Below are 57,671 nucleotides of genomic sequence, written 5' to 3' on the forward strand. Positions count from 1 at the left end.
CAAATTTAGTGTCGATACTAAGGTAATTTTCAGGACTTGCAGTATTTTTATACCGATAAGTATAAAAATCAAATCCTAGTTTAGTATTTCCACTTGGTTCTTTATCGAGGTGAAATTGAATGTAATTACTTTTATCATTCACTTCAGTTATAACACTTTGCTGATTTTCTGAAACATCACATTTTAATCCATAATCTTCGTAACGAAGTGTATCTATATAGTCTATCACGGTACTATTTCTGTTGAATCGCAATGAAGATGGTAAATCATTTAGTCTAACAACAAAGTGGCTGCTATCGTTTGTGTGGCATTTTATATTCTTTTTCTCATCACCATGAACAACAATGTTGACTTCATTGCTTGGTATGTAGATATATACTGATTTATCAAACAATCTATTTTTTATCAATAAAGCATCAGATGAGATGGTTAATTGCTCATTGGAAAATTTTGGGTTTATCACACGGAAAATTAGGTTAGAAGGAAATCCACTAAAATCATGTGAAATATCAAATTTTTCGTCGTTAATGTATAGTATTGTTTCAGCTAAAAGATTTTTTACCTTACATGCAGAAAAATACCAAAAACCACTATACGCTACAGGAATAAACAAAAGTAAAGAGATGATAATATAGATAAAAATCTTACGCATAGCTAATCACTCCCCTGTTTATCCAATGATATATTTCTTGTACCCCTTGGTATGGTTACACACAAGCCGTCGATATCTTTTGTGATTTTTATTTGGCACCCAAGTCTTGATGTCTCTGTTAAGCCGAAAGCTAGGTCTAACATATCATTTTCCTCATCAGATATGGGATTATGCGTTTCTACAGCATCATAAGATTTTGGATCAACAATCACGTGGCATGTAGAACAAGCAAGAGAGCCTTCACATGCACCTTCAAGCAGATCTGGATCACTTCTGTGGGCTAAATTAAGCAGAGTTTCTCCCTCTGCAGCTTCATAGCTTTTCTTACTCCCATCAGGTAAAACAAAAGTAACAGATGGCATATTATTTCCCTATTAAAATTCTTACTAATTTCTCTGTATTCTACAGGTAACGATTAACATTTGCAAACTCTTTGCAATTCCAGTGCCTATTTTTTGTTATCCAAGTAGCCGACACTGGTTTCCAGAAAAAAGGGTGTTATGCAAGTAGCTGACACTGGTTTCCATCCAAGACGGCAGTGCCCTCTTCTTGTCATCCTAGTGCCTTCTTCTTGTCATCCCAGTGCCCAGACACTGGGATCCAGGAATTTTATTAAGTTAGTAAGCATAAAAGTATAGCTAACGCGAGCTCTACGTCATACCGCCGCGGTATCTCTAGATCCCGCTAACACGTAGCGGGATGACGAATTGCTATACCGCCACGAACCGTCATACCGCGATTCATTCGCGGTATCTCAGCTGCTAACAAGAGATCCCGCTAACAAGTAGCGGGATGACGGTTGTCGTTCAGCCACAAACATTAAGAAATTTACCAAATAAAAAAAAAGGCAAAAGAAGCCCCGTGGTTATTATCCGCTTTAAAATATTGGCGTTTTTTATGTTTTAAACGCTTGACAAGCGAGATTCAGCTGCTTTTAATTGCAACTAACCTACGCTGCAAATGTTTAAGAAATTTACCAAGCAGAAAAAAAGACAAAGAATCCCCGAGTTAGCTAGTCTTTTACTATCTCTGTCGAGTATTGGCATTTTTTGATGTCTTGTAACGCTTTATAAGCGCGTTCAGCTTATTTAGATAAAAATCTAGATGTAGATGAAGTTTTGTAAAGACATACAGTATCTATATACTGCAAAAAATTGAACATAAGACGCCGATACATTAAGTAATCCTTACCTTTTAATCTGCAGATTGGCGAAAGCAAATACAATAGCTTCAGTTTCATGATAAGGGCGCTGGCGGAGTTTGTCAAGCAAGTTTTTTCGTTTCTATTGAATGACAGTTATAACCTACGCAAGAAGTCTGTTGTAGTTTGTACGATATCTTTATAAAATGGTTCGCATAAGTTATCTAGCAGTGCAACTAAACAAATACAAAAATCAAAACGTCGCGGTTTTTGGTCTTGGTAAAACTGGTTTATCCGCCATTAACGCTCTAACAAAGAGTGGTGCAAGAATATATGCATGGGATGATCATGAAGAGCAAATAGCAAATGCAAAAATGATGTATAAAAAATGTAATTTTATTCATCCCAAGGAATACAATTGGCATGAGATCAGTGCATTGGTTTTAAGCCCTGGAGTGCCAACAGAGCCACATTGGATAGTAAAACTTGCAAGGAGATTTGATTGCAAAATAAAATCAGACATTGAGCTATTTCTTGAAGCTAAAACTACGAACCAGAAGGTAATAGGCGTCACAGGAACAAATGGTAAATCAACCACTACATCACTAATAGGGCACATATTAAAATCTGCAGGGAAAAAAGTAGCTATTGGTGGAAATTTAGGCGTTCCTGTTTTGGATCTAGAAAGAGATGCAGAAATTTATGTAATCGAACTCTCCTCTTTTCAATTGGAGTTGATGAATGAAATTAACGTGGACATTTCAGCACTGCTCAATATTACACCAGATCACATAGATAGGCATGGAAGTATGGAGAACTACATAGCAACTAAATTAAAACTGATAAACGGTAGTGAGGTTGCCGTAATAGGATGTGACAATGAGATTACTGCTGATATATTCAACAAATTCACTGGAGACAAAATTCCAATCTCAGTAACATATTCCCCGATGTCATTCCAGCGCGTGACGCTGGAATCCAGAAAAGAAAAACCATTGCCAACTACTCAGATGACAGAGGGTGGTGCAAGAGATCTAATATCATTGGCAGGTAACAATTTGCTTGATTATAGTGAACAGATTACTGGTATAGATCGAAATTATCTGGATCCCAGTGTCAGCTACTTGGATGACAAAAGGGGCACTGGGATCCAGAAGATCTCGTTAAAACTAGAGAATCATAGCTTATCAGTAAGCGACGTGAAAATAAACCTAATATCCAACGCAGAAAACATAGCAGCCACATATGCCGTATGTAAGGTACTTGGAGTAGATAGCAACACTATTATCAATAGAATCAAGTCCTTTTCAGGACTGAGGCATAGGAATGAACTGCTTGGCAAAATAAGAAATGTGTTTTTCGTGAACGATAGCAAAGCAACTAATGCAAAATCGAGCGAAAAGGCGATCTTATCTTATGAAAACATAAATTGGATCGCTGGTGGAAGAAGCAAAAAAGGTGGAATAGAATCATTAAGCAAGCATTTTACAAGGGTTAGAAAAGCTTTTCTTATTGGAGAATCAACCGAAGCTTTTGCAAATGTTATGGAGAATAAAGTAGATTATGTTAAATGTTGCAATCTAGAAGATGCATTCAGATTGGCTTTTGAAGAGGCCTTAAATAGCGCAGAAGAAGTAACAATATTACTTTCTCCCGCGTGTGCTTCTTTTGATCAATGGAAAAATTTCGAGGAACGTGGTGAAGCATTTTGTAGAATGTTTGAAAATCTCAGGTACAATCACACATGCTGTTTAGTATGATGTTGCGTGGAACAAAAGTTAATAATAGATAAGCTAATTAGGGTTATTCCATTTGAAGGGATAAGCGATGAAACCCTATTAAAGGTGTGCACTGACCTTAATCTAGCTAATAGCTTTTGCAAATTTCAGAATGGAATATATAGCGCTTTGGAGCACATAGCAGAGGACTTAAATAGCTCAATGGAAGCTGAACTAAGGAATTCTAATTTAGAAGATATGAAAGTGCGAGAGCGAGTAAAGTTAGCCATTCAAATACGCCTTTCAAATTACGCTAAGCTACCAAATTATAGAGAACTTTTAAAAAATGTTTTATTATTCTCCGTATCATCAAAAAATACATATTTTTCTAGTAAACTTTTATACAGAACTATTAGTGCGATTTGGTATGGCATTCATGACCAATCAACAGATTTTAACTACTATACAAAAAGAGCAATATTAGCTGGAGTGTACTTAAGTACGATACTTTTTTTTATCAATGATTATTCAGAAGATTTTGTGGATACTTTATCGTTTCTTGATAACCGTATCAACAATGTCATGACATTTCAAAAATTCAAAACTCGCTTAAAAGGAATCATAGGAAATTTCTTATAAGCTATTGATTGTTGGTAGAAAAGTACTTGAGCACGATCCTGAAAAGGTTTGTGAAAATAAAAATATTCATGCTGATCATAAAGAACATTTAGTTTATCGTGAGGATAATAATGGTACAACAAAATACACCAGTTACGAAGAAAAAGAAAATAAATTTATTGAAGAAGCACATGAATATTTAATAGACTCTGAATTTAATAAAAATTTTGATCTAGGGCAGTACAGAATAAGTAATTTCTCCGGAAACTTGACGAAAATAGAACTGGAACTCATCAATGAAAAGTATATGCAAGTTCAAGTTAATAGAGAAAGAAAAATTATTCTCGCTATACCGTAGGTGCGTTCCAAGATTATACTGAAGTTTTTATTGCACTCAAAATCTTCGTTTTTCCTAATCTCTAGAATTATCAATGCATCATCACTTAACCAGCCTGAGTGAGCTAGTCCATTCAACGTTGATTCAACTAGATTGCTATTGTAAGGTGGGTCTATAAAAACTACATCGCACTTTGAAATAGGTTGTGGCAATTTGTTAGCACTACAACAAATTAGCGTGACATTGTTCGTAATTCCAAAATCTTCTGCTGTTTTTTTAGGCAGTTGCAAATTGTAATAATCTGAATCCACCATGAATGCATGTTTAGCGCCGCGAGAAAGCGCTTCAAATGAAAAAGAACCACTACCACAGAATAAATCAAGTACATTCAAGTTATAAATAGGTTTTCTTGAGGAAAGCATATTAAATATTGCTTCTCGGACAATACTCATAGTTGGCCGTGCAGCTAAATGCTTACCTGTAGTTATTTTTCTTCCGCGATATTTGCCTGCAATGATGCGTAGCATATTAAATAATCTCCAAAATAATTAATTATTTATACTATATGATTAATGTCAATATGGCTTTAGCAGTTTAATAGAGAGAAGCTATCGAGTCGCTTGTAAGAAAAACACAAACACAAGACTCATCAGTTATCTTTTTCTGATTTGCCTGCTGCATTAATTGCTTGACCAATCTCATCTTGTAAATCATCATGATCATTTTTTTCATCATGATTTAGCCCTTCAATTCTGCTTTCTAACTCTAACTTAATTATAGTATTGATTTTATCTATATTATCAAGAAAGCCTCTACATTCTTCTTCACTATACTCTTTACCAGATGCCTTTTTTTCGATAAATAGACTTTTAAACTCTGTAAGATCAGAATTCTGATCGGTATTTAGTACAACATTTCTCTCTATGAAGCTAAGGTCTGATAGCAATAAACTAACCTCTAATAGCTCTTCACTTTTAATGTTTGCAAGATTATCAAGATTGTCTAAAATATTAGACATCTTAAGCCTTTCTTGTGCAATCTCTTTGTCTTCCTTATCAAATTCAGACAATAAACCATGATTATCTACAAATTTCTCACTCAAAGCTTTATTCAATTTAGCAAAATTGACATCCTTGTCAAGTGATGTGTTATCCCGCAACAAGTCTACCCTTGCCCTACGCGCATTTAAAATGTCGTCGTAGTCATTTAACTTTATGTTGCCATCTTTGTCTTGCTGCAATTTATAATAATCAAGGCCTTTGAAATTTTTATTAGTCTTCATCTTCAATCCTCTTCTCATCTCCTTTTGCATCTGGTTTCCTCATTGGTTCCGGTAATTTCCTTTTACTGTCTTCTCGATTTCTTTTTTCCTCTCTTTCAGCACGTTTTTTTATAGCTTCCTGGGTATTCATTTCAAAAAGTGCCTTAACGTACTCTTCTGGATTTTTTGGTTCTTTAAATAAAGGCTTAAGATTATAAACTTCGTCTTTTCGATCTCTTTCTTCTTTTCTTCTAGCTCTTTCAGCACGTTTTTCTACAGCTTCTGGAGTGTTCATTTCAAAAAGTGGTGAGAGGTTGTAAACTTTATCTTGATTTCTTCTGCCTTCTCTTTCAGCACGTTTTTCCATACCTTCAAAAGCAGATCCAAAATCATCAATTTCATCTGAACCTTTTGGTTCCGTGCCTAAATTTCGTGTCACTTCATTTGATTGATCAGGCTTATCTTCTTCTGTTGGCTGATCATGCTGTAGTTGATTAGGCTTGTCTTCTTGTTCTGTGCTTAGTTCTCGTACTACCTTATCTGGCTGACCTCCCCCTCGTAGTCGAAGAGGGTCGCCTTCTTCTAGTGGCTGATCATGGTTATCTCTTACTAGTTCCGTGCCTAACTCTCGTTCTACCTTATTTGATTGATCAGGATTGTCTTTTTCTGGTTCTCTCTTACGGCCGATAGTGTAATCATGAAGCTTCTCTAAGAAATCTCGCCTATATTCTTTTGCTCTATAGAGTAGGTTATGATCATAGCCATGCTTTCCTATAGAGTCAAGACCATGCTCCCAAGTAAACTTCATAGCATCTTCTATTGTATAGCCCAAATGTGATCCTACGTATCCTTTATAATAATCTAAATATTTACCGATCCTTCTGTGTGTAATATCTTCCTTATCAACTCCAAATGCCCTGTAAATTTTTTCCTCGAGCTTATCAACATCATTTTCAGGCGATGTTGCAAACTTCGTTGCTTCAATAGTAGCACCTACAAATTTACGTGGCACATCAATAGCGTATTTCAGCACTCCTCCAACTCTTGGTATCCTACCCAGTAGATTAGCTGTACCTCCGGCTAATCTATCCGGTAAATGAGTAGCCCAATTACCTAAAGATTCTAGTTTTCCACCAATTGCGTCTTGCCAATAATGCTGTTTTAATCCTTCCATTATGCCAACCAAAGGCGATGCTTCATACATTCTAGATATATTGTAAACGCTGAATCCACCACCAGCTATACTTGAGCCCATTTGTTGTACGAACTCGCGTAAGGAGAACATTAAAAATGAAAGCAAGAATAACACAAAGATTTCCCCTGCATTGATTAAATAACCTCTCTGTATGTCTTGCACCCTTTGGTAATCGCTATTTTCTTGATAATTTTTGCAATCCTCACAATCTTTACATTTCTGACAGTATTCACTGTTGGGATCCTTATATAAATCATGAAGTTTCAGTATTCTACAACCTTGTTTTTCTACCGCACTCCGCACTAAAGATCTTATTTCATTAATTATTTCCCTATAACTATTGCATTTATTTATATCTTGACAGTAGCGTTTTATTATTTCACTAACATCACCTATCCTTTTCTCTATATTGTTGATCAGTAATATAATGTCAGCCCTCTCTGATGCATGAGATAAACTATTTGTTAAGCGCACTAGATCTTTTTCACTACAGCCATTACTAACTACCATATCACTTTCTGCAATATAGTGGTCTGCTGGATTATCTTTAGTTCCAGGAATTGGATTAAAGAAAGGATAATCTATATAACGAAACCCTTTTATATGTTCACCATTTTTATCTTTAGGGTAATCTGGTGGAAGCGGGATATATCCAGCACCACCAGTAAATTTTATTGTACCACCTTCTCTGCTTATCTTTTCTATACCTTCTATACTTTTATCTATGTTAAGAGAAGAAGCTTCTCCAAGAGTGTAAGGTACAAAAATTTGCCCTGGGGTCCAACCAAAGTACTGCTTATCAACGATACAAAAACCGCCAAACACCCATTTTGGAGCACATAACTTTACCTCGAACCATTTATTGTAGCATACAGTAAAACCTAGTTGTCTATAAAAGGTGTTCATTATCATTGAAGCCAACAATGACAAGAGAGTAAATATCATAATCGATTGTAAACAAAAACTGATGCAGAATTTTATCCAACCTTCAAATAGACTTTTCAGCGGTGAAAATAAAATAGAAATTAGAAACAGTGGCATGATAGCTATAAGAAAAGCTATACCCATAAAGCCAGAGAGAAATATTATGTAAGCATACAAGCACAACAAGAAGTATAGTACAATCCCTATGAAAATTGCCGGTATCATAAGAAGGCTTGCCCACATTTGGTAATGTAAAAACGCTGCAAACTTTTTCCAAACAGAATAAGCAAAAAATTTATTGAACATGTCCTCCATGAAGCTAAACAACTTAGCTTCATCTCCTTGAGCAATACTTCCGGTGTTCATGTTGGGAGCAAAGTTAGTAATTACACTTATCAATTGTTCAAGACCTTTAACGAATAAAACAAGAAAATGATCATAGAAAAATCTAAAACTTCCAGGAGATATAAGCACTATTACTAGAGTGATTTTCATCATTCTGATGAGCATATCATGCTTAGTTTCTCGTATCATGCCAAAAAGATAAAGAAGCGATGAAATCATTACAAATAGAACAAGCAAGGAAAGAACAAAATTGTGAAAGCTCGTACTTTTTTCAGCTATATTTTCGAACATAGCTTGTGCAACTGCAGGATCATTGCTATTAAAATGTTCTTTGCAATTTTCGTTAATCAATAATACACATTTTAGATAGTTATAAATGTAATCAAAAAACCCAAAACTACTTGGCTGCTGCACTCCACTTAAGAACTCAAAAGAGTAGCCACCTACATTATCTAAGTAATATCTATCTAATATTTTTACATATATTTTCCATCCCTTTTTTAACTTCAACTCATTACAATTTCTGTCCTTTAATTTAGTGTTATCTCTGTCTAAAGTAAAAAATCCATTGTCGCCCTCTGCTGTGGAGTTATAACCTAGATGTACAGTAGGATATTGAGGATCGCGCATTAACTTTAGATTTTCGTTAGGATCATCTTTCCCCGTTTGAAACAAAAGATAAGCACCATGACCGTTGGTAAACCAACATGGAGCACCACGTGATACTGTATTTGCACTATCATCTTCATTAATGCACTTGCAATTTACAGTGCAACTTGCATTAGGCTTACTTGAAAATTTTTGTATGCTAGGTTTATAATCATTACAAACTAAGTGAAAATTAGGTAAACTATTATCACTTTGTTTACCTTCAAATTTAGTTGCATATTTTAACTGCTCCAAGCTTTGTAAGGTATAACTGCCTTTTTTAGATTCCTTCTTGTTATTATTACTCCAAGATGTCCATGCACCATTAACTCGCACTTTTAAACTATCTCCATTGGTTTCGAGTCCGGTATCCTCCCACTTCACCACTTGGTTATGGTGAAAACCATAATTAATTTCGCCAGTTTCAGGATCAATAACTTCTCCATCTCCTGGAATAAACGCATCGTGGTCGCTTGAAAAATGAGCGCTTACTGCAATAGGTTTAGGACCAAAATAGTCAGCAGATATACACCTTGGAAAAGGCATATCGTTTTTACTACAACCTGTGATCAGCACATAAGCTGCAAGAAGTAATACCCTAAACCAACATTTGCCTAAACGTGATTGCATATCTAAACTTTTTCCAAATACAGAATAAATTTCTAAAACTTTACTTAAAATATCTTTTTAATTAGTTACTCCATAATATCATTTATATCTTACTCCTCTCCATTTTCTTCCTTGTTTTTAGCTTTAGCACTAGGATCACTTCTTATTGTTTCATCAGAATTTTTTTGCTGATCTGATTGTTTTAATGTTTTAGGTCTATCACTCGTTGTTTTATCAGAACTTCCTTTAGAATCTTCTTTTTTGTCTGGTTGCTTTGGCGTGTTAGGTAATTTAGCCTCAATTTTTCCCCGATCTTTACTCATTTTCTGCTTGATACTCTGTATCATACTTTGGGTCTTATCATCAAGGCCAACGGTTGACAGCATAGCTTGCGATGCGCTCTTAGCAACTGTACCAACACCGCCAGTAACTCCATAACCAGAGCTAAATAGTGTTTGTACCATAGTTTCCGATATAGAAACAAAAGCTTCCATTGCACCGGCAATAATGAGGTATATAAACGCCTGGATTAGGTCTATAGGTAATGCTGCAAAGTGTCCACCAGCCCTTTCTCCGGTACTGAGTGCAACATCAACGCTAGTGCCAGGACTGTATCCAAGAGGCAGTATTGATTTCATCAAGCACAGATCATACGATAAGAAATTTACGCTAATTAAACATTGATAGCATGCAGAAAAATTTGTGAGGTTATATAAAACTGAATACATCAACTGATTTAAAAGAGATAAAAATGAAAATAAAATGACTGGTTCTAATGAAACATGAGCCAACGTTTTTATCCAATTATCAAACAAGGGTTTAGTCTTTTGAAATAGAATAAATACGATAAATAAAGGTGTTAATGACAGTAAAAACGCCACTAGAACAGTAGATATTACATATTTAAACGTAGCGCTAATAATGCATTTTAAGAACATAAAAGTAGCGTAGAGTATTGCCAAAAATGCAATAAAGCCAAAAGGACCAGAGAGCATCAATGATAAAAACTTTAACCAAGTTTCTGCTGTGAATAATACTCCTGCTGTCAAGTCTAAGAATGCAAATTTTCTCCCCCCTTCCCCTATATAGCCAGAAAAGCTATCAACCAAATAAGTGCTACCATCTATAAAAAGTCTGGATAAAGTTGTACCAAAAAGTTCCCAGCTTCTATCGCTAAAGGCAAAAGCTATAAATGCTATCTTGAACATTCTTACAATGAAATCAAATTTACTTAGCTGTATTGTTCCAAGCATATAGCCAACGACAGTAAATATAACGTATAGAGTAAGCAAAGCTCTTACCCCTTGAAGAAGACCTCTTGCATATCCTTTGTATGAATCTTTAACGCTGTCCCCAATTACTTCTTCTTTTATAAGTTTAAATACCCCGTTTACATTCGATGAAATAAAATCATTAATTTTTCTTTTAACAAATAAAGTTACTGTGTACTTATTATTTTCATAATATTTGCCATTTTTATCTGTAATGTCATCTCTCTCTACGTTGCTTACATTGATGCCGAAATATATCTTCTTAGATTCTTCGTTCTGAAAGTGTTCTCCGCTTATTACATCTAATATGGTGTACTCATCTTTTCCGTTTACTCTTTCTCTCACTCCTACCACTTTAAAATCATTAGTTCCCACACCATGCAAATCTTTAGGTGGCTCATCACCTAAATATACATATAATTTTTCGCCATTAATATATTCACATGATCTAGTCACTTTAACATGGTACCCTCCTCTATTATAGTAATAATGACCATAATCTGCGATAGCGAGCATCACACTGCTACCAGGTGTTACACTTCCTATTGGATAGTCATGATTTAATTTTAAGGAAAAATCTTCAAAATTATCACTGATTTTTGAGCATACTAGTTTATCATTTTTCTCCTTTCCTGCTTCTCCTCTTTTTGGAAGACATTGAATACCTTTAGCATCGCCCTTCATATCATTACGCTTGCCTTCAGAAATACTTGCATCACCTGGATCGCTTATTTTTGCAACAAGAGCCTCAGCCCAAGATTTATCATCTTCAGTAAAACTACCTACTTTAACATTCCCTTCCATTTTTTCTAGATAAGAATACATATCACATTTATTTCCTTTATCGTACTTCTTATACCTTATAGAGGAGACACAGTTCCGTTCTCCTGCTTGACCTAAACCATAGTTCCATATACCCTTCTCAGTATAGCATATATTTTGATGGTAACAGTTAAGCTCATAGGAGGAGTACTTTTTTCTCTCATCAAGACTACAGTTTTTTCCATCACATAACTCGTTCAATCCTATTTTAGCGCGGCGTAAATCAAGTAGTGAACCATATACCCATGGTTCGTTGTCTTGAATATAACCTTTATTAAAATGCACCTTATTATCATATGGGGTATACCCATTGCCAACTAGCACTTTGCTTTCCTTTGCTTTTGTTTTATCAAGAGGTAAAAATTGTATTTTATTTTTTGTACCATCTTTACCATCACAAAAAAACTCTCCCCCCTGATGTACTTCACTCACTGTAGCTTTCTTATATACAGTTTCCTTACGGTCATTTTCTACAGCTTTATAACAATTGTCATCAAAATTGATGCCTTTCCCTTCTGGATTGTCGTAATCAATTGTTATTTTTCTGGGAACTAAGCTGAAGCTTAACTTGTCACCAGGATTTACTTTAATTCCAGTGTCCACATAACGTCTATTGCTGCCAAATCCTTTGCCACCACATAGTTCGTTTTTACTTTCATTAACACCATAATTGTTAGGTACACTATTAATATCCGCAGCCTTACTATAATTTGGTTCTGAGCCATCAGCACAAAAGCTAGCTGGCACAAGTACTTTCCTTGGATTTTTGTCTTCTTTAAAAGGGCAAAAATTTACTGATCCATCGAGGGTGAATTTGATTTTCTCACCCTGACTAATTACCTGACCAGAATCAACCCAATGAATTTTATCGGCTTTACGAACTGGAACATCCACATTAACGCTGGTGTTTTTGCTCTGCAACCCAGGCTCGACACAATCCATATTACAACCAGTGATTGCAAGACACAGTATCAACAATAGTGATCTTTTACTTATCATTGCTGTCTTCCTTGTGGTATCTGAGGCGTTGACCTTTGAGTCCCTTGTGGTATTTGAGGTCTTGACGTACCTGACTGTTGAGAGGCATCTCCTCTTTCTCTTCTTTGAACGCTTTGTTCATCTAACCCTACTGTTCCCATTAAGCTTTGTTGATACTGTCTTCCAGGTTCGCTTGCTACATAAGCACCAAACAACGAGTCAGATATTGCCGAAGAAGCTTCAACTAAAGCTTTCATAGCGTGTCCCAAAATAACAAAAGCCATCATAGCGGTAATATTAGGTGTATATTTGGAAGCATAACCATAAAAAATACAAGGGTTAAAAATCTTTAGGTTAATATTAAGTATACATGTAGAGCAGACCTCAAAATCAAATACTGAATACACAATATAATCCATAACCTGACTTATCAGTGATATAAAAATTAAAAGGACCACTGGATGAATTGCAAATCTTGCTAAATTTTTAACCCAGTTTTGAAACATCTGCCTAGTATACGCAAATAAAAGACAAATAATAAAAATAGGTGCTAAAGAAAGTAATAACGCAACTATTGCTATAGATGTAATAAAAGAAAATAAGGCATTAAAAATAGATAAGCTCACTGTGATTAAACCCCAAATCACCAAGCAAAAAGATACAATGCCCAAAGGGCCAGAAAATATAAGAGATACTATTAACAATACTGAATGCGATGACAAGAACCTATTGAGCGGCAAATCAAGAAACTCAAAAACATTTGAAGTAGTGCCTCTAAAATTTGCTATTTCTATTAGTTGTTTTGGAGTGTTAATAAATATAGAGAATGCGTTGTTATAAAAAAAGTCCCAGCTATTATCCTGCAATAGCTGGGCGATGATTCCTATCTTTACGCATATAATTAAAAACTCATATATAGAAATATGAGTTAATCCAAAAAAGTAATAAAGAGTATATAAGATTATATATAGTACTAATAGTGATATTATAGTAGATCTAATGGTATTTGTTCTGCTTGATTTTATAAAACTTTCGTAAAGAGACTTCACAGGACTAGTATCAGAGTGAATTGCGTTAGGGTCTTTATAATTAGAGCCGAAAAATGCAGTTTTCACTTTTTCATCAAAGAAATTATATATTGCACTAAAAGTTTTTGTAGGTGGCTCTTTAGTTGTTAGGTTAATACTAAACTGACCTTCATTTTTGTAATCGCAGCCATGGTCTCTTATTCCGTAATATATGGTGCCTTTTTTTTCTTTTAACTTTTCCTTTAAGCCTTCCATGTACTCAGTATCATGAACTTTGCTGATATCTACAGATATATCCGCTTGGTTTTCACCAGGCTTATGCTCAGGAAGTTTGTCAGAGACGCTTATATACAAGCTATTTTCTAGACTGTGGTTCTTTGTTACTCTTATATTGAAACCACCTTTGTCATTTTGATCGTAGCAGTACTTGTCATTTCTACTACATAAACTAAAAATTAATCTTGGTGTTCGATAGTTATCTCTTATCTTGTGATCACAATTAGTGCATAAACCACCTTCTGGAATGTGTTCAAAATTCTCATTATCCATGTAAGCACGTAATAGTGTAATGTCAGTTTTTACCTGTTTTCCCTTTAATACGTTACTAATAATTTCAGCAACAACAGATTCACCACTAGAATTTAAAGCATTGAATAGCTCAATTTCTATATTATTATATTCAATATACACGCAATCCTCGCCTCTACGACCAGAAGAAAATTTACATATACGTCTACAGAGTGAATTTAAAATGTGCGTATCTATCTTACTTGCACTGCTCTCTGAAAGCTTGCTGCAATCTATATTCTCTCCTTGTTTTATAGAGTTAATAATATTTTCAATTTCCTTTTTTCTTTCATCTTGATCTAACTTCGAAAACCAGTACTCTCTTCCACTCAACCATTGCGCATCGCCTATTATATATTTATTAGGACATATCCCATCCTTGCCACCTTGGCATTTCTCTTGATTTAAAACATGTGCAAAATGTTCCGTTTCTTGCTCGCTACACTTTTCGTCGATTTTCAAATACCTGATTTTTGTCTCACTCTCTTTATCTTTACACACTTTACTTCCAATCACACTAAAGCTTATCGTATCGCCTTTTTTAAGTGCAAATGGTAATGCAACGTCATTTCTCCCAGGCCCAATTGCAAAATCTGCATACTGCTTAGGACAAAAATTAACCTTACTAGGCACTATATCAATCTCTGTTACTCTTATTCTATCTGAAATATTAACACCAGAATCAACCCATTTCTGCTCTGTTGACACTATATCTAGTTTTTCACGCAAACCTGATAAATTTTCTGGCTTAATACAGTGATGTTCCCCGCAGCCTGACAGAAAAAAAAACGGTATTATCAGCAAAAATTTTAGCATAAATCCAACTCATTCAGTGCTTTTGTTAACACTCTCGGAGCTACTAGAACCAGAACCTCGAGATTTACTCTTGTCTCCACCACTCAACTTCTTAGCAGCAGCACCAGCAACTCCAGCAACACCCCCAGCAGCAGCTTTGGCAGCAGATAAAGCTTTGCCCACCATTTGTCCAGGTGTCTGACCTGAGCCAAGTGCTGCTCTATGGTTACCAGCAAGTTCAGCAGCCATGCCAGGAAGAATGTTTAAAAAGTGGTAAAAGAGGAATAATACTAAACACAATTTTAATAATTCTCCGATGAGAGAGCTGCCAAATTCCATGTATGTAAAATCAAATAGACCAAGTATGCTGCTCTTTTTAAAGCTATAATTTTGCATCATACATGCAAGAGTAGTTTCATTGTTATCACATTCCCCATCTCTCAATTTAAACCACTGTTTTTTCTTACTAGCTGAGGGTTTTGCTTGGTTATTTTCATATGACTTATCCGGTTCAAAATTTAAATTTTTATAATAGATTTTATCACATGCTATAAACATAAAAGACAAAAACGCAAAAAGGATAACCGGGTATAAGCTATAGGTGATCAATTCTCTTACCCAGCCGTCAAAATATCCTTTGGTGTGTTGGAATAAAACCATAGGGATGAACAAAGGTGATAAAATGATGATTACACTCAAAGCAACTAGAGATAAAATAAATACATAGCACAGCCACAAAATAACCATCATCAGCAAAATGGCCATAAATATAGCAACAAGAGCTATTAAAATCTGTCCACCAGCAAAAATAATACCGATTACCGAACCTGCAACTAATAAGACAGGAGCAGCACCAAGCAAGACTGCTAACGTTGCAACACCTCCAGTACCAATTTTGCCACCAATTCCATCTAAAGGGGCACCTAAATAAAATAAAATTCTACAATCAAGCCTATCCCAAGGTGCAAGATAACTGTAAGATACCCTCTTTCCTGCACGAGTATATTCATAATCTGTACCTGCTTTATAATTACATATGCCTTTACTTTCAGATGATGCTTTTAGCACTATCTCTGACAAACCATTTGAGAGACGAGTTAATTCTCCATAATAATGAGACATGGTACTGCCTGTTGTGAAGTAAATCACTAAAGCGAATTTTATGATCAACATATACATTTCTTGAGGCCTCTGAACTCCACCAGACATGGCTTTTATAGAGAACAGTATTAAAGCTAAAACTAAAACAGCAGTTACAGTGTTTTTCAGCCTTTTCTGTGCTACAGATATAAAACTCTCACCATTTGGTGCACCTTTACCTGCAACTAAATTATCTAACGATTCCTTAATGCATTGCACTATCATAGAAGTTACGGGAATAGGAGCTAATGATTTACTCCCTGCCTGGTTATAACAAGCTTCAGAAACATACGAGCTAAAACAGCCAGCATTATCATAACCTACAAAAATTTTCCCCCCTTGTCCGTTGAGTCTTTTTTCTTTAGATCTGATAATAGTTTTATAGTCATCATTATTACCAATAGGAACTTTTTCCTCTCCTGTACCATCTTTATTTTTGAATATCATCACAGATTTTTCACACATAGGAGCAAGTGGGTCAGGTGGCAATTCCGTGCACCCCATATCAACCCCTTGCGGCCAAGGAGTCATTTCGATACCAAGCATTTTCACACTTGCTAACTCCACACATAATCTGCCCATTTTTCTTACTGCTTTAAATGTAGCTCCATGTATGGGTTCGCTCTGTCCTGCTTTGAGAACTTTACATTTCAGCTCACCATCAACCTTCGGGGACCATGACCCATCTACATATCCAGTATCTTTCTCCCTGACATCAAAATCTATGTATCCAGTTTCTTTTCTGAAATCAAAGTCTTTCTTGTTAAAAAGATTACCAAAAGTTAAAGGGTTTCGATGACATACTTCTATATATTCACTGTATTGCACACCGTTTTTTGGCCAGTAATAACTCTCTGTACTCTCCTGAACGTTAGAATTTAAGGCTTCTTTTTCTGCTCTTTTCCCGTCATAATCTTTTTTGTTCACGTCTTCCCGAGCTTTATTTTGCAAACAAGAAAAATATTCCTCTTCTGTTTGGTAATTTTCATTGGTGCAGCCACTATAACCTGTGTCTTCTAATTTAAAATTTTTGTATTTTCCATCATGATCACGTGCAACTGGGTGTTTAACAAAACTATGTTCACAAACAACAAGCCCTCCTATCGCTTTCCAGACTCCAACAATTGCAGCTATCATTCCAACAATAACAAGAGCGGTAAACAAACCAGCAGAAGAAACGATCAAAACAATGCCAGTAAATATTGCGCCAACAGCAATCGCTATTCCAGCAAGTGCTGCAGCTGTTTTAAACGCTCCACAATCAGGATTAGAGGCACGACTAAAACTGCCAGTGGAATTAAATCTGCTAACAAATTCTGTCTTGTCAGTACCACTTACTCCATCTGCAAGCACTGGATATGAGAGTAAAAAGTCTATATTTAGTAAAAATATCGCAATTAATAGCAATGACAGCTTAGTCTTAAACATTTTTTACCTTCTGATAAAATATAGGCAACCATACTTTTGGGTTGTCCCCAACTTCATTTAATATATCGTGTAACAATAGAACACTTTCTGCACGTCCGGATAATACGTTGATTATATCATCCAGGCCTTTTAAGTCTATTCTAGCTACTACAGCATTGACTCCTTGTTTCACCAAAAAGAATCTAGTACTCGGATCTGTGTGCTTAATTAATATATATTCACGTTCAGTTAACATAAAAACATCCCGATAGACACTAGTAGCTTTCAGATTTGGTAAAAAAATCTGTGTCGCTGTTTGTTGTACAAGCGTATCGCTAATAGTACTTTTACTTGCATCCTCAACACTCTGAGTAGCAAAAATCACAAAAGCATTTAGTTTTCTCAGTACCTTCAACCAGTCTTTTATCTTGGGTGCAAAAACTGGATTATCTATTAACGCCCATGCCTCATCAAGAACGATAATAGATGGAGTGCCATCAAGAGATATACTAATCCTATGAAATAAATAAATCAAGACCGGTCCAAGAGCAACAGGATCTTTGAGCAAGCTAGCCATCTCAAAACCAAATACTCTTGCTCGTGAAAAATCTAGCAAATCTTCTTTATTGTCAAATATTGCAGCATGAGAACCATTATCATGCCACATAGATATTGCCCCAGCTAGAGTATCAGGACCTGCAAGCCCTAAAAACGGTACGAGGTTTCTCAAGAATCTGTCTTCTTTTCTTAATTTAAAATTTCCTTCAATTGCATCATTAATTCGTGCAATATCTTCTGAAGTAAATTTATCATTATATACCGAAATTAAAGACTTTATCCACTCCATTAAAAATGTTCTATTATCAGAGGTATCATCAAGTTGTAAAGGATTAAAATTTGTTTTAGTTCTTGGTTCTATTACAGTATAGATACCACTAAGTGCTCTTAAGAAAATCTCTGCACCGCGATCTTTATCAAAAAAGAATATCCTTGGAGAAAACTTCATCGCTTGGGCACACAGGAAATTCATTAAAACAGTTTTACCAGCACCAGTTGGGCCAATTATCATAGTGTGTCCAACATCCCTTATATGAAAGTTGAAAAAAAATGGAGTACCAGATGTCGTGTCAAAAACTGTAACGGCATCTCCCCAGTGGTTATTGAATTTATTACCAGTAGGATAATTATGTTGAGATGCAAATCCAGCCAAATTAAGACTACTTATTGTAGCTTTTCTCACTATATAATCGAAATTACCAGGAATTTGCGCCCAAAATGCTGGTTCAAGGTTAACTCTCTCACGTATAGGGTAAACACCGCAATTAGAAAGCTCTGATTCTACCAACGACAGAGCGTTATCCAATGATTTAGGACTTTTTTCTATACATAAAATAGTCAGGTGATGTTGACCAAACGCAATCTTACCACTCATTGCGTCATCAAGCGCTTGAGAAATTTCTGCTATTTGAGAAATAGCTTTATCTGCAGACTGTATCATTCGATTTTGCTGTATCTGCATTTTTCCAATCGCCATTTGCCTGTTTATAAATTGAAAAGATTGCGTAATTATAAACTCGTAAGGAAGTTGTAAAAACGAATCAAGCATTCCTGCAGAAGTATGATTTCCATATTCTTTGATACTAATTATTCCAGCATATTTACTCTCATTATGAGTCACAACCTGTATCATCTTACGGCCAAAGAATAACCTATGTACTGGTAAGTATCTTGATATTTCAGTTCTTAGCGGAAAAAGCGTATTTGTAACGAAGCCACAATTTACGATTCTAGATAGAAACTCCATTATTTCGCAGAACAAACCATCTGGAGTTTCTTTTACTCCAAGAATTTTAGGCGAATAATTTCTAAGGCTTGTCACTACACGATTTGTCGTTTCCTCTAAATCTTCATACGTGGCACGTATATCACTTTCCCAAGCATGTTTTGAAGTTACATGTCCGAATTTTTTTAGTAGATGTGACAAAAATTCTACTCCTTTTGTGTCCGCTCTACGGATAATCGTAATGTATAGGTCATTAATAAATGATTGCCTTGTTGCGTGTTTTTCTCTCCATTTTAGATTTACGTGATTAGCGAAAAAATTCGGCAAACCTTGACTTGCAAATTCATCAGAAAAAATATTTTTCTTACGTCTGATAGTATGAAAATACAAACTAAATGCCGGAGATGAAATGCTTCTTAGCATCTGATTCCTGATGTTGTTCTGTATGACTAAATCCTCGTCATCGGCAGTTTCAAATGCAAAACCACTTAATTTTATAACCTTAACCAACCAATTTTCTTTTGTCATCAAGGTTGTGCTATTCCAATAGCAAGAATAAGGAATAAATTCAGCAGCGTGAACTTCCCTGTTCAGAGTAGATTTATTCTTTGATTGAATAGCCCTAAACCTCAGCATCACACAACGTTAAGCAATATCATAAGAATTGGCTCCATGGTAAAAACGATTTAAACATTTCGAGCACTTTCCCAATTTTACCATAAATAATTCAATAAACAACGGTTCTTTTGCAGAAGCTATATAACCAAGTCCATGTATACCTGGTAACATTAAGAGAATCACTCTTAAATCATTTGAATTAATGAAAATTAGCATGCAAATCAGGACGTTTAATATTGCAAACATATAACTCACACCAAAGAGCATTGCAGGTCTTGTAAGACCTTTAAATAATTGATCTGTTTGTATACTACCTGTGGACATATCTTTAACCTTCTAATAATAGCTCTAACACTAATACTATATCATTATATTAAAAATCCATTGAAACTAGTAGCACTTTAAGTTAAGATACATTATTTAATCCCGATAATGACAAATTGGCCATTTCAAGAAGCAGAAAAAATATTGCAAGAGTTTCCTAATAAAAAAGAAATAATATTTGAAACTGGTTATGGACCCTCTGGTTTACCCCACATAGGAACCTTTGGAGAGGTTTTCCGCACTACAGTTATTGTAAATGCATTAAAAAAAATAGCTCCTGGTATAAAAACCAAAATCATTGCAGTTTCAGATGATATGGATGGTTTGCGAAAAATACCAGATAATGTGCCAAATCAAGAGATGCTAAGAGAGCACTTAAATAAACCATTGACTATGATACCTGATCCATTTGGCACTCATCAGAGTTATGGTCATCATATGAATTCATTGTTGTGTAAATTTCTTGATATGTTTGAATTTGAATACGAGTTCAGGAGTGCAACAGAGTGTTATAAATCTGGCGTTTACGATGAAAAACTTTTACTCTTACTGAAAAATTATGATAAAGTGATGGACGTAATGCTTCCATCATTTCGGGAAGAAAGACAGCAGACTTATAGTACATTCTTGCCAATATGCCCAAAAACTTCTCAAGTTTTACAAGTTCCAGTAATTGAAACAAATACAGAGAAAGGAACAATCACATATGAAGACCCAAACGGGGAAAAAATAGAAGTTCCAGTGACAAAAGGAAAATGTAAACTGCAATGGAAACCTGATTGGGGAATGAGGTGGGCCGCATTTGGAGTAAATTACGAAGCTCACGGAAAAGATTTAACTCCATCTGCTGTGCTTTCAAGTCAAATATGTGAAATACTTGGAGAAAAGCCACCACTTCTGTTTTGCTACGAGCTTTTTCTTGATAAAGAAGGAAAGAAAATATCAAAATCAAAAGGAAATGGCATTTCAATTGAAGAGTGGCTAACTTACGCACCAACAGAGAGCTTAGCATTGTACATTTTTCAGAGTCCTAAAAAAGCTAAACGTTTATATTTTGATGTGATACCAAAATCAACTGATGAATATTTAGAATTTGTAAAGCGTTATCATGAGAACAAAGAAAAGGATATAAATAATCCTGCTTGGCACATTCACCAGGGCAATGTTCCCAGTATAGAAACTTCAGGCATAAATTTCTCACTACTTTTAAACCTAGCAGCAGCTTGTAATGCTGAAAACAAAGAGATCCTATGGGGTTTTATATCCTCTTATGCACCAAACGTTACACCAGAAAATAATAAAATGCTTGATAGACTTTCAGACTTTGCAGTAAAGTATTATCACGATTTTATCAAGCCAACAAAATCATATAAAACTCCAAATGAAAAAGAAAAAGCAGCGTTACTAGATTTGAAGGACACTTTACATTCTCTATCTACAACTGCTACTGCTGAAGAAATTCAATCTCAGGTATTTTCTATTGGAAAAAAATATGATTACACCAACTTACGTGACTGGTTTCAGCTATTATATGAAACGTTACTTGGCCAAAAAACCGGTCCAAGAATGGGATCTTTCATAAAGCTTTACGGAATAGGTAATACGATTTCTCTCATAGAAAGCGCTACTAAATGTATACTTTAGAGTTTACCTCCTTTCATTTGAGCTCTTTAGTTTTAATAAGAATTCCTTGACAAACTCCGCTAGCCCCCTTATCATGAAACTGAAGCTATTGTATTTGCTTTCGCCAATCTGCAGATTAAAAGGTAAGGATTACTTAATGTATCGGCGTCTTATGTTCAATTTTTTGCAGTATATAGATACTGTATGTCTTTACAAAACTTCATCTACATCTAGATTTTTATCTAAATAAGCTGAACGCGCTTATAAAGCGTTACAAGACATCAAAAAATGCCAATACTCGACAGAGATAGTAAAAGACTAGCTAACTCGGGGATTCTTTGTCTTTTTTTCTGCTTAGTAAATTTCTTAAACGTTTGCAGCGTAAGTTAGTTGCAATTAAAAGCAGCTGAATTTCGCTTGTCAAGCGTTTAAAACATAAAAAACGCCAATATTTTAAAGCGGATAATAACCACGGGGCTTCTTTTGCCTTTTTTTTCATTTGGTAAATTTCTTAATGTTTGTGGCTGAACGACAACCGTCATCCCGCTACTTGTTAGCGGGATCTCTTGTTAGCAGCTGAGATACCGCGAATGAATCGCGGTATGACGGTTCGCGGCGGCATGACGATAAGGTTTATACCTTGTCATCCCAGTGCTTGACACTGGGATCCAGCTTTCTTTATAAATTCACCAAAAGTGCTTCATTCTATAACGCAAAACCCATACTCACCAAATCCAATGCATTACTTGCAATTAAGTTTCCTGGATCCCAGTGTCTGGGCACTGGGATGACACCATCATAAAGGAATCAGTGTCAGCTACTTTCATGACACCATTCTTTTTCCTGGATCCAAGTAGTCGAGCTACTTGGATGACAGCTAGCCTGACAACTGTCATCCCGCTACCTGTTAGCGGGATCTATGCTAAGAGATACCGCGAATGAATCGCGGTATGACGGTTTGCAACGGTATGACGGTTCGCGGCGGCATAGTAATTCGTCATCCCGCTGCTTGTTAGCGGGATCTCTTGTTAGCGGCTAAGAGATACCGCGAATGAATCGCGGTATGACGGTGTAGACGATGGTTAAGTATCCCGCTGCTTGTTAGCGCCGCGGCGGTATGACGGTTCGTGGTGGTATGACGTAGAGTGCTTAGAAGCTGTTATTTTGCTATAAATGGCTGTAATGGCATCATCTATTTTATTGCTATCACAGCCTGTTTGTGCAAGTTCAGCATTCCCACCACAGTTCTTTTTAACTGCTATGGATATTAGTTCTTTTGCGCTAATCTTATTGATTAAGTCTTTACTTACTTTAATAATCAAGACTGTTTTATCTTTTTCTGTTGCCGTAAAAGCTATTATCGTTTTTGGTTTTTGTTGCTGCAAAACAAACTCTCTTATTACATTTGCTGGAATATCAGTGAAAGTGTGGCTTATAAAATTTATTCCATTTATTTCGGTGCTTTTTATATTCTCTGCACTCACAAGCTTTTTATATAGGTTTTTTATTTTGGTTTCGGATTTTTTGTGTTCTTGACTTAAAATACTTAATCTGCTTGTTATTTCACTCACTGGCGCTTTTACGAATTCTGCAACTTTTTTTAAGTTAATTTCATTATCACGTACATAATTGATTGCTTCCTGACCAGTTAAAGCTTCAATTCTCCTCACTCCAAAAGCAACAGAACTCTCTGTTACTATCTTAAATAAACCGATTTCTCCAGTATGTTCAACGTGCGTGCCACCACACAGTTCCCTTGAATCTCCAATCTTCACTACTCTTACTTGATCGCTATATTTTTCGCCGAATAACGCCATAGCTCCTTCGTCTATTGCCTGATTCATGCTTTGAATTTTTGTAGATGCGGAAAGATTTTCTCTGATTAGAGAGTTTACCATATCTTCTACTAAGAATAGCTGATCCTGAGTAACTTGAGTGTTATGACTAAAGTCAAATCGTAACTTATCCGGTGCAACTAGGGAACCTTTTTGAGTGACATGATCACCCAAGATTTTTCTTAATACAAAGTGCAAAAGGTGTGTAGCTGAATGATTTCTTCTTAAGGTTTGCCTTCTTTCCTTGTCAATGCTTGCTGCAACTGTGTTACCTTTACAAATTGAACCGAACTTAACTATGCATCTGTGCAAATATAGGTCATTAACCTTATTGGTATTCTCGACTATAATAATACTTCTATCAGATTTGATCAGACTGCCAGTATCTCCCACTTGTCCACCTGACTCGCCATAAAAAGGTGTTTTATCAAGTATAATGGTTATCTTTTCTCCCTCCTTTGCAGAATCAATTACTTCATTTTTAGAGGAAACTATAGCTAGTATTTTCGCATCACTTACTTCATTGAACTCATAACCAACAAATTTTGTTTTGCCAAATTTATTGATCAAATCAAACCATACTTGCTCAACAGATTTTTCACCAGATCCAGCCCATTTAGCACGTGCTCTCTCTTTTTGTTCTCCCATTGCATCATCAAAACCCTTCTGGTCAAAATTTATTTTTTTCTCTTTTAAAATATCAAGTGTAATATCCAAAGGAAATCCGTAGGTGTCATATAGCTTAAACGCTGATTCTCCAGGCAAAGTATCGCCCGATTTTAAATCTGTAGTGAATTTCTCCAGGAGATTGATACCTTTCATCAAAGTGTCTTTAAAGTTTTCTTCCTCTGATTTTAACGTCGTTTCTATTAAGCTTTTAGCTCTGACTAATTCAGCTCCCATATAAGCCGAACTCGTGCTATCTATCAACACTGGAAAAATACGATGGAGTAGGGAATCATTATATCCAAGCAGGTGAATATAACGTGTGGCTCTCCTAATTAATCTGCGTAATACGTAATTCCTGCCCTCATTTCCAGGAAGCACTCCTTCTGCGATGAGAAATGCAGCCGCGCGAAGATGATCTGCTATGATCTTATGCGCTATTTTATTTTCCGTTCTTCCACAGTACTCTTGTGATTTACTTATCAGAGCAGAAAATAGATCAATATCATAGTTATCATGGACGTTTTGCATAACAGCCGCTATTCTTTCAAGGCCCATTCCAGTATCGATGCATTTTTTTGGCAATTTGTGTAAATTACCTTCTTCATCTTTGTTAAACTCCATGAATACCAGATTCCAGATTTCAACAATTCTATCGCCCTCTTGTAAATGAGGACTCCCATGGTCATAAAAAATTTCAGAACATGGACCGCACGGACCAGTGCTTCCCATACTCCAAAAGTTATCATCCGTTGTAATTCTTATGATTTTATCACTTGAAAAGCCACTTATCTTACGCCAAATCTCGTACGCCTCATCATCAGTATGGTAGACGGTTATGGATAGTCTGTTTTTATCAAGAGATAACTCCTTAGTGATAAATTCCCACGCAAATTCTATCGCAGTTTCCTTAAAGTAATCACCGAAGCTAAAATTTCCGAGCATTTCAAAAAATGTGTGATGCCGAGTTGTATAGCCAACATTTTCCAGATCATTGTGTTTACCGCCTGCTCTTAGGCACTTTTGACTTGAGACAGCACGTTTCATTTCAGTTTTTTGAGCACCAGTAAAAATATTTTTAAACTGCACCATACCAGCATTTGTGAACATGAGCGTTGGGTCATGTTCTGGAATCAAAGGAGAAGAAGAAACCTGCTCGTGGTCATTATTTACAAAAAATTTTATAAATCTTTCTCTGATTTCGTTTAGCTTCATCGTTTTTATTGAGGTTATCTATAAATAATAAGTTGTAATGGAAATAAAATCAATACCACTCTCTAGATCTCAGAACTTCTAGTGACATGCACCTTGTGGTAAGAAAAAATCAATATATTCACGATAAATTTACCTCATATCTGTGTTTTATATGTGGAAATTGGAATGGAAATTTATGTAGGCAAAGAAAAAAGAATAGCAAATGTGGTGACTCAACACTGGAATGACATAAAAGGATCAGACAGAGATTGGCCAGAAAGGCATGAAATAGACACTGCAGAAATAATGGAATCATGGCAGCATTGTTTTGTCATTGAAGTCAAGGATCAAGGTTATATTTGTGAAAATGCAGGAGAAAAGGCTGTTGAATTCTATGGTTTTGAGAAAAAGACGCGCATTGATAATAAGTATGCAATTGATGCACCATTTTTGCGACTATATAAAATAGATGCAGTTATTGATAAACTTGATACTGTAATAGAGAGTAAATGCCCGATCAATGAAGAGGAAGAAAGTGAAAGTGTTAAAATGAGGCAAGTATTGTTGCCACTTGGGAATAAAGAAGGTATAACACACATATTGGGCGTAATTACTTTTAAACTCCTTTAATATACAATTTTAATTTGATTCTTTAATAAAATTATTTATACTAATGCTTAATTACTATTAAAGAACTCAATAGTAGTGCTTGTAAATTTATTTGGAATATGAAGAAAATAAAATTAAAAACCAAATCTTCTGTGAAAAAGCGCTTTCACCTTACAGCTAAGGGTAAAGTTATTTCTACTCAGTCAGGCAAAAGGCATGGCATGGTAAAGAGAAGTAAATCTAATATTCGTAATCAGCGCGGTACAACGATTCTTGGTAAATCTGACTCGCGTATAGTTAAGCTTCATATGCCTTACGGTATTTAACAAAATGGAGGTAAAATAAAATGGCTCGGGTAAAACGTGGAGTCACTACTCACGCTCGTCATAAAAAAATATTGAAACTGGCAAAGGGTTATAGAGGGCGCGCAAAAAGTTGTTATAGAATTGCATTACAAAGAGTTGAAAAAGCACTGCAATATGCTTATAGAGACAGAAGAACCCGTAAACGTGATTTCCGTAGCTTATGGATAATACGTATTAATGCAGCAGCAAGAGAGCATGGGCTTACTTATGGTAGGTTTATGCATGGTCTTACACTTGCCGGCATTGATTTAAATAGAAAAATTCTTGCTGAGATGGCAGTTAATTATAAGGATGATTTTGCCAAATTAGTAGAAACTGTAAGTGGTAAATTAGCGGAGAATTCTTAAAGCAAAAACACCATGAGAATTATTTTCATGGGATCACCAGGATTTGCTGTTAATTCTCTGAGCTTGTTACTGAAATCAAAGAGCGAAGTGGTGACAGTATACACCAAGGCTCCAAAACCTTCGGGGCGTGGACAGAAGCCAATGAAATCTCCAGTACATGTTATCGCTGAAGAAAGTAACATAGAGGTATGTACTCCTATCTCTCTAAAGTTCTCGGCAGAGCAAGAAAAATTTAGAAATTTCAAGCCAGACGTTGCGGTTGTTGCCGCGTATGGATTGATACTTCCAAGAGAAATTTTGAATATTCCAAAATATGGTTGTATTAATATTCATCCTTCATTACTACCAAGGTGGCGTGGTGCAGCCCCGATACAGCACACAATTTTAGCAGGAGATCAAGAAACCGGGGTTAGCATTATGCAATTGGATGAAGGATTAGATTCCGGCCCTATTTTAAAACAGGAAAAATTTCTTATCGAAAAGAACGATAATTACAAGACATTGCATGATAAATTATCTAAGCTAGGCAGTGATTTACTGCTGAAAGTGCTAAACGAAATTGAAAAACAGCTTCCCTTAAAACAGAACGATAACGATGCATGTTACGCTGACAAAGTGGAAGACTATAAAATTTATGCAAGTGATGCCTGTGAAGTTGCTTATAGAAAGGTTAAAGCGTTTTACCCAAAAGCATTCATTAAGATAGAAAATAAACGTATCAGGATACTTGATGCTGACTTTGAAGCTCTCGCTTCAGAACAAGGTAAGATTGTTAACGATAATATGCACATAAGTTTAAAAGGTGGCACTTTAATTCCTAAAGTTGTACAAATGGAAGGGAGAAATCCTTGTAGTATTGAAGATTTTATTCGTGGCTTGAAATCAAGCATGGTAAAAAAATTTATAGAATAGACTGCTTTAAATTAGTGTAGAAATGTAATAGCTAAATTTCCTTTTCTTAGATATAATCTTAAAAAACTTTCCATATAAAAATGAAAATAAAAAGAGCTTTAATATCAGTATACGATAAAACGAATATAATTGATCTTGCATCGTTTTTAATGCAGCAACAAATAGAAATTCTTTCAACGGGAAATACTTATAAAACGCTATCTAGTGCAGGAATAAAAACACAAGAGGTCTCAGATTACACACAATTTCCAGAGATACTGGGTGGTAGAGTGAAAACTTTACACCCTAAAATTCATGGAGGAATACTTTGCAATAGAGAAAAACACAAAACGGAAATACAAAATCTAGGTATTGAGCCAATAGACCTGCTTATAACTAACCTATACCCATTTTGGGAGACAGTAAGTAGCGGCTCAAATGAAGAGCAAATTATAGAACAAATTGATATCGGCGGAGTGGCGTTAATTAGAGCTGCAGCAAAAAATTTTCATTTTACTCCAGTCATTTCTAGCATTCAAGACTATGAAGCACTAAAAGCTGAGATGATAAAAAATAACAATGAAACAACATTGGAATATAGAAAACATTTAGCAACAAAAGCATTTGCTCTCACTGCACACTACGATTCTAATATTCACAGTTGGTTTTTATCCCAGAGTAAAAATAATGAGTTGCCAGAGTTTTTCGCACTATATGGGCATAAAGCACAAGAATTAAGGTATGGTGAAAACCCTCATCAAAAAGCTGCATTTTATAGCAATCAATTCACCAAATATCCGCTGGAAAAAATACATGGAAAAGAGTTGAGTTATAATAATATAGTAGATATAGAGTCCGCACTTAACATAACTTCTGAATTCGAAGAGCCTGCAGCAGTGATAATAAAGCACAATAACCCATGTGGCGCTGCTGTTAGTAATAATGCTTTGGAGGCATATGAAAAGGCTCTATCATGTGATAAAGTAAGCAGTTTTGGTGGCATAGTTGCCTTAAATCGGGAGATAGACTTAAAGCTAGCAGAAAAATTAAACGAGATATTTTTGGAAGTAGTGATAGCACCATCGGTAAACAATGAGGCACTAAAAATTTTACAAAGAAAGAAAAATTTAAGAGTGATTATTCATAAATCTTTCCAACAAAATGTGAAATACCAAATTAAAAATGTTGTTGGTGGGTTTTTGGTGCAAGAAAATAATGACCACACAATAAAAGCAGAACAAGTAACAAAGTGCACTACAACAGAAAAAGAAAAGGAAGATCTTATTTTTGCCTGGAAAATATGTAAACATGTGAAATCCAACGCAATAGTTATAGCAAAAGATGGTTGTGCTATTGGCATCGGCGCAGGGCAAACAAGCAGAATAGATAGTGTGAACATTGCAGTGAAAAAAGCAGGTGAAAAATGTAAAGGTGCAGTGCTTGCTTCAGATGCATTTTTTCCATTCCCAGATAGCATAGTAGAAAGTGCAAAACATGGAATTACAGCTATAATTCAGCCCGGCGGCTCGCTGAAAGATCAAGATGTGATAAAAGCTGCAAATGAAAATAAAATTGCTATGTTTTTCACTGGCGTTCGCAGTTTTTTCCATTAGGCTTTGTGTCTTATCGTCATACCGCCGCGGTATCTCTAGATCCCGCTAACACGTAGCGGAATGACGAGGTATAAACCATCGTCATGCTGCCGCGAACCGTCATACCGCGATTCATTCGCGGTATCTCTAGATCCCGCTAGCGGGATGACAAATATACCGCCGCGGCGCTAACAAGAGATCCCGCTAACACGTAGCGGGATGACGGTTGTCAGCCAAGTAGCCCCCTATGATGTCATCCCAGCGCCCCTATGATGTCATCCCAGTGCTTGACACTGGGATGGCTTTGTTGCATCGCTAGCTATGATGGATTAAAGATAAAAAAGATAGGGAATATCAGTAGCTTATTATTCTGGTATTTATAACAAGAACGGTCAGTGAATACCTAAATTTGAGTAAAAGAAATTTCACTACCACTCACTAATCTGGCTAAAATTCAAGAATTTCAATGCTTTAGCTATTTTCAATAGAATTAAATTTATTAATATAAATAACAAATTACTATTCTTAAATTTGATCAGATTGATTGCAAAAAAACAAGATTTTCAATAGGTTGCTTATAATCCTAACTATAGTTAGCCTTTCATAAGTAGCGATGCAACAAAGCCCACTGGGATCCAGCCTTTTCATCCAAGACGGCAGCGCCTCCTTCTTCTGTCATCCCAGTGCCCCCTGTAATGTCATCCCAGTGCTTGACACTGGGATCCAGGTTGCTCACAAGCAAACTAGCATAGAAAGTGGTTACAACATTTCCGATGAGATTGCAGAAAGGCTGGATCCCAGTGTCAAGCACTGGGATGACACCCTCCTAGTAGAAACGCTTTTGTAATTGCAACATTCGTGCAATCTTTAGCCATCAACATTAAGAAATTTACCAAATAAAAAAAAAGGCAAAAGAAGCCCCGTGGTGGTTGGCTATTTACCATGTACTAAAATATCGGCGTTTTTTTTATTCTAAAACGCTTGATTAAGAGCGATTTAGCTGCTTTTAACTTGCAACTAACCTACACCGCAAGTGTTTAAGAAATTTACCAAGCAGGAAAAAAGGCAAAGAAACCCTAGGATAGCTAGTATTCAAATTCTCCCTTGTCAATTTGACGTTTTTTGCTGTCTTAAACGCTTTGTAAGCGCGTTTCGGCTTATATAGGTAAAAACCTAAAAATTTTTAAAGACATGCGATGCACGTAGTGCGAAAAATTAAACATGAGACGCCAAATACCCTAAGTTTTTTGTCATTAACCTGCACAGATTGCGAAGATAAATAAATAGCTTCAGTTTCATGATAAGAGGGCTGGCGGAGTTTGTCAAGTAAGTTTTTTCGTTTCTGTGACCAGTTGGACTTAAAGTCTACACAAAAAACGTTTACAACCAACGTTCAACATGGTAAATTAAAAACGGTTTATTCCTCGGTAGCTCAGTGGTAGAGCAGTTGGCTGTTAACCAATTGGTCGCTGGTTCGAATCCGGCCCGGGGAGCTCTTCTCTGTTAAATTCTAGTGTTAATCTTATATGAGCATTAAATCAGTGGTTTTATGTATACTAGATGGCTGGGGAAATGGAATAGAGAATAATAAATACAACGCTATCAGCAACGCAAATCCACCCTGTTGGCAATATATTAGCTCTAATTATCCAAAATGCAGTTTATCCGCCTGTGGAGCTGATGTGGGGTTACCTGGTGGTCAAATAGGTAATTCAGAAGTTGGCCATATGAATATTGGCAGTGGTAGAGTAGTAATGCAAAGCCTTCAGCGCATTAATCAAGAGATTGGAACAATAGAAAACAATGTAAATCTACAAAGTTTTATTAATGATCTAAAAAGTAAGAACGGAGTATGCCATATAATGGGATTGGTGTCCGATGGTGGTGTTCATTCGCATCAAAAGCATATTTCAACTTTAGCAAATAAAATATCACAGCATGGAATAAAAGTGGTGATACATGCATTTTTAGATGGCAGAGACACATTGCCGAATTCAGGAAAAAAATGCATTCAAGAATTTATAAAGAGTATAAAGGGAAATGACACAAGAATTGCTACTGTTTCTGGGCGTTACTATGCTATGGACCGTGATAACAGGTGGGAGAGAACAATTGAGGCTTATGAGGCTATCGCATTTGCAAAGGCACCTCGTCATGATAATGCAGTATCGTTGATTGATGAAAATTATCAGAATAACATAACTGATGAGTTTATCAGGCCTGCAGTAATAGGTGACTATCAAGGTATAAAACCAGAAGATGGAGTGCTGTTGGCTAACTTTCGTGCTGATCGAATGATACAATTAGCAAGTATTTTGCTTGGCAAAACAGATTACGCTAAGGTAGCAAAATTCTCTTCAATTTTAAGTATGATGAAGTATAAAGAAGATCTCAAAACTCCTTATATTTTTCCTCCTACTTCTTTCGCTGATACTCTAGGACAAACAATAGAAGACAATAAATTACGACAATTACGTATCGCCGAAACCGAGAAATACGCTCATGTGACTTTCTTTTTCAATTGTGGAAAAGAAGAACCTTTCTCTGGTGAAGAAAGAATACTCATTCCCTCACCAAAAGTTCAAACTTACGATTTGCAGCCCGAAATGTCAGCCTTCGAGCTCACAGAAAAGCTTGTAGAAAAAATTCACTCCCAAGAATTCGCACTGATAGTTGTAAATTACGCTAATCCTGATATGGTAGGGCATACAGGTAATATAAAAGCAGCCGAGAAAGCTGTGCTAGCTGTAGATGATTGTCTTGCGAAAGTGCTGAGTGCTGTTAAAAAGTCAAGCAACACCGCATTAATTGTCACTGCAGACCACGGTAATGTGGAATGTATGTTCGATGAAGAAAATAATACACCTCATACAGCACACACTCTAAATAAAGTGCCATTTATTGTGTCTTGCGATAATCTAAAACTAAGAGACGGAAGGTTATCTGACATCGCCCCTACTATTTTACAGCTACTTGGAATTAAGAAACCTGATGAAATGACAGGCAGTTCATTGATTTCTTGCATTACCCTCTGTCATTCCAGCTAGGCAGCGTTATGCACCGGAATGACATCAAATAGATGTGTTTTAACTTAATCCAACTTTTAAATTTTTCGCTGTTAGTACTAATGATTCATTAAAGAAGCTGTCAATATCACCAATACTATCTATATTTTTTGTACTGATAGATTGGTCAATTCTTTTGACCAAATTAGATAAAACTTTATTAGGGCCAATTTCAACAAATTTGTTAATGCCACGGCTTGACATATACAAAACCATTTCTCTCCATTTCACTCTGCTTACAACTTGCTTGGCGAGTAAAGTTTTTATAACTTTGGGATCACTCTCCTCTTTAGCTGTAACATTTGATATCAAAGGAACTATAGGACGGGTTATTTTAATACCCTTCAAAAACTCCAAAACTTTTTCATCAGCAGGTTTCATAAGAGATGAATGAAAAGGCCCACTAACCTGTAATTTAATTAGTTTCCTCACACTCGAGTTTTTGAATAAATCGGGTAACATTTCAAGAGCTTCTCTAGTGCCACTTATAACCACTTGTCCGCCACCGTTATCGTTTGCAATTTCACAAATTCCGTCAATTTGAACTGATTTCAATATATCTTCCACTTCATTTATCTCTGCTCCAAGCAACGCAACCATTCCGCCTTTACATTTCAGTGAAGCTTCATGCATTGCTTCGCTGCGAACTTTCAGCAGCTTGATTGCAGACTCAAGCGTTAACGCTCCTGCAGCACACAGCGCTGTATATTCGCCAACTGAATGCCCACAAACATATTTAACATTGTGATCAGTGAAAAGAGATTTGCCAAACACATGCTCCATAACACGTAGCATTGCAATTGATACTGCCATTATAGCTGGCTGAGCGTTTTCTGTAATGGTTAATTCTTCAATAGGACCGTTGAAGATTAAATGAGACAGCTTTCTATCCAATATGCTATCTACTTCATTAAATACTTGTCTTGCAACGGAAAACTCACTATATAAGCTCTTTCCCATTCCTACAAACTGAGAGCCCTGACCAGGGAAAGCGAAAATCATGATAATTATTACTTATTCCTTATTAAGTATAAGATTTTATTTATTTTTTGTCAATATTTTAGAATAATGATTGACTTAGTGAATTAAGTTCACTAGAATGTTAACTGACTAAAAGTTTATAAACAACAATGAATTATCATAAAATTATTATAGTTATGACAGACGGTCAAGAGTTTGAAACTCGTTCCACTTATGGAAAGGAGGGAGATAGGGTAAAACTTGATAGAGATCCTCTTACTCACCCTGCATGGACTGGAAGTTTGACAAGCGGGTTAGCAAGTAAAACTAGCAAATTAGCTAAGTTTAACGATAAATATGGAAGCATTTTCTAATTCTCCTCCTCTTTAAGTTTTAGAGAGTTTACTGAAGCATGCATAAATACAAAAATATAGGCTATGTTGCTTCTCCATCACCAAAATCGCAGGAAGTATCTAAACTATTAAAGAAACTTAATTTTATCAATATAACAGAAGAAAATAAGTCCGAAATCGATCTATTGATAGTTGTTGGCGGTGATGGCTTTATGCTACGCACTTTGCACAATTACGTCATAGAAAATAAAAACATGCATGTGTATGGGATAAACACTGGCAATGTTGGGTTTTTGATGAATAAATGCTTTAGCTGCAGTGAAGATTTAATTGATCATATAGAGCATGCAACTTCAACTCAGTTAACTTTGCTAAAAATGGAAGCAACAGACACAAGTGGCAAGAGATATCATTACATAGCAGTAAACGAAGTATACGTTTTTAGAAAAGCGAACCAAATAGTAGAGATGAATATTACTATTAATGATAAGCTAAAAGTAGAAAAATTTAGAGGGGACGGAGTAATATTATCTACCCCCACAGGCAGCACTGCATACAACTTCTCTGCCGGTGGCCCAATCTTGCCGCTAAATTCAAATTTACTTGCACTCACTTCTATCAATAGCTATTACCCAAGGCATTGGAATGGAGCGTTAATATCAAACGATACAATCGTACAAATTGACATTAACGACACAAAAAACCGTCCAGCACTTGTAGTATCAGATTACAAGGAGTTTCATAATATATCACAGATAAAAATACAAAAAGACCACGAAAACACAATAACTTTGCTTTTTGACAAAGATTACCCTCTGAATGAAAGAATCTTTGATAGACAATTTCTATACTAATAATTATCCGTAAATTGGTATTTACTATATCTTAATAACTATAGCGTAATCAATGCAGCATAGTAATTAATTTTGGAGTGAATATGCCTGGACCAGTAAATGAAGAACAAACAGTAACATTAATTTCTTCCACATCAATAAGTGAAGATGGCGAGATAACACCAGGAATTTTACCAATACCAGCACTTAGGACAAGTACTCCGAAAAAAAATGATGAAAATACAGCTTTAGAAGCTTTGTTAGAGGAAGAATTTAAAGAGAAAAAAAACAGCAATGCTAATTCAAGAGATCCGTTAACTCTTGAGACTCAAGTATCACCTCCTTCCCTAGAAGAAACAAAAGGTGAAGAAACTCATGTTGACGTGCCACAAAATTCAACTCTAAGCAGATCCCCTTCTCAAGAGACAGTATTTGATGATCCTGATGATCTTGATAAAACATTAACACGGTTAAGCAGAGAATCAAGTAACAAACTTAGCAATGTACCTTCAACTTCTCCACCATCATATAAGACAGATGACTCTGAAGAGTCTTTGTCACTAAATTCTGATGTAGGTGGCACAACAAATAAAAAAACAAACAGATTCTTGCCAAGAGCAAAGTATTCCATGCAGCAGAAGGGCTTTATAATTTTTACTGCAAGTGCTATTATACTCAGTATATCTGCAGCTTTATTATATTTACAAGATAAAGCAAAATTTATTGCATTTTTTACAAACAGCCCAAAATATATCACTATACCAGTTATCGCACTTGCTGCATTGCTTGCAATTGGTCCAATATTTTTTGCAACAAGGCAATTTATAGATACTGAAGAACATTCCATTCAAAAAAAAGATGCGGATAAAATTTTAGCTGAGGTGTTGGAGCACCAGCCAAAAGATAAAGCTATAAAATCTGTAAGACTGGAATATAGCAATGGCACTCATTCAAATTTTGTACTTAATGCTTGGGAAGCTAAACAAGGCTTCACTAACATTGACGAAAAAGTAATTACTAGAACTAATAAAATAAAATCAGTAATTAACGACAGACCAATATTTACTGCATTATTTACTGGTGTAGTTGCTGCAAATATAGCGTTTCCTCTAGGGCTACTTGCAACACATGGTGTTAATGGTGTACAAAAATTTTACCAAAACCCTTTGACTAATAACATAGGATTATCATTACTTATAGGTTCTGGTATACTTGCATTATCAATTATATGTCTTGGCGTGCATTATTATAGAAAAACAAATTGCACTAACCTTATATATTCTGAAGAAGAGATTGATCCTAAAGATGTTAATGGGAAATTCATTGAGGAAATAAAACGAGAAAGAACAAATGTTCTTGGGGAAAATCACAGTAAAGACGCTAAACGCAGCAGCTTAACGCTTGAGCAAGTTGTGGTTCAATCTCATAATTGTAAGGATATTGTTTATAGTGTCGGTTAATAAAATGCATGATATAGCTAGTGCAGCCCTACGTCATACCGCTGCAGACCGTCATACCGCGATTCATTCGCGGTATCTCTAGATCCCGCTAACACGTAGCGGGATGACGATTGTCAGGGTAGCACCTCCCTCCCCTGTCATCCAAGTAGCTGACTGACCTTACCCAGAAAAAGTGGAGAGAAAGTTTGGAATGTTTTTCACAAAGAGAATGATGAATCAAAATGCTCAGGAATGCAATAGTTAATAGTGACGTTGTTTGTTATAAAAAATTTCTATATATTCAAATATAGCAGTTTTGATATGCTGTTTAGAGTGCCGAGAGGTGTCTATTGGTAACTCCCTTTTTAGAGAACTGAAGAAGCTTTCCACAACAGAATTGTCGTAACAACAACCTTTATGATTCATTTATGTTTTTTATGGATAAGAGATATTGATAACCTTGCAAAGTATATTGTGAACCTTGGTCACTGTGCAGCAGTAGATTTTTAACAGGTTTACGCCTATTAATGGCCATTAATAAAGAGTTCATAACCAATTGTTTATTTATTGCACTACTCATTAACTACCATACGTGAGAATTATTGCTGCCAAATATAGCCATCCCTCCTTGGTTTTGATGTAAGTAATCCCATACTTTATTTGGTTGATCAACAATAAAGTTTTGATCTAGTATATTGGGAGCTACAGCTCTATTATCTGTTTGTTGTTTTTTAATTTTAAACTTTCTTCTCAGTATAGCCCTGATGTCATTTTTCTGCATAATACTTTGCACCGTTTTCAAATTGCAACTTTTACCCAAAGCCTTCAATTCAGCATGAATTTTAGGAGCTCCATATCTACATTTAGAAACTTGATATATTTTTTGAATAGCTTCGAGTAGCTCTTTATTTGCTGATTCTCTACTGCTTATTTTTCTTGTGGTCCACTTATAGTAGCCACTAGCAGAAAATCCTACATAATTCCTGTACTTTATAGCAGTTACTATATAAAAAAATATTTTACTCTTTTTGACTGGCCAGGGCTTTTTTTTAAATGTCTCTTTCCCTTGTTACTCTTGCTTTGTAAATCAAACCTCTCTTTGTCGTAAGGAGCCATGTTACCTCTACCTGGAAATGCATCTGCTGCCGACTTTTTTTCGTTGTGTTTCTTTATCCATTTTCCTAATAAACCACCCTTTATTCCTAAATCCTTTGCTGTTTTTGTAATTGTTTGACCTGCCTTTCTTTGTTCATTTGCCAGTTTAACAGCTTCCAATTTGAATTCTGCTGTATATTCTCTTACCATTTCTAATCCTCCAAAATTTTATTTTACCCAAAAAAACTCTTTTCTTTCTCTCCACTTTTTCTGGGTAAGGTCAGTCTGTCTAGGTTCCAAGATCGGTGTCAAAAATTGCTCAAACCATCCATTAAAAACATCCATATTACAGTGGCCTTCAAAGGTTAACGGAACAACTATCTTTCTTCCACTTAAGGCTGCAACCATACTGATTCGTTGAGTTTTCTTTCCAGATTTTAAGGCATAAAACCGCTGTCCTTTCTGGCAATATCCGTAGGGGTAGTCTTCGGTGTTATCAATGCCAGACTCATCTATATACACTAAGTTTTTAGGTTCTTTTGTCGCTATAATTTTCAAAAATTCAGCACGTTTTTCTTCGTTTCTTTCCTTGTATCCATATGTCTTTTTTTGCGCGTAAATCCAATTTTTTTAAGGGCTCGATAGATCGTTTGGATACTAACGTTGTTCCAAAGTTTAGCCATTTCCGATAGAGTCTTTCCTCCGTGTTCTCTGGCAAATTTGGCAAAGGTATCCCAGTCGGTAATTTTGTGATTGTAACCCCCATTTCCAAGTTTTTTTGATTGAAAGTCTCCTGTTTCTTTTCTTCTTTGCTGCCACTCCCATAAAGTAGTTCGTCCAATCTTAAATCTTGCTGCCACTGTTTCTCTGCTTTCTCCTTCGTCTAGCGCTTCCATTGCTTTTTTTCTTAAATCATAACTATATGCTGCTGGCATTCAACCTCCTTATCATCATCTATCCTTATCCTATCACATCCGGACTTTTATGGAAAGAGCTATATTTTTATCAATTCTGCAATCATTTATCTTAATATTAAGTTTCTTAAACCTTCTTGATGCTTGTGAATAGCTGATAACTGCCAAATCTCTTCCTATTTGTTGCAAATACCCTTTTATAAACCCGACTGTTTGTCTTAAACCAATTCTAAAGAAACTGACGATTATATGCACCAAAATCACAACTTTATCACTATAAATATAGTTGCCGCCCTGCATTTTTGGACAATTCTCGTACCAATTTTCTATGGCGTCATTGATATAACAAAAAATGCTTCCTCTTTCTTGGAGAAATTTGTTATATTCATGGCAGTTACTGACTCTCATTTTTTGTGGCATATTTTTTCTTCAACAGTTAAATGGCTATTTATAATGAATTTTGTCAGTAACTGCCAGTTCTTTTCACTTGAGCGATGCAACAAAGCCATCCCAGTGTCACGCACTGGGATGACAAGAAGAGGGTACTTGAATAAGAGGCATTGCCCTCCTGGTAGACTCAAATTGCAATGTTCGTGTAGTTATGGATTCATTCGCGGTATCTCATCCGCTAACAAGCAGCGGAATGACGAGGTCTTTCGATAGTAAATCTTACCTATGTTAGCTATACCAAAAAATCAAGAGTAAAAAAGTCGTGTAACTCTATTTATTCATTAATAAAATCTTTGTCTTCTCCTAAAAATTAGTTAAAATGTAGGATATTTTGTGTTATTAAGTTAGCACTTGACTTAACTTTAGTTGTTACTTAGACTGCTAAAGTGGAATTTTAATTTTTTTTACGAGGACAATTATGCATTATAAAAAGTTTTTTTCAGCAGCCGCTTTAGCAACGTTGCTAAGTTTATCAAACTCTGCTTTTTCAGATCCTGTTGGTCCAATAAGTGATGAAGAAACTAGCTACTACGTTCGTTTGCAATACAACGGTGAAATTTTACCTCTTTTCACAAAAGTTGATGGTATTACCTATAAGAAAGACAATAGTGATTACAGTCCATTAAAAGCGTCTTTTATAGCTGGTGGTGGTGCGTTTGGTTACAAAATGGACGACATCAGAGTTGATGTTGAAGGAGTTTATTCATACCTAAACAAAAATGATGTTACAAATGCAAAATTTACGCCAGATACTATTGCAGACAGTTTAACAGCAATTTCAGGACTAGTTAACGTTTATTACGATATAGCAATTGAAGATATGCCTATCACTCCATATATTGGTGTTGGTGTTGGTGCAGCGTATATTAGCACTCCTTTGAAAGACGCTGTGAATGATCAAAAAAGTAAATTTGGTTTTGCTGGTCAAGTAAAAGCTGGTGTTAGTTATGATGTAACTCCGGAAGTCAAACTTTATGCTGGAGCTCGTTATTTCGGTTCTTTTGGTGCTCATTTTGATAAAGATGCTGCTGCAGGCAAAGACAAAGGGAAACTCAAAGTTCTTTACAGCACTGTTGGTGCAGAAGCTGGAGTAGCGTTTAATTTCTAGTCTATCTCAGTCTTGTTATCCCAGTGGGGTTTTTCTTGTCATCCAAGTAGCATGACACTGGGATCTAGAAAAAAGAAATGTGGATTCCAGTGTCAAGGCACTGGAATAACACTATTTGCTATGTGTTTAAGCTGTAACGTTTACCATTGTACTGGTAGAATATCATCTAAAGTTACATAATGTTATCCAATTAGCTAACACTGCGGCCTACTGTCTCCAAGAAATTAGATGAAAAATTTGTACTTTTTTCAAATCAAAGCTTGAATTTTTGCTGGAAAATCAATATATTATATGCATGAAGTTTTAATTTAAGTTGTTATGTTGACCCCAATGGCAAGCTTATGTGTCGATAGCAGAACCAATCTCATGCAATATATTGCTAGGGTGCAAAAATTTCCTATGCTGTCTCAAGAGGAAGAGGTACGATTAGCAAAAAATTGGAACCAATATAAGGATGTTTCTTCTGCTCATAAATTGATTACCAGCCATTTGAATTTGGTAGTGAAAATTGCAATGAAATTCAAAAATTATGGACTATTGTTGATGGACCTGGTCATGGAAGGAAATATGGGTTTAATGCATGCAGTGAAAAAGTTTAATCCTGATTTAGGGTTTCGTTTTTCAACTTATGCGGTGTGGTGGATTGAAGCTTCAATAAAAGACTTTATATTGAAATCTTGGTCGTTTGTGAAAATAGGCACAACGCAAGCACAAAGAAGATTGTTTTTTAGTTTACGTAAAATAAAAAAAAGAATTTTACAGTATACAAACAGGGAAACCTTAAATAATGAAGAAATAAAAGCAATATCTAATGAGCTTTCTGTATCCGAAGGAGACGTTCTGCAGATGAATTACCGTATGGCTTGTAAGGATCAGTCGCTAAACGATTGCATAAAAATAGGTGATGACTCTAAAAGGGAGCTACAAGATATGATCCCATGTAACTTGGTTAGTCAAGAAGTAACCTATCAGAATCATGAAGAAAAAGAATTAAAAGAAACAATTTTAAACAATGCACTAGCGAGCCTCAACGAAAGGGCAAGAGACATTTTTATCAGTAGATATTTGTCTGAAAACATTCAAACTCTGGATGAACTTAGTAAAAAATATTGTGTTTCAAGAGAAAGAATAAGGCAGTTGGCTGAGCAGGCGATGGCTAAGGTAAAACAATATATACAATCTGAAAGTTTGAAATTTGGTTTGCATGCGTAGTTTTTTTATATTTCTAATATTTTTTTCGATAGGCGCTTTTGCATCGGTTAGTGATGTACAATTGAAGGAAAAATATAAAGATTGGCTCGTGTATACTGCATTGGAAGATGGAGAGAAAGTATGTTATATTGTATCCTATCCTAAAAAAAAAAGCGAATATTATACAACCAATCGCAAGCCGTATGTAATGGTTAGTTATGTTGATAAAAAAGCAGATGAGGTAAGCGTTACCTCTGGTTTTCAGTATGATAAGGAGCCTGTAGCTCTCAATATCGACAAAAAAATTAAATATACACTGCCCATAATACAGGGAAGTTTTGCGTGGGCAGAGCATACAAAAATAGATCAAGATCTCATTCTAAAAATGAAGCAGGGATTATCAATGGTAGTTAATGGAAAAACAAAAACAGTGACCATTGATGATACTTATTCCCTACTTGGTTTTCAAAAAGCGTATCAAAAAATGCATGATTTATGCCATACAAAGTAAATTATTGTAACAGAATAGGTAATTTTCCAGTTGTAGTATAAAACAGACTGCCCTTTCGATAAATAGCACTTTACTTTATATGGGATGTGGATATCATTTAAAATATATTTTTGAGAGTTAGCAATGTCAGAGGTTGCAGGTGTAGATACAGAAATCAAAAAGCAAAATTCTGTGTGCGAGCAGATGCGTTTTAGCGTGAGCCGCACAAGTCTTTTAAATACATTATCCAGAGTAAGTGGAGTGGTTGAAAGGCGTAATGCAATAGATGTTTTGGCGTGTATAAATATCAAAGCACAACACGGCAGCATAAAATTAATGGCAACTGATCTTGACATTTCAATGTTTGCCTCACTTGCTGCAACCGTATTAACAGAAGGAGAAGTAAAAATTTCAGCGCATACTTTACATGACATAGTGAAGAAGTTACCCGCTGATTTGGATGTCAATTTTGAAGTAAACAACCAAGGAAAATTATTGATGTCTTGCGGAAATGCAAACTTTTCTTTACCGAATGTAGTTTCAAGCAGCTTTCCTGCTCTTGAAGAAGACAATTATAAACATGATTTTACTCTACTAAATACAGACCTGATAGACTTATTAACTAAAACAAAATTTGCTGTATCACTAGATGATACAAGGTATAATTTAAATGGAATATATCTACATACAGATGAGCAATTTCTGTACTGCGTTGCAACTGATGGCCATCGTTTATCATGTATAAAGAGGCCAAAGCCTGGGAACATCAATGGCGAATTTGGTGTGATCATTCCACGTAAAACTGTTATGGAGCTGTTAAAAATATTGGACGATTGTAATGAAATTAAAGTAAAACTCTCAGACAGAAAAATCAAGTTTACATGCGGTGAATATATTCTAATATCAAAATTAATAGATGGAACTTTTCCAAATTATAAAGCAGTTATTCCAGCATCTCAAGATAAGCATATGATTATTGAAAGTAAAAAACTTTCAGACGTTATAGATCGAGTTTCCGTTGTTGTATCTGATAAAGTAAAATCTATTAAATTCTCACTACAAGAAAAGCTGCTAACTCTGCATTCAAACTCCCAAGAGTGCAGTGATGCAACTGAATCCATAGAAGTGGACTACAATGAAGCCCCTATAGAAATAGGGTTCAACTCGCGTTATTTACTTGATGTTCTATCCTGCATAAAAAATAAATGTAAGTTTAGCTTAGCCGATGGTAATAGTGCTACAATTATCACTGATGAAGACGATTCAAGTGCATTATATGTAGTAATGCCAATGAGAACTTAAACTCGTCATCTTGCTGCTTGTTAGCGGAATCTGGAGATACCGTGGCGGTATGGCACTTATTTCACTAGCTTTTATTAAATTAGTAATCTATCTTTACCAAATATAAGCCAAAAGGTGGTGCAGTAACTCCAGCGGCACTTCTTTTGCATTGGTTTAATATATTTAGCATTTCTTGCGGATTGGTTCTATTTTTTCCAAATTCAACTAAAGTACCCACAATAATCCTCACTTGGTTATGTAAAAAGGAAATAGCAGATATTTTGATGTGTATATGATTCCCATTTTGTATTATATCGATATCATCAATTGTTCTTATCGGATTTGCGGCTTGACAATCTTTTGAACGGAAACTTGAAAGGTCATGTTTTCCAAGTAGATGTTTAGCAGCTTCACGCATAATATTTACATCAAGTGGGCTAAACACTTGCCATACATAACCCGTCTCCAGAGCGGCAGGAGCATAGCGATTAACTATTCTATATTCGTAATATCTTTTTTTTGCTGAAAACCGTGCGTGAAACGCATCATCTACAACTTCTGCATTAAGCACGACTATAGGAATTGATTTTAAATGATAGTTTATTGCATTCCTTATTCTATAAAGCTCAAATTCCTTTTCCATATCAAAATGAGCAACTTGTCCTAAAGCATGAACTCCTGCATCAGTCCTGCCACCACAGTACAAAGTAACTTTCTCACCACTAAAATTAAATATAGCATTTTCTATCTTCTCCTGGATTGAGTTAGCAGAGTGTTGCTGTTTTTGCCAACCAGAGAAATTACTACCATTATATTCTACCGTTATTTTGTATCGCACTGCATTACATCAAGCTCTATCTAAAATAGTCATTTTCTATCTTAACATAATTTATGGTCAAGCCTACAGTGCTGCCACTCCCATAAAGTAGTTCGTCCAATCTTAAATCTTGCTGCCACTGCTTCTCTGCTTTCTCCTTCGTCTAGCGCCTCCATTGCTTTTTTTCTTAAATCATAACTATATGCTGCTGGCATTCAACCTCCTTATCATTATCTATCCTTATCACATCCGGACTTCTATGAAAAGAGCTATAAATCGTGAAAAAGAACTGCTCATTAAGTGCTGTTTGCTTAATAAATTTACTGACATTGGTATGGCTAAATTCGAAATGGCTACATGAATTTATCGTAAATTATTACCGTATAAGGTACGATGCGACAAAGCCATCCCAGTGTCAGCTACTCGGATGACACCGTCATAAAGGAACCAGTGTTAGCTACTTGGATGACAACCATTGTGCTTGAGGCAAAATTGACTATCACTTCTTTTTATAGAGCTTGCTCCAAACTTTGTTGTTAGTTAATACAAAAAACACTGTTAAAATTATAAAATACGCCACTACTTTTAATCCAAGTTTATGCCGGCGCTCTAATTCTGGCTCTGCTGCCCATTGTAAAAAATTTATCACATCATACGCCATATTTTCAACTGTGGCTTGCCTTGCACCATCATATTCCACCATTCCTTCAGAAAGTGGTGGCGCCATAGCTAATCTGCCTGTTGGAAAATACGAATTAAAATATAAATCATTTTCATCGTGTTCGCCGTTTTGATAGCCTGTTAACAATGAATAGACATAATTTGCACCATCATGCCTTGCTTTAATAATTAATGATAAGTCTGGTGGGACTGCACCATTGTTGCTTGCTGCAGCTGCTTCTTTTGTATCAAAAGGCGCAATAAAATAATCCGAAGGTACTCCAGGTCTGTCAAACATTTCACCCAAATCATTCGGACCATCTTTAACTTGATAAGAAGCTGCTATTTGTTTTACATCTTCTTCAGAAAAACCGACATCTTGCAAATTACGAAATGCTACCCTATTCATTGAATGACAAGCAGCACAGACTTCTTTATACACTTTATAGCCACGCTGAATTGACTCTCTATCGAAAGATCCGACAATTCCATCAAATTTCCAGTCTATTTTCTTATTTGGTGATGATTTAAATTCTTCTGCAGATATAAGACTAGATAGAAATAACATGCAGAAGATTGCAAATACATTAGATCCCATGCATAACCACTGTTTTAGTAAATTTCGAATTGATGTCATGCAAGTAGCTGACACTGGAATCCAGCTTATTTCATCACTGACATTATGGTTATCATGCACTCCTAGAATCTGTTGTCCATTGCATGATTTGTAAGTATTTTTATACCTGGATCCCAGTGTCAAGCACTGGGATGACAACGGAAGATAGTGGAATGACACTGTGTGTTGTATACAACGTTCATACAATTGTGTACATGATGCTGGAATCCATTTATTTTTTTTCTGGATCCCAGTGTCAAGCACTGGGATGACAAAAGAGGGCTCTGGGATGACAGAAGAGAGCTCTGGGATGACAGAGAATTTTGTAAGAGATCTGCTTTGAATTGACATCACCTCATCTCCGGCACAGAATCACTTAAGGTTTTTGGTGGTTCTTTTGGCTTTTCATACTTACTAAGCAGTGGTAAAACTATCACAAAGTATGCAAAGTAATAAAGAGTAGATAGCCTACTCATAGTGATGTAAGGCTCTTTTACCTCTTGTCCTCCAAGCCAGGCAAGAAGTACAAAATTTATTGCAAAAACCCAAAAAAATTTCTTAAACACCGGGCGATAAGCACCACTTTTAACTTTTGATTTATCAAGCCAAGGTAACAAAAACCACACTAAAATAGACGCAAACATGGTAAGCACACCAGTAAGTTTATCTGGAATTGAACGTAGCATTGCATAAAAAGGTAAAAAATACCACTCTGGCACTATATGTACCGGAGTGACCATAGAATCAGCTTCTATATAATTGTCTGGATGCCCAAGATAATTGGGAGCATAGAAAACAAATGCGAACAAAACTACAAAAAACAGACCAAAAGTTATGCAATCCTTGACTATATAATAAGGATAGAGAGGGATGGTATCCTTATCTGATTTTACCTCCACTCCACTTGGGTTACCAGAGCCAAACCTATGCAGAGCTATCACATGAAGCATAGCTAAAGCAATAATAACAAAAGGCAGAAGATAATGCAGAGCGAAAAAACGGTTAAGTGTTGGGTTATCCACTGAAAAACCACCCCATAACCATATAACTATTTTATTGCCAATTAAAGGTATAGCAGAAAATAAGTTGGTTATAACTGTTGCACCCCAGAAACTCATTTGTCCCCAAGGCAATACATATCCCATAAAGGCAGTTGCCATCATTGCAAAAAATATAAATATTCCAATAAACCACACCATCTCTCTCGGTCTTTTATAAGATCCGTAATATAATCCACGCATTATATGAACATAGACTACCATAAAGAAGAGCGATGCTCCAACAGCGTGAGTGTAGCGTATTAACCACCCGTAATTCACATCCCGCATTATGCGCTCTACACTATTAAACGCATAATCAACATGCGGAGTGTAGTGCATAGCAAGAAATATACCTGTTATTATTTGTAAAATTAGCGCTATACCAGCCAAAGAGCCAAAGTTCCAAGCATAATTTAAGTTTTTTGGTACTTGATAAGAAGCGGTGTGTTTTAGAAAAGAAAATATAGGCAGTCTATATTCTATCCACCCTAATATGCCTTTTTCTTCTTCTATCGTTGTTTTTTTTTTAGTATCATCTTGCATAACTTAAAGCTTTCTCTACCTTTAACTCGTTTTATTGTAGCAGCTTATCCTTTATGCACAAATAAAAACTTTAAAGCAATATTAATTACCTCTTCAGCAACCTATCACGTGCCGCGTTTAACTTTTGTGCAAAATATTCCGAGCCTCCCTTATCTGGGTGAACTAATTTCATTAAATTTTGATATGCTTTATTGATTTCATTTTGACTTGCCTCAGGATTCAGCCCCAGTATCTTTAATGCTTCATCTTTGGACATGTTATCACCAGTGTAATTTTCAGTATAACTTCTACTGCTATTAAATTCGTTCAAAAACTTACTCAATATAGAGTTCATCATGAAACTTATATTATTTTTTTTTGTCAGGAAAAGAAAAAATACAACAACGCTAGGCAAGACAAATGTAATTACTATGAATACTAAAAAAAGAAAAAAGATGAATGACATGTATATTTTTTTATCATTTTATGATTAAATAGTAACAATTATAATTGTCATGGTAAATAACATGTTCATCCAGATTGAAGAAACACCAAACCCAAATACGCTAAAATTCCTTCCTGGATTTGCAATTCTAAACGAAGGAGAAACGGCTGATTTTTCAAATGCAGATGAAATAAAAAACTCCAAGTTAGCAGCAAATCTTTTTCAAATAGAACATGTGGTAAGAGTGTTTTTTGGTCATGATTTTATTTCAGTAACAAAATTGGGTGGAATTAATTGGGATACACTAAAAGTAGAAATTTTAACTACAATCATGGATCACTTTACTTCAGGTGGAAAAGCGCTAGATAAAGAAGGAGTGAATGATAATAATATATCAGATGAGGAATTTTTCGATGAAAATGATATAGAAATTGTAAATAGAATAAAAGAATTGATGGAAAGTTATATCAAACCTGCAGTTGCTCAAGATGGTGGCGATATCAAATTTCGTGGCTATAAAGACGGGATAGTTTATGTTGAGTTACAAGGAGCTTGCTCTGGATGCCCAAGTGCTGCAATTACTTTAAAGCAAGGAGTGCAGAATATGCTGAGCTACCACATACCAGAGGTTGCAGGTATAGAGACCACACTATGACTAATCAAACGGTTAGAGGAACAAAAGATCTCCTGTTTGATGAATGGTACAAGTTTAAACACATAGAGCAAACAGCAAGCAGAATCTCAAGTCTATATGGCTTTTTGCCTGCTCAAACTCCAATATTTGAATATACGGAAGTTTTCACAAAGACTTTAGGTGATAGCTCAGACATCATCACTAAAGAGATGTACACCTTTAATGATAAAGGGGGAAAGAGCATAACTTTACGTCCTGAGTTCACTGCAGCAGTTGTCAGGCTACTCATTGAAAAAAAACTGCAAACGCCGATAAAATTATTTTCAACAGGGCCTGCATTTCGTTACGAAAGACCGCAAAAGGGAAGACAGAGGCAATTTCATCAGATAAATTTTGAGGTTTTTGGTGTAGAAGATTCAAAAGCCGATGTTGAATTGATATCACTCGCTCAGCACTTACTAACTGAATTTGGCATCAATAAAAATGTAAAGCTGGAAATCAACTCTCTGGGTGATAGTGAAACAATAACTAAGTATAGAGAAGCTTTGATCTTATACTTTACAAAGTATCAAAATGATCTATCAGAAGATAGCAAAAATAGGTTGATCAAAAACCCACTCAGAATACTGGATTCCAAGGACGAGAAAGATAAATCAATAATTTCTGATGCGCCCAAAATCAGCAATTATTATACGAAAGAGTCCTCAGATTTCTTTGAACAAATACTAAATGGATTAACAATTCTTGATATACCTTATACCGTAAACAATAAACTAGTTCGAGGTTTGGATTATTATTGCCACACAGTGTTTGAGTTTGTTACAGAGGATTTAGGTGCACAAGGGGCAGTTTTTGCCGGTGGAAGATACGATAATTTAGTATCTTCAGTAGGTGGAAAACACACTCCAGCAATAGGATTTGCAGGGGGTATTGAGCGCATAATGGAGTTAATCAATTATTCTCCGAAAGAAGAGCGACCTATTTACCTAATTCCAATCGGTAGAGAGGTTGAAGAATATACCCTAACACTTGCGAATGAATTGCGCAGAAATGGTTTATATGTAATCTATGAATATAGCGGAACGCTCAGAACCCGAATGAAAAAAGCAAATCAAGCAAATGCTAAAGCTGCTTTAATCTTTGGCGATGAAGAATTGAGTAGTAAAACTTTAAAGATTAAAAACATGGATACAGGTGAAGAAAAAATAATTGCTCGCGATAACACAATAGAAAATATCTATTAGGAGCAATGCAAATGTTTTTCTCAGTCAGCTATAGAAGAAAATTCGTCTGCACAAGAATTTTTCATAGTATTCAATGTATCATAATCTGTAAAATCTAATTTTACCGGTGTAATAGTAATAAATCCTTCTTTTATTTTATTTATACTACCACTGCCTGAGTGCTCTCGAGACCAATTTAAGCTAAAAGAGCCATTCGAATTTTCAGTAAAAGTTAAATCCCCATCAATGTTATATTCACCTTGTTCAGCAAATTCTACTCCTTTTACTTTTTCCGTAGCAGGAAAATTTACACTCATCACTATGTTTTTAGGCCAACCAACCTTAACTAGCTTGGCAATAACCTTTGGTGCAAAAACCTTTGTATTGTGCCAGTCTATTTTATCATGATAAACTTGGCTTAGCGCAATAGAAGGTATAGACCTTGCAGCACCTTCCATTACAGCACCAATTGTTCCTGAATAACAAATATCGTCCCCGACATTTGATCCAATATTTACTCCGGACAATATTAAGTCTGGTTTTTTATTCATAACTTTATTTAGCGCAATAATGACACAATCTGCAGGAGTACCAGACACACTAAATTCCCTTTCACTATGTTGTTTTATTCCAATAGATTGTTTCACTGGATAATCAAGAGATCTTGCAGCTCCGCTTCTATCAGTATCTGGTGCCACTATCCATATTTCTGACGCAAAATTCCGTGCAACCTCTTTGAGTAATTTTATTCCTTCACTTCCAAAGCCATCATCGTTTGTTATCAATATTATCATATACAATACTCAGCTATACAGCTCCAAATTATGTAAACCACTGGCTGTAAATAAACTCATGAGGCTTTAAGTTTCTTTGCATAACTGTGGACTGTAACAAAGAACCTGCTGTAAATCAATAGATTTCTTGCACAGGCCATAACTGTCATTACAATAGAAACGAAAAAACTTACTTGACAAACTCCGCCAGCCCCCTTATCATGAAACTGAAGCTATTTATTTATCTTCTCTGTACAGATTAAATGACAAAAAAACTCACGTATCTGGCGTCTCATGTTTAATTTTTTGCACTATGTGCACCTTATGTCTTTATCAAACTTCTACCTACATAAGCTGAAACGCGCTTATAAAGCGTTTAAAACATAAAAAAACGCCAACTTAAAAAATGGATAGTGAATAACTAGCTACCCTAGGGTTTCTTTTGCCTTTTTTTCTGTTTAGTAAATTTCTTAAACATTTATAGCTAAGGTTAGTTGCATTTAAAAGCAGCTGAGTCGCGGTTATTAAGCGTTTAGAATAAAAAAACGCCATACTTGAAAGTATAATGTAAGTAATTAGCCAACTACGGGGCTTCTTTTGCCTTTTTTTCTGTTTAGTAAATTTCTTAAATATTTATAGCTAAACGACAACCGTCATCCCGCTGCTTGTTAGCGGGATCTAGAGATACCGCGAATGAATCGCGGTATGACGTAGGACTGCTGTCATTCCAGTCTGGAATCCAAAAAAAAGGATGATGTCATCCCAGTGCCCTGACTACTTGGATCCAGTTTTCTTTACAAATTCACAAAAAGTGCTTCATTCTATAACGCAAAACCCATACTCACCAAACCCAATGCATTACTTGCAATTAAGTTTCCTGGATCCAAGTAGTCAAGCTACTCGGATGACACCCTTTTGGATGGAGACCAGTGTCAGCTACTTTCATGACACCATTCTTTTTCCTGGATCCAAGTAGTCAGGGCACTAGGATGACAAGAGAAAGAGGCTACTGGGATGACAGCTACCCTGACAATCGTCATCCCACTACGTGTTAGCGGGATCTAGAGATACCACGGCGGTATGACGGTTCGCAGCGGTATAGTAACTCGTCATCCCGCTGCTTGTTAGCGGGATCTCTTGTTAGCGGATGAGATACCGCGAATGAATCGCGGTATGACGGTGTAGATAGTATCCCGCTGCTTGTTAGCGGATGAGATACCGCGAATGAATCGCGGTATGACGTGTTGAAACAATCCGATAAGGTAAGCCTCGTCATCCCGCTACGTGTTAGCGGGATCTAGAGATACCGCGGCGGTATGACGTGTTGCTTGGGTCAGCTATAGTATTTCTTAAAATTAATAATAAATTTCTTGGCTAGCAAGAAGCTGTAAATTTTTTTGCGAGACCTAAGCCGCTTTTGATATAGCTAAAGGTTTACTGATGATTTGTCTCATTCCACTACCTGCTGACTTACTTTCTGCTTAGCATATCCATCAAATCAGATTCTTTGAGTTTACTATGGTCAACTTTACTGAACTTATTTACCATAGAGCTCATTTGATTATACTGCTTAATTAGAAGATTAATGTCAGTTACAGTTGTTCCGGACCCCTTAGAAATTCTAAGTCTTCTTTTGCCATTTAAAATATCTGGATTTTGCCTTTCTTTTTCAGTCATTGAGTTTATGATGGCTATATATTTTTTCACTTTATTGTCATCTGGCACACTGCTACTTAGCTTTTTTGTAAATGAACTAGGAATGAATTTCATTATGTTGCTAATGCCATCCATTTTACTCAGAGTTTTTAACATTCCCACTAGGTCGTTTAGGTCGAATTTACCTTTTTTCACTTTCTTTTGTAACTTATCAATTTCTTCCTGACCAACAATCTCAGCAGCTTTTTCAACCAATGAGACAACATCACCCATGCTAAGTATCCTTTTTGCAATTCTATCGGGATAAAAATCATCGAGGTCACTTAATTTTTCACCACAAGCAATAAATTTAATTGGACAATCGGCGATCATTTTCATAGAAAGAGCACCACCACCACGTGCATCACCATCAACACGGGTGAGAATAATGCCGGTTACACCTATTACCTCATTGAATGATTTGGCAATGTTGACCGCATCCTGGCCTATCATTGCGTCGGCTACTAAAATAACTTCTGCAGGTGAAGCTATTTCCTTTACGGCTTTCAACTCATTCATCATATTATTGTCAATATGAAGCCTGCCTGCAGTGTCTAGTATTAATACATCATAATTATCGTTCTTTGCTATTGCTATTGCCCTTTTTGTAATTGTAATGGGCTTCTCATCTATTACTACAGGTAAAGTTTGCACATCTATTTGTTTACCTAGCACTTCAAGTTGTTTCTGGGCAGCAGGCCTATAAATGTCTAAAGAGGCAAGCATCACTTTTTTCTTTTGCTTTTTTAGTTTTAAAGCAAGCTTTCCTGAGGTAGTTGTTTTACCTGCACCTTGTAAGCCCACCATCATAATCACAGCAGGGGGTTTAACTGCTAGATTTAAGTCACTTTTCTCTGATCCGAGAACTGCAACTAAATTATCCTGTACAATTTTAATTATCATTTGTGCTGGAGAAACACTTTTTATGACTTTTTCCCCAATCACTTTATCTTTAATGTCGTTGATGAATTTTTTTGCAACTTCAAGTGAAACGTCAGCTTCAATTAAGGCTATGCGTATTTCACGCATGGCAAGATTAAAATCATCTTCAGAAATGATTGACTTTCCTCTCAGTTTACTAAATACAGAATTTAAATTTTCAGTTAACGATTTAAACATAATAGCATTAGTAGAATACTCATTAAAAAGAGAGAAGAAGCTGAAACAAAACTCACTGAGTTATAACCCAGCACTTCTTTAAGTTTAGTAATATTATTAAAGTATAAACCAGTAAGTGGATTAGTCAAGTTTTGCACTACGCTGGCAAACATTTCTCTAGTTTTAGAGACTAACTGATTGAACAACAAGACAATATAGGATATGAAAGTTCTAAAAATCCAATCAACATCCATTTTAAAATTTACTCTCGGGTAAAATAACTTGCGTAAAGGAATAAACAATAAAGTGGTACATAGTAACAAATTAAATTGCGACAAAATATTTTTTGTGTTGTACACAAAATCGAAAATCGAAGGTTTATTGTAAATAGGTAAGTAAGGATTGCCAGCGATTACGCATATAAATGCTAAAATAATCATAGTCATTTTGCCTCCTCTCTCTGCTAAAGGTTTTGACTTACTTTTTGCAATAAATAAGTAATAAAGAAACTTTAGCCCCACGCTTAAATGAAGCAGCAAATTTAGAAGCTTATATAAATTTTTATACCCTTTTAAGGCAACAGTGTTCATTTCAATTTCAGCTGTGATATATGATTTACTGATAAATCCAACGGTTCCAGGAAATGCAGCCATTGTAAGTATTGCGATTATAGCACACATGCCTTCCACTGACATCAGTTTACCCACTCCATTAAAACTAATTGTTTTTGTTTGTGAAATAATCGAATTACTGACCACAAACAATAATGATTGATAAACAAGAGAGAAGATTATATGCAGTATCAAAATTGGTATTGCTTTTTCCGAAGGACTGAGCAAACTTCCTGCAATAATCAGCAAGCCCATTTGTCCTACAACGTTATAGCATAAAAATCTGCGAATATTTTGCTCAAGAGAAGCAAATATAATGCTGTAAATTGCAGTGATGGCGCCTACAAGCGCTAATATTTCAGTACAATCTTGCCATAGGTTATAAGTGTGTAAAAGCATCACTAAAAAAGAGACTTTAGTGGTAAATAAAGAGAGATATGTGGTGCCATGTAGCGATGCAGCAGGATATGCATCAACAACCCAAAATGAAAAAGGAAAACAAGCGCAGTTTATCAATAAACCCAAAATTATCAGGTTAGTGCTTTGAAGTGCCAATCCTGCTATTAATATAACTCCAACGAAAAAGTGTACACAAGCGTACCTTATTGCAGGTCCACTATCTCTACAGCTAGCTGCGATAATAAAAAATGCACTGATGGTCATTAATTCACAGAATATTATAACCAATATCATATGTTCAGATAAAACTGCATAAAGTGAACTAATAGTGTAAGCAGCAAAAGATAGCATCTCTGAAAAAGTCAAATTTTGTGCTGGTAGAACAGCTAAAAATGCAACTGATAAAAAAGATATTAGTATGGTACGAAAAGATAAATCAAAATCTAGAATTGGGAGAGACCAATTTACTGCAATGCTCAAATTTTCAGGTAATTTTAGGACTATAACTATTAATACAGTCAGTAGAAGTAACAGTGACGATTTATAAAGTTGCACAATAATTAAAACCAATATGGTTTATGCTATCTCAATATATGAATAAAATCAATTTGCATATTAACCACTAATTAAACTAATTATCATATAATTATATCAGAGTTTAGAGGGTTATAGAGAAACCGGTCAGATTAGGTTTTTAATCTAATCTGACCGATAGCTTTAATAGTGAGGTAAGCTTTAATATAGCACTCCTAATTCATAACGCTACACTCGTGCATAATTTATTTTTAATTTGTGCACGAGCGTTAGTAAATTATTTACTTTTTGAAATAAAATTTGGCATCACTTTAATATTGAGACTTAGTAAACCTCAGTAGGTCTGCCAGTTGGGCCCATAAGAATTATTTGCTCGCCTTCTCTTAAGTGTCTGCATAAATTAGTGGAGCCGCCGATTTCCAGCACAATAGTGGAAATAATTCCTTTTTTTTTGTCTACTTCAGTGCCGGTTACGGCTATACCTTCCATAGCAAGGTTTGTATTATTGGCTTTTCTGCCATTGGTTTCAAAATTTTGCAATCTAAAGAATTGCCCAGGCTTAAAATTCTTTGCCGCAAGTGGTGCTTTGATCACTATTTCCACAACTTTGTCTGTTAAATATTGAACTTTTATAACCTTTGCAGTGAATTGCTCTTTGATTCTATTGAAGAATTCTTTATTAGCCAGGTCTTCAACACTTGACCACGCATTTTTTTTCTGGCCCACAACATCACACACTGGAATGACAGAAACGAAGCTATTAACTCCACTCAAAAGCTGAGAAATAATAGGGTAGCCGTTCTTAGCACTTGCCATAGCTTTCACGACGCTACCGCTATACGAAGGGTGAAGATCACCAAAAAAGCTGATTGTTTTATTGCCTTGCTTATATACTAATATTCTGTCTTTATTCTGCATCTTAGGAGAAAATATTGGATCTATTGCTTTTCCTGATGAATTCAAATGAGTAAAATACCCATTACTTAATTTAAAATGCTTTTTATCTTCTGTTGCAATAACTGTATTTGGCTCAGTACCTGCTGCTATAAAAATAGAACGTGCTTTTATACGTTTGATTTCGCCGGATTTTGTGTCTATCAGTTTTATTAATTCAGCATGGTTATATTTATCCGTCACAACTTCAACTGGCTCTAAGTTTTCAATAAAGTAAATCCCTTCTGATAATGCGTTTTGCACCTCTTCGCTATTTAATCGATAACTTGGTGAATCTTTTAGCTCTTTTCTATATATAACTTTCACTCCCCCGAGGCTCTGCATTAACTCTAATATTTTTATTTCTCTATTCTCTTTTTTTGCTAACTTTTGCTTTTCTCGGATCAATTGTGCGTGCGATATAAACTCATTCGCAATTTCGCGCTCTTCTTCTGTCCAATCTTTTTCAACACAGTCCTTTCCATACTTATCAACTAATATCTCATAACGAAGAAGAAATTTTTCTACTTGAATTGGATAATACGCTAAAGCTTCAGTGGCAGTGTCAATCGCAGTAAGCCCCGCCCCTATGACAACTATCGGCATACGAACTTGCAGATTTGCTATAGAATCAAATTTAAGAGCGCCAGTCAGTTGTAACGACATCAGAAAATCAGATGCCATGCGTACTCCACGAGCTAGTATGTTTTTTATTTTGATCATTCGTGGCTTACCAGAGCCAAGTGCTAGGGCGATGTGATCAAAACCCGAGTTGAACGCGTCATCAACATTAATCGTGCCACCAAAACGAATGCCTCCATAAAGTGCGAAATGCTCACGTCTTTCCAGCAGTAATCTAATAATCTTTAAGTAATTCTTATCCCACCGAGAAGTAATACCATATTCTGCCACCCCACCAAACCCTCCTGCCGTGCGTTCACTCAATTTTTCGTGTTTGAAATCTTTAATTAGCTGGAAATTATCGATCAAAGGTTCAATCTTTAGTCCATCAATGGTGATAACGTTATGCCCATCGTTCAACAAATGATGAGCTAAATTAAAACCAGCAGGACCAAGGCCTACAACTAGAACGTTTTTTCCAGTGTTTTCTCTTGGCAATGAACGCTGAAAATTTAAAGGATTCCAACGGCTGAGCAGAGAATATATTTCAAATCCGTACGGTAAACTGAGCACATCATCCAGAATCCTTGTTTCAATTGCTGGCACATTTACGGGTTCTTGTTTTTGATATATGCACGAATTCATGCAGTCATTGCATATTCTGTGTCCAGTGGCTGCGCATAATGGGTTATCTATCATCACAATTGCAAGACTTGCTATGCTGTACCCTTCGCTTTTCACCAGATTCATTTCTGATATTTTCTGCTCTAGTGGGCAGCCGTGCAGTTCAACTTTTAGTGGAGATTGTTTAAAAGTATTGTCGTTATTAATTAGCCCCTTTGAGCAGCTGTCCTTACTTTGCTTATGACAAAATATGCAGTAGTGAGCATTATCTAGTGCTTTATTCAAACTCACCTTTTTGCTTGTTAGATCAAAACCGTATCGTCTTTTTACTTCATTTGAATGCAGCACTTCAACTTTGTCTACTTCTTTTTTAGAAAATGATATGAGGTTTTCGTGGTCGATTTTTTTATGAATACTGAATAATATACTCTGTTTATTTTTTACTCTCCACACTGCATATTGTGCTGCAAGTTCTATTTCTTCTTTGTGATTTTCTTTATCTTCAAACCAATGCATCACCTGCTCAGCAAAATTTTTTTCTGTTGTTGGCAAAGTGAGAAAATGACTTAGTTTGTTAGTAATATCTATATTCGCCACATTAGTGTATTTCTTCAATGCATAGCGTTGGACAAATAATCTTTTGCACTTATATATTACAGCAAAGTCGTTGTGCTTTTTCTTTAGCTCCTCTATTTCTTTTTCAACATTGAAAAGTTTTGCAATAAATTCATCAAGTAAATATGAGAGGTCTACTATTAACTGACTATCTGTCATCCAAGTAGCTGACCGTCCTTCTTGTTTTCTAGATCCCAGTGTCAAGCACTGGGATGACGGGGGGTGACACTGGGATGATGGGAGGTGACACTGGGATGACATCGAAGAAGAAGCTGCTTTTTCTCTTGCTTCAATTAATGAACAAAACAAGCTCTCATCACATGATTTGATATAATTCAAAAATGTCTCATCTAATTTTATTAATCCATTGCGAGTATATAGATTAGAAAATGAGATGTTGAAATTCAGCTTCATTGCTATACTATACAGTGTACATGCTGTTTCTTACAGATGAAGATTTTATTTATTTTGCAATACTGCTGAGATTGTTGCTTCTGCAACTTTTTCTTCGCTAACAGATGCAATACACCTAAATTTGTGTACACCTAAACACACACTTTGAATGTTAGCTTGAAGAATCAATGTGTCCCCTGGAGTAACTGGCTTTCTGAATTTTGCATTTTCAATGGATCTCAAGTAAACAACTTTATTTTCTATTGTTTCTTTACCTAGAACACATATAGCAGATGCCTGAGCTAGAGATTCAATTATCAAGACTCCGGGCATTATTGGATGACCAGGGAAATGGCCAATAAAAAATGGCTCATTGAAAGTCACATTTTTGATTGCTTTTATACTTTTGCCAGGGTCGCATTCTATAACCCTATCTACTAAGAGAAACGGATAAGAATGTGGTAATATTTTTATAATATCACTGATATTAAATTGCATAATCCTACTCAATGCTTTGTAAAGCAAATTCAGGTACTTCCTTGTTTACATTTTTTAGTACCACATCTGATAAATCAACTTCGTCCATAGAGTATAAAACTTGGTTCTTTTTTGAAATAAATAGTACCAAATCTATGTTGTTTTTTTCTGCCGTTTTTTTAGCGACTTCTTTTATCTTGTTAAAAACACTCTCTACTGCGTCTCTATAGCTTTCTTCTAAATGTAACATTTTTTTAGCGTAATTATCTCTAGTATTTACAGTGTGCTTATTAAACTGTTCTGTCTTTTCTTTTTTTGCTTCTTCTGACAAAAGTTCAAATTCTTCTTTTGATGGCTTAAGTTTTTCTAACTCACTTTCAAATTCTTGTTGTAATCTAGAATTCTGCTCCTTTATTTGTTGTTGTATGTTTTGCAGAGCAAGAGATTCATTGATAACTT

The 57,671-nt window shown here is 35.7% G+C and carries 45 protein-coding genes, 1 tRNA gene and 6 pseudogenes (2 of these 52 running past the window's edge); 24 read left to right on the plus strand and 28 right to left on the minus strand.

The genetic code is table 11. The annotated features are described in order from the left end of the window. On the minus strand, positions 1 to 652 hold the 5' portion of the coding sequence (locus tag OPR28_RS03870) for a hypothetical protein (protein ID WP_265023542.1). It extends 389 nt beyond the left edge of the window; only the first 652 of its 1,041 coding nucleotides appear in the window; the start codon lies at positions 650 to 652; the stop codon falls past the left edge of the window. Between the two features lie 2 nt (positions 653 to 654). Then, the gene (locus tag OPR28_RS03875; RefSeq protein WP_265023543.1) at positions 655 to 1,014 is read right to left on the minus strand and encodes a ferredoxin family 2Fe-2S iron-sulfur cluster binding protein; all 360 of its coding nucleotides are present in this window, start codon (positions 1,012 to 1,014) and stop codon (positions 655 to 657) included. A 138-nt stretch (positions 1,015 to 1,152) separates the two neighbouring features. Here OPR28_RS03875 and OPR28_RS03880 point away from each other — a divergent pair, with 138 nt between their 5' ends. From OPR28_RS03880 to OPR28_RS03895, 4 genes and pseudogenes are all read left to right on the plus strand, one after another. Beyond that, a complete protein-coding gene (locus OPR28_RS03880; protein ID WP_010962879.1) occupies positions 1,153 to 1,290 on the plus strand; it encodes a hypothetical protein in 138 nt (45 codons plus the stop codon). A 709-nt stretch (positions 1,291 to 1,999) separates the two neighbouring features. Next, complete coding sequence (locus OPR28_RS03885; protein WP_265023544.1) at positions 2,000 to 3,553, plus strand: Mur ligase family protein; 1,554 nt, start codon at positions 2,000 to 2,002, stop codon at positions 3,551 to 3,553. A 6-nt stretch (positions 3,554 to 3,559) separates the two neighbouring features. Then, a complete protein-coding gene (locus OPR28_RS03890; RefSeq protein WP_265023545.1) occupies positions 3,560 to 4,150 on the plus strand; it encodes a COQ9 family protein in 591 nt (196 codons plus the stop codon). Between the two features lie 22 nt (positions 4,151 to 4,172). Beyond that, positions 4,173 to 4,487: pseudogene (locus OPR28_RS03895) on the plus strand (hypothetical protein); the annotation flags it as partial. Here the strand turns inward: OPR28_RS03895 and rsmD are convergent. The 8 genes from rsmD to OPR28_RS03935 all read right to left on the minus strand — a co-directional run bounded on the left by rsmD (position 4,445) and on the right by OPR28_RS03935 (position 20,181). Next, positions 4,445 to 4,993, minus strand: a complete 549-nt coding sequence (gene rsmD, locus OPR28_RS03900) for a 16S rRNA (guanine(966)-N(2))-methyltransferase RsmD (protein WP_182319544.1) — start codon at positions 4,991 to 4,993, stop codon at positions 4,445 to 4,447. The pseudogene OPR28_RS03895 and the gene rsmD sit on opposite strands and share 43 nt — an antisense overlap. Before the next feature lie 122 nt (positions 4,994 to 5,115). Next, a complete protein-coding gene (locus OPR28_RS03905) occupies positions 5,116 to 5,748 on the minus strand; it encodes a WD_0853 family protein (protein WP_253303722.1) in 633 nt (210 codons plus the stop codon). Continuing rightward, on the minus strand, positions 5,738 to 9,469 hold the full coding sequence (locus OPR28_RS03910) for a TrbL/VirB6 family protein (protein ID WP_265023546.1): 3,732 nt from the start codon (positions 9,467 to 9,469) through the stop codon (positions 5,738 to 5,740). Before OPR28_RS03910 ends, OPR28_RS03905 begins: the two co-directional genes overlap by 11 nt. Positions 9,470 to 9,558: 89 nt before the next feature. After that, positions 9,559 to 12,540: a TrbL/VirB6 family protein gene (locus OPR28_RS03915; RefSeq protein ID WP_265023547.1), complete on the minus strand. Its 2,982-nt coding sequence runs from the start codon at positions 12,538 to 12,540 to the stop codon at positions 9,559 to 9,561. Then, on the minus strand, positions 12,537 to 14,930 hold the full coding sequence (locus tag OPR28_RS03920) for a TrbL/VirB6 family protein (RefSeq protein ID WP_265023548.1): 2,394 nt from the start codon (positions 14,928 to 14,930) through the stop codon (positions 12,537 to 12,539). The genes OPR28_RS03915 and OPR28_RS03920 overlap by 4 nt, the downstream gene beginning before the upstream one ends. Before the next feature lie 9 nt (positions 14,931 to 14,939). Then, positions 14,940 to 17,477: a TrbL/VirB6 family protein gene (locus OPR28_RS03925; protein ID WP_265023549.1), complete on the minus strand. Its 2,538-nt coding sequence runs from the start codon at positions 17,475 to 17,477 to the stop codon at positions 14,940 to 14,942. Further along, positions 17,470 to 19,875: a VirB4 family type IV secretion/conjugal transfer ATPase gene (locus tag OPR28_RS03930; protein ID WP_010962886.1), complete on the minus strand. Its 2,406-nt coding sequence runs from the start codon at positions 19,873 to 19,875 to the stop codon at positions 17,470 to 17,472. Before OPR28_RS03930 ends, OPR28_RS03925 begins: the two co-directional genes overlap by 8 nt. 9 nt (positions 19,876 to 19,884) lie before the next feature. Further along, a complete protein-coding gene (locus OPR28_RS03935) occupies positions 19,885 to 20,181 on the minus strand; it encodes a type IV secretion system protein VirB3 (RefSeq protein ID WP_007548615.1) in 297 nt (98 codons plus the stop codon). A 108-nt stretch (positions 20,182 to 20,289) separates the two neighbouring features. Between OPR28_RS03935 and OPR28_RS03940 the strand changes: the two genes are divergently transcribed. Continuing rightward, positions 20,290 to 21,825 (plus strand): lysine--tRNA ligase, encoded by a 1,536-nt coding sequence (locus OPR28_RS03940; RefSeq protein ID WP_265023550.1) that lies wholly within the window; start codon positions 20,290 to 20,292, stop codon positions 21,823 to 21,825. 731 nt (positions 21,826 to 22,556) lie between these two features. On the opposite strand, the gene OPR28_RS03950 is transcribed toward OPR28_RS03940, so the two are convergent. After that, complete coding sequence (locus OPR28_RS03950; RefSeq protein ID WP_153801319.1) at positions 22,557 to 22,700, minus strand: hypothetical protein; 144 nt, start codon at positions 22,698 to 22,700, stop codon at positions 22,557 to 22,559. Positions 22,701 to 22,886: 186 nt separating this feature from the next. Then, positions 22,887 to 25,520 carry an alanine--tRNA ligase gene (alaS, locus tag OPR28_RS03955; RefSeq protein WP_265023551.1) on the minus strand — a complete coding sequence of 878 codons (2,634 nt, stop codon included), beginning with the start codon at positions 25,518 to 25,520 and terminating at the stop codon, positions 22,887 to 22,889. 165 nt (positions 25,521 to 25,685) lie between these two features. On the opposite strand from alaS, the gene OPR28_RS03960 reads away from it, so the two are divergent. The 5 genes from OPR28_RS03960 (at position 25,686) to purH (ending at position 29,324) form a co-directional block, all read left to right on the plus strand. Further along, complete coding sequence (locus OPR28_RS03960; RefSeq protein WP_010962890.1) at positions 25,686 to 26,129, plus strand: PAS domain-containing protein; 444 nt, start codon at positions 25,686 to 25,688, stop codon at positions 26,127 to 26,129. A gap of 98 nt (positions 26,130 to 26,227) precedes the next feature. Continuing rightward, positions 26,228 to 26,434 (plus strand): 50S ribosomal protein L35, encoded by a 207-nt coding sequence (rpmI, locus tag OPR28_RS03965; protein ID WP_007548610.1) that lies wholly within the window; start codon positions 26,228 to 26,230, stop codon positions 26,432 to 26,434. Between the two features lie 20 nt (positions 26,435 to 26,454). Beyond that, entirely contained in the window at positions 26,455 to 26,820 is a 366-nt protein-coding gene (gene rplT, locus OPR28_RS03970; protein ID WP_006279340.1) for a 50S ribosomal protein L20, read from the plus strand. Positions 26,821 to 26,832: 12 nt separating this feature from the next. Continuing rightward, positions 26,833 to 27,732 (plus strand): methionyl-tRNA formyltransferase, encoded by a 900-nt coding sequence (gene fmt / locus OPR28_RS03975; RefSeq protein ID WP_077188399.1) that lies wholly within the window; start codon positions 26,833 to 26,835, stop codon positions 27,730 to 27,732. A gap of 80 nt (positions 27,733 to 27,812) precedes the next feature. Further along, positions 27,813 to 29,324, plus strand: a complete 1,512-nt coding sequence (gene purH, locus OPR28_RS03980) for a bifunctional phosphoribosylaminoimidazolecarboxamide formyltransferase/IMP cyclohydrolase (RefSeq protein ID WP_265023552.1) — start codon at positions 27,813 to 27,815, stop codon at positions 29,322 to 29,324. Positions 29,325 to 29,904: 580 nt separating this feature from the next. Here purH and OPR28_RS03985 read toward each other — a convergent pair. Further along, positions 29,905 to 30,114 (minus strand): hypothetical protein, encoded by a 210-nt coding sequence (locus tag OPR28_RS03985; protein ID WP_265023553.1) that lies wholly within the window; start codon positions 30,112 to 30,114, stop codon positions 29,905 to 29,907. Positions 30,115 to 30,724: 610 nt separating this feature from the next. On the opposite strand from OPR28_RS03985, the gene OPR28_RS03990 reads away from it, so the two are divergent. Both OPR28_RS03990 and gpmI read left to right on the plus strand, forming a co-directional pair. Further along, positions 30,725 to 30,796: transfer RNA gene (locus OPR28_RS03990), tRNA-Asn, on the plus strand. Positions 30,797 to 30,829: 33 nt separating this feature from the next. Beyond that, a complete protein-coding gene (gene gpmI, locus OPR28_RS03995) occupies positions 30,830 to 32,350 on the plus strand; it encodes a 2,3-bisphosphoglycerate-independent phosphoglycerate mutase (protein WP_265023554.1) in 1,521 nt (506 codons plus the stop codon). Between the two features lie 39 nt (positions 32,351 to 32,389). On the opposite strand, the gene fabD is transcribed toward gpmI, so the two are convergent. Then, a complete protein-coding gene (fabD, locus tag OPR28_RS04000; RefSeq protein WP_155969147.1) occupies positions 32,390 to 33,370 on the minus strand; it encodes an ACP S-malonyltransferase in 981 nt (326 codons plus the stop codon). Between the two features lie 128 nt (positions 33,371 to 33,498). Here fabD and rpmE point away from each other — a divergent pair, with 128 nt between their 5' ends. The 3 genes from rpmE to OPR28_RS04015 all read left to right on the plus strand — a co-directional run bounded on the left by rpmE (position 33,499) and on the right by OPR28_RS04015 (position 35,974). Continuing rightward, on the plus strand, positions 33,499 to 33,702 hold the full coding sequence (rpmE, locus tag OPR28_RS04005) for a 50S ribosomal protein L31 (protein WP_007548602.1): 204 nt from the start codon (positions 33,499 to 33,501) through the stop codon (positions 33,700 to 33,702). A gap of 38 nt (positions 33,703 to 33,740) precedes the next feature. Next, positions 33,741 to 34,535, plus strand: coding sequence for an NAD kinase (locus OPR28_RS04010; RefSeq protein ID WP_070356930.1), 795 nt, complete (start codon positions 33,741 to 33,743; stop codon positions 34,533 to 34,535). 83 nt (positions 34,536 to 34,618) lie between these two features. After that, positions 34,619 to 35,974, plus strand: a complete 1,356-nt coding sequence (locus OPR28_RS04015; RefSeq protein WP_070356931.1) for a hypothetical protein — start codon at positions 34,619 to 34,621, stop codon at positions 35,972 to 35,974. 197 nt (positions 35,975 to 36,171) lie between these two features. Here the strand turns inward: OPR28_RS04015 and OPR28_RS07135 are convergent. From OPR28_RS07135 to OPR28_RS04045, 3 pseudogenes are all read right to left on the minus strand, one after another. Continuing rightward, positions 36,172 to 37,258: pseudogene (locus tag OPR28_RS07135) on the minus strand (IS3 family transposase). A gap of 72 nt (positions 37,259 to 37,330) precedes the next feature. After that, positions 37,331 to 37,983, minus strand: a pseudogene (locus OPR28_RS04040) (IS630 family transposase); the annotation flags it as partial. 42 nt (positions 37,984 to 38,025) lie between these two features. After that, positions 38,026 to 38,382 (minus strand): annotated as a pseudogene (locus OPR28_RS04045) (transposase); the annotation flags it as partial. 33 nt (positions 38,383 to 38,415) lie between these two features. On the opposite strand from OPR28_RS04045, the gene OPR28_RS04050 reads away from it, so the two are divergent. The 6 genes from OPR28_RS04050 to dnaN all read left to right on the plus strand — a co-directional run bounded on the left by OPR28_RS04050 (position 38,416) and on the right by dnaN (position 42,503). After that, on the plus strand, positions 38,416 to 38,625 hold the full coding sequence (locus OPR28_RS04050; RefSeq protein ID WP_265023556.1) for a hypothetical protein: 210 nt from the start codon (positions 38,416 to 38,418) through the stop codon (positions 38,623 to 38,625). Between the two features lie 205 nt (positions 38,626 to 38,830). Further along, the gene (locus OPR28_RS04055; protein WP_265023557.1) at positions 38,831 to 39,520 is read left to right on the plus strand and encodes an acyloxyacyl hydrolase; all 690 of its coding nucleotides are present in this window, start codon (positions 38,831 to 38,833) and stop codon (positions 39,518 to 39,520) included. Positions 39,521 to 39,532: 12 nt separating this feature from the next. Beyond that, positions 39,533 to 39,700, plus strand: a complete 168-nt coding sequence (locus OPR28_RS04060) for a hypothetical protein (RefSeq protein WP_174515942.1) — start codon at positions 39,533 to 39,535, stop codon at positions 39,698 to 39,700. A 138-nt stretch (positions 39,701 to 39,838) separates the two neighbouring features. Further along, positions 39,839 to 40,732 carry an RNA polymerase factor sigma-32 gene (locus OPR28_RS04065; RefSeq protein ID WP_174515941.1) on the plus strand — a complete coding sequence of 298 codons (894 nt, stop codon included), beginning with the start codon at positions 39,839 to 39,841 and terminating at the stop codon, positions 40,730 to 40,732. Continuing rightward, the gene (locus OPR28_RS04070; protein ID WP_006279310.1) at positions 40,725 to 41,222 is read left to right on the plus strand and encodes an invasion associated locus B family protein; all 498 of its coding nucleotides are present in this window, start codon (positions 40,725 to 40,727) and stop codon (positions 41,220 to 41,222) included. The genes OPR28_RS04065 and OPR28_RS04070 overlap by 8 nt, the downstream gene beginning before the upstream one ends. A 123-nt stretch (positions 41,223 to 41,345) precedes the next feature. Further along, positions 41,346 to 42,503, plus strand: a complete 1,158-nt coding sequence (dnaN, locus tag OPR28_RS04075; RefSeq protein WP_038199350.1) for a DNA polymerase III subunit beta — start codon at positions 41,346 to 41,348, stop codon at positions 42,501 to 42,503. A 79-nt stretch (positions 42,504 to 42,582) separates the two neighbouring features. Here dnaN and truA read toward each other — a convergent pair whose 3' ends face one another. Both truA and OPR28_RS04085 read right to left on the minus strand, forming a co-directional pair. Next, positions 42,583 to 43,320, minus strand: coding sequence for a tRNA pseudouridine(38-40) synthase TruA (gene truA / locus OPR28_RS04080; protein WP_010963021.1), 738 nt, complete (start codon positions 43,318 to 43,320; stop codon positions 42,583 to 42,585). 71 nt (positions 43,321 to 43,391) lie between these two features. Next, positions 43,392 to 43,514 (minus strand): annotated as a pseudogene (locus OPR28_RS04085) (IS630 transposase-related protein); the annotation flags it as partial. Between the two features lie 47 nt (positions 43,515 to 43,561). On the opposite strand from OPR28_RS04085, the pseudogene OPR28_RS07140 reads away from it, so the two are divergent. Continuing rightward, a pseudogene (locus OPR28_RS07140) lies at positions 43,562 to 43,660 on the plus strand (IS5 family transposase); the annotation flags it as partial. A gap of 138 nt (positions 43,661 to 43,798) precedes the next feature. On the opposite strand, the gene OPR28_RS04090 reads toward OPR28_RS07140, so the two are convergent. The 3 genes from OPR28_RS04090 to OPR28_RS04100 form a co-directional block, all read right to left on the minus strand. Continuing rightward, positions 43,799 to 44,557: a cytochrome c1 gene (locus tag OPR28_RS04090; RefSeq protein ID WP_010963022.1), complete on the minus strand. Its 759-nt coding sequence runs from the start codon at positions 44,555 to 44,557 to the stop codon at positions 43,799 to 43,801. 368 nt (positions 44,558 to 44,925) lie between these two features. Beyond that, positions 44,926 to 46,158: a cytochrome b gene (locus OPR28_RS04095; RefSeq protein WP_264337924.1), complete on the minus strand. Its 1,233-nt coding sequence runs from the start codon at positions 46,156 to 46,158 to the stop codon at positions 44,926 to 44,928. 85 nt (positions 46,159 to 46,243) lie between these two features. Then, a complete protein-coding gene (locus tag OPR28_RS04100) occupies positions 46,244 to 46,495 on the minus strand; it encodes a DnaJ domain-containing protein (RefSeq protein WP_264329184.1) in 252 nt (83 codons plus the stop codon). 169 nt (positions 46,496 to 46,664) lie between these two features. On the opposite strand from OPR28_RS04100, the gene OPR28_RS04105 reads away from it, so the two are divergent. Then, entirely contained in the window at positions 46,665 to 47,237 is a 573-nt protein-coding gene (locus tag OPR28_RS04105; protein ID WP_049973585.1) for a NifU family protein, read from the plus strand. Beyond that, positions 47,234 to 48,460, plus strand: a complete 1,227-nt coding sequence (gene hisS, locus OPR28_RS04110) for a histidine--tRNA ligase (RefSeq protein ID WP_265023558.1) — start codon at positions 47,234 to 47,236, stop codon at positions 48,458 to 48,460. Before OPR28_RS04105 ends, hisS begins: the two co-directional genes overlap by 4 nt. A gap of 20 nt (positions 48,461 to 48,480) precedes the next feature. Here hisS and surE read toward each other — a convergent pair whose 3' ends face one another. The 6 genes from surE to OPR28_RS04140 form a co-directional block, all read right to left on the minus strand. Continuing rightward, on the minus strand, positions 48,481 to 49,233 hold the full coding sequence (surE, locus tag OPR28_RS04115; protein WP_010081939.1) for a 5'/3'-nucleotidase SurE: 753 nt from the start codon (positions 49,231 to 49,233) through the stop codon (positions 48,481 to 48,483). Positions 49,234 to 50,682: 1,449 nt separating this feature from the next. Then, the gene (ffh, locus tag OPR28_RS04120) at positions 50,683 to 52,026 is read right to left on the minus strand and encodes a signal recognition particle protein (RefSeq protein WP_265023559.1); all 1,344 of its coding nucleotides are present in this window, start codon (positions 52,024 to 52,026) and stop codon (positions 50,683 to 50,685) included. Beyond that, the gene (locus tag OPR28_RS04125; protein ID WP_155969468.1) at positions 52,011 to 53,570 is read right to left on the minus strand and encodes a proton-conducting transporter transmembrane domain-containing protein; all 1,560 of its coding nucleotides are present in this window, start codon (positions 53,568 to 53,570) and stop codon (positions 52,011 to 52,013) included. The genes ffh and OPR28_RS04125 overlap by 16 nt, the downstream gene beginning before the upstream one ends. A gap of 303 nt (positions 53,571 to 53,873) precedes the next feature. Next, positions 53,874 to 56,756 (minus strand): FAD-dependent oxidoreductase, encoded by a 2,883-nt coding sequence (locus OPR28_RS04130; protein WP_265023560.1) that lies wholly within the window; start codon positions 56,754 to 56,756, stop codon positions 53,874 to 53,876. A gap of 45 nt (positions 56,757 to 56,801) precedes the next feature. Further along, a complete protein-coding gene (fabZ, locus tag OPR28_RS04135) occupies positions 56,802 to 57,233 on the minus strand; it encodes a 3-hydroxyacyl-ACP dehydratase FabZ (protein ID WP_006279640.1) in 432 nt (143 codons plus the stop codon). A gap of 4 nt (positions 57,234 to 57,237) precedes the next feature. Further along, positions 57,238 to 57,671, minus strand: partial view of an OmpH family outer membrane protein gene (locus OPR28_RS04140; protein ID WP_265023561.1) — the 3' portion only. Its footprint extends 118 nt past the window's final position; only the last 434 of its 552 coding nucleotides appear in the window; its start codon lies beyond the right edge, outside the window — the gene reads right to left on this strand; its stop codon occupies positions 57,238 to 57,240.

It is taken from the genome of Wolbachia endosymbiont (group A) of Epistrophe grossularia (assembly GCF_947251435.1).
GTDB classification, from domain to species: domain Bacteria; phylum Pseudomonadota; class Alphaproteobacteria; order Rickettsiales; family Anaplasmataceae; genus Wolbachia; species Wolbachia pipientis.

What these genes read in the sequence shown, in the direction of transcription:
- OPR28_RS03875 (WP_265023543.1), bottom strand. Translation starts at nt 1,014, where the DNA reads ATGCCATCTGTTACTTTTGTTTTACCTGATGGGAGTAAGAAAAGCTAT.
- OPR28_RS03880 (WP_010962879.1), top strand. Translation starts at nt 1,153, where the DNA reads ATGCAAGTAGCTGACACTGGTTTCCATCCAAGACGGCAGTGCCCTCTT.
- OPR28_RS03885 (WP_265023544.1), top strand. Translation starts at nt 2,000, where the DNA reads ATGGTTCGCATAAGTTATCTAGCAGTGCAACTAAACAAATACAAAAAT.
- rsmD (WP_182319544.1), bottom strand. Translation starts at nt 4,993, where the DNA reads ATGCTACGCATCATTGCAGGCAAATATCGCGGAAGAAAAATAACTACA.
- OPR28_RS03905 (WP_253303722.1), bottom strand. Translation starts at nt 5,748, where the DNA reads ATGAAGACTAATAAAAATTTCAAAGGCCTTGATTATTATAAATTGCAG.
- OPR28_RS03910 (WP_265023546.1), bottom strand. Translation starts at nt 9,469, where the DNA reads ATGCAATCACGTTTAGGCAAATGTTGGTTTAGGGTATTACTTCTTGCA.
- OPR28_RS03915 (WP_265023547.1), bottom strand. Translation starts at nt 12,540, where the DNA reads ATGATAAGTAAAAGATCACTATTGTTGATACTGTGTCTTGCAATCACT.
- OPR28_RS03920 (WP_265023548.1), bottom strand. Translation starts at nt 14,930, where the DNA reads ATGCTAAAATTTTTGCTGATAATACCGTTTTTTTTTCTGTCAGGCTGC.
- OPR28_RS03925 (WP_265023549.1), bottom strand. Translation starts at nt 17,477, where the DNA reads ATGTTTAAGACTAAGCTGTCATTGCTATTAATTGCGATATTTTTACTA.
- OPR28_RS03930 (WP_010962886.1), bottom strand. Translation starts at nt 19,875, where the DNA reads ATGCTGAGGTTTAGGGCTATTCAATCAAAGAATAAATCTACTCTGAAC.
- OPR28_RS03935 (WP_007548615.1), bottom strand. Translation starts at nt 20,181, where the DNA reads ATGTCCACAGGTAGTATACAAACAGATCAATTATTTAAAGGTCTTACA.
- OPR28_RS03940 (WP_265023550.1), top strand. Translation starts at nt 20,290, where the DNA reads ATGACAAATTGGCCATTTCAAGAAGCAGAAAAAATATTGCAAGAGTTT.
- OPR28_RS03950 (WP_153801319.1), bottom strand. Translation starts at nt 22,700, where the DNA reads ATGACAGTTGTCAGGCTAGCTGTCATCCAAGTAGCTCGACTACTTGGA.
- alaS (WP_265023551.1), bottom strand. Translation starts at nt 25,520, where the DNA reads ATGAAGCTAAACGAAATCAGAGAAAGATTTATAAAATTTTTTGTAAAT.
- OPR28_RS03960 (WP_010962890.1), top strand. Translation starts at nt 25,686, where the DNA reads ATGGAAATTTATGTAGGCAAAGAAAAAAGAATAGCAAATGTGGTGACT.
- rpmI (WP_007548610.1), top strand. Translation starts at nt 26,228, where the DNA reads ATGAAGAAAATAAAATTAAAAACCAAATCTTCTGTGAAAAAGCGCTTT.
- rplT (WP_006279340.1), top strand. Translation starts at nt 26,455, where the DNA reads ATGGCTCGGGTAAAACGTGGAGTCACTACTCACGCTCGTCATAAAAAA.
- fmt (WP_077188399.1), top strand. Translation starts at nt 26,833, where the DNA reads ATGAGAATTATTTTCATGGGATCACCAGGATTTGCTGTTAATTCTCTG.
- purH (WP_265023552.1), top strand. Translation starts at nt 27,813, where the DNA reads ATGAAAATAAAAAGAGCTTTAATATCAGTATACGATAAAACGAATATA.
- gpmI (WP_265023554.1), top strand. Translation starts at nt 30,830, where the DNA reads ATGAGCATTAAATCAGTGGTTTTATGTATACTAGATGGCTGGGGAAAT.
- fabD (WP_155969147.1), bottom strand. Translation starts at nt 33,370, where the DNA reads ATGATTTTCGCTTTCCCTGGTCAGGGCTCTCAGTTTGTAGGAATGGGA.
- rpmE (WP_007548602.1), top strand. Translation starts at nt 33,499, where the DNA reads ATGAATTATCATAAAATTATTATAGTTATGACAGACGGTCAAGAGTTT.
- OPR28_RS04010 (WP_070356930.1), top strand. Translation starts at nt 33,741, where the DNA reads ATGCATAAATACAAAAATATAGGCTATGTTGCTTCTCCATCACCAAAA.
- OPR28_RS04015 (WP_070356931.1), top strand. Translation starts at nt 34,619, where the DNA reads ATGCCTGGACCAGTAAATGAAGAACAAACAGTAACATTAATTTCTTCC.
- OPR28_RS04050 (WP_265023556.1), top strand. Translation starts at nt 38,416, where the DNA reads ATGAATTTTGTCAGTAACTGCCAGTTCTTTTCACTTGAGCGATGCAAC.
- OPR28_RS04055 (WP_265023557.1), top strand. Translation starts at nt 38,831, where the DNA reads ATGCATTATAAAAAGTTTTTTTCAGCAGCCGCTTTAGCAACGTTGCTA.
- OPR28_RS04065 (WP_174515941.1), top strand. Translation starts at nt 39,839, where the DNA reads ATGTTGACCCCAATGGCAAGCTTATGTGTCGATAGCAGAACCAATCTC.
- OPR28_RS04070 (WP_006279310.1), top strand. Translation starts at nt 40,725, where the DNA reads ATGCGTAGTTTTTTTATATTTCTAATATTTTTTTCGATAGGCGCTTTT.
- dnaN (WP_038199350.1), top strand. Translation starts at nt 41,346, where the DNA reads ATGTCAGAGGTTGCAGGTGTAGATACAGAAATCAAAAAGCAAAATTCT.
- OPR28_RS04090 (WP_010963022.1), bottom strand. Translation starts at nt 44,557, where the DNA reads ATGGGATCTAATGTATTTGCAATCTTCTGCATGTTATTTCTATCTAGT.
- OPR28_RS04095 (WP_264337924.1), bottom strand. Translation starts at nt 46,158, where the DNA reads ATGCAAGATGATACTAAAAAAAAAACAACGATAGAAGAAGAAAAAGGC.
- OPR28_RS04100 (WP_264329184.1), bottom strand. Translation starts at nt 46,495, where the DNA reads ATGATGAACTCTATATTGAGTAAGTTTTTGAACGAATTTAATAGCAGT.
- OPR28_RS04105 (WP_049973585.1), top strand. Translation starts at nt 46,665, where the DNA reads ATGTTCATCCAGATTGAAGAAACACCAAACCCAAATACGCTAAAATTC.
- hisS (WP_265023558.1), top strand. Translation starts at nt 47,234, where the DNA reads ATGACTAATCAAACGGTTAGAGGAACAAAAGATCTCCTGTTTGATGAA.
- surE (WP_010081939.1), bottom strand. Translation starts at nt 49,233, where the DNA reads ATGATAATATTGATAACAAACGATGATGGCTTTGGAAGTGAAGGAATA.
- ffh (WP_265023559.1), bottom strand. Translation starts at nt 52,026, where the DNA reads ATGTTTAAATCGTTAACTGAAAATTTAAATTCTGTATTTAGTAAACTG.
- OPR28_RS04130 (WP_265023560.1), bottom strand. Translation starts at nt 56,756, where the DNA reads ATGAAGCTGAATTTCAACATCTCATTTTCTAATCTATATACTCGCAAT.
- fabZ (WP_006279640.1), bottom strand. Translation starts at nt 57,233, where the DNA reads ATGCAATTTAATATCAGTGATATTATAAAAATATTACCACATTCTTAT.